This is a genomic window from Salmonella sp. 3C (assembly GCF_025426275.1).
Taxonomy (GTDB): domain Bacteria; phylum Pseudomonadota; class Gammaproteobacteria; order Enterobacterales; family Enterobacteriaceae; genus Salmonella; species Salmonella enterica.
The window spans coordinates 518,664-576,334 of the sequence record NZ_CP104858.1; the positions used below are offsets into that span (position 1 = coordinate 518,664).

The 57,671-nt window shown below is 52.3% G+C and carries 50 protein-coding genes, 1 tRNA gene, 3 rRNA genes and 1 other annotated feature (2 of these 55 cut by a window edge); of the genes, 23 read left to right on the top strand and 31 right to left on the bottom strand.

All coding sequences use genetic code 11. The annotated features are described in order from the left end of the window. The 7 genes from lepB to rseD form a co-directional block, all read right to left on the bottom strand. Positions 1-939 carry the 5' portion of a signal peptidase I gene (gene lepB / locus N7E69_RS02350; protein ID WP_000002559.1) on the bottom strand. It extends 36 nt beyond the left edge of the window, so only the first 939 of its 975 coding nucleotides appear in the window; its start codon is at positions 937-939; its stop codon lies off the left edge, out of view. Between the two features lie 16 nt (positions 940-955). Further along, positions 956-2,755, bottom strand: a complete 1,800-nt coding sequence (lepA, locus tag N7E69_RS02355) for a translation elongation factor 4 (RefSeq protein WP_000790154.1) — start codon at positions 2,753-2,755, stop codon at positions 956-958. Between the two features lie 251 nt (positions 2,756-3,006). After that, entirely contained in the window at positions 3,007-3,486 is a 480-nt protein-coding gene (gene rseC, locus N7E69_RS02360; RefSeq protein WP_000589087.1) for a SoxR-reducing system protein RseC, read from the bottom strand. Next, the gene (rseB, locus tag N7E69_RS02365) at positions 3,483-4,439 is read right to left on the bottom strand and encodes a sigma-E factor regulatory protein RseB (protein ID WP_000812017.1); all 957 of its coding nucleotides are present in this window, start codon (positions 4,437-4,439) and stop codon (positions 3,483-3,485) included. The genes rseC and rseB overlap by 4 nt, the downstream gene beginning before the upstream one ends. Then, a complete protein-coding gene (rseA, locus tag N7E69_RS02370) occupies positions 4,439-5,089 on the bottom strand; it encodes an anti-sigma-E factor RseA (protein ID WP_001168374.1) in 651 nt (216 codons plus the stop codon). The genes rseB and rseA overlap by 1 nt, the downstream gene beginning before the upstream one ends. Positions 5,090-5,120: 31 nt before the next feature. Beyond that, on the bottom strand, positions 5,121-5,696 hold the full coding sequence (rpoE, locus tag N7E69_RS02375; RefSeq protein ID WP_000003307.1) for an RNA polymerase sigma factor RpoE: 576 nt from the start codon (positions 5,694-5,696) through the stop codon (positions 5,121-5,123). Further along, positions 5,693-5,857 carry a rpoE leader peptide RseD gene (rseD, locus tag N7E69_RS02380; protein ID WP_014344135.1) on the bottom strand — a complete coding sequence of 55 codons (165 nt, stop codon included), beginning with the start codon at positions 5,855-5,857 and terminating at the stop codon, positions 5,693-5,695. The genes rpoE and rseD overlap by 4 nt, the downstream gene beginning before the upstream one ends. A 263-nt stretch (positions 5,858-6,120) precedes the next feature. On the opposite strand from rseD, the gene nadB reads away from it, so the two are divergent. Then, positions 6,121-7,743 (top strand): L-aspartate oxidase, encoded by a 1,623-nt coding sequence (gene nadB, locus N7E69_RS02385; protein WP_000989179.1) that lies wholly within the window; start codon positions 6,121-6,123, stop codon positions 7,741-7,743. Here nadB and trmN read toward each other — a convergent pair. Further along, positions 7,728-8,465: a tRNA(1)(Val) (adenine(37)-N(6))-methyltransferase TrmN gene (trmN, locus tag N7E69_RS02390; RefSeq protein ID WP_000083336.1), complete on the bottom strand. Its 738-nt coding sequence runs from the start codon at positions 8,463-8,465 to the stop codon at positions 7,728-7,730. The genes nadB and trmN overlap by 16 nt on opposite strands. 129 nt (positions 8,466-8,594) lie before the next feature. On the opposite strand from trmN, the gene srmB reads away from it, so the two are divergent. Further along, positions 8,595-9,929: an ATP-dependent RNA helicase SrmB gene (srmB, locus tag N7E69_RS02395; RefSeq protein WP_000219174.1), complete on the top strand. Its 1,335-nt coding sequence runs from the start codon at positions 8,595-8,597 to the stop codon at positions 9,927-9,929. 17 nt (positions 9,930-9,946) lie between these two features. Here the strand turns inward: srmB and N7E69_RS02400 are convergent, their stop codons facing one another. Next, positions 9,947-10,846 carry a LysR family transcriptional regulator gene (locus tag N7E69_RS02400; protein ID WP_001675461.1) on the bottom strand — a complete coding sequence of 300 codons (900 nt, stop codon included), beginning with the start codon at positions 10,844-10,846 and terminating at the stop codon, positions 9,947-9,949. Between the two features lie 102 nt (positions 10,847-10,948). Between N7E69_RS02400 and eamB the strand changes: the two genes are divergently transcribed. Next, complete coding sequence (gene eamB, locus N7E69_RS02405) at positions 10,949-11,536, top strand: cysteine/O-acetylserine transporter (protein ID WP_000188415.1); 588 nt, start codon at positions 10,949-10,951, stop codon at positions 11,534-11,536. 61 nt (positions 11,537-11,597) lie between these two features. Here the strand turns inward: eamB and grcA are convergent, their stop codons facing one another. Beyond that, on the bottom strand, positions 11,598-11,981 hold the full coding sequence (grcA, locus tag N7E69_RS02410; RefSeq protein ID WP_000627809.1) for an autonomous glycyl radical cofactor GrcA: 384 nt from the start codon (positions 11,979-11,981) through the stop codon (positions 11,598-11,600). 318 nt (positions 11,982-12,299) lie between these two features. Between grcA and ung the strand changes: the two genes are divergently transcribed. Continuing rightward, entirely contained in the window at positions 12,300-12,989 is a 690-nt protein-coding gene (gene ung, locus N7E69_RS02415) for a uracil-DNA glycosylase (protein WP_000179978.1), read from the top strand. Positions 12,990-13,104: 115 nt separating this feature from the next. Here the strand turns inward: ung and N7E69_RS02420 are convergent, their stop codons facing one another. After that, positions 13,105-14,142 (bottom strand): tRNA/rRNA methyltransferase, encoded by a 1,038-nt coding sequence (locus N7E69_RS02420; RefSeq protein ID WP_000997368.1) that lies wholly within the window; start codon positions 14,140-14,142, stop codon positions 13,105-13,107. A 203-nt stretch (positions 14,143-14,345) separates the two neighbouring features. Between N7E69_RS02420 and trxC the strand changes: the two genes are divergently transcribed. The 5 genes from trxC to N7E69_RS02450 all read left to right on the top strand — a co-directional run bounded on the left by trxC (position 14,346) and on the right by N7E69_RS02450 (position 20,070). Then, positions 14,346-14,765 (top strand): thioredoxin TrxC, encoded by a 420-nt coding sequence (gene trxC, locus N7E69_RS02425; RefSeq protein WP_001098732.1) that lies wholly within the window; start codon positions 14,346-14,348, stop codon positions 14,763-14,765. 72 nt (positions 14,766-14,837) lie between these two features. Next, positions 14,838-15,518: a tRNA-uridine aminocarboxypropyltransferase gene (tapT, locus tag N7E69_RS02430; protein ID WP_000609323.1), complete on the top strand. Its 681-nt coding sequence runs from the start codon at positions 14,838-14,840 to the stop codon at positions 15,516-15,518. Positions 15,519-15,571: 53 nt separating this feature from the next. Further along, positions 15,572-18,232: a protein lysine acetyltransferase gene (gene pat / locus N7E69_RS02435; RefSeq protein WP_000082638.1), complete on the top strand. Its 2,661-nt coding sequence runs from the start codon at positions 15,572-15,574 to the stop codon at positions 18,230-18,232. 114 nt (positions 18,233-18,346) lie between these two features. Continuing rightward, positions 18,347-19,702 carry a CDP-diacylglycerol--serine O-phosphatidyltransferase gene (pssA, locus tag N7E69_RS02445; protein ID WP_000949286.1) on the top strand — a complete coding sequence of 452 codons (1,356 nt, stop codon included), beginning with the start codon at positions 18,347-18,349 and terminating at the stop codon, positions 19,700-19,702. 44 nt (positions 19,703-19,746) lie between these two features. Continuing rightward, positions 19,747-20,070 (top strand): YfiM family lipoprotein, encoded by a 324-nt coding sequence (locus tag N7E69_RS02450; RefSeq protein ID WP_001264467.1) that lies wholly within the window; start codon positions 19,747-19,749, stop codon positions 20,068-20,070. Here the strand turns inward: N7E69_RS02450 and N7E69_RS02455 are convergent. The 9 genes from N7E69_RS02455 to rluD form a co-directional block, all read right to left on the bottom strand. Beyond that, positions 20,067-21,368 (bottom strand): MFS transporter, encoded by a 1,302-nt coding sequence (locus N7E69_RS02455; RefSeq protein ID WP_000807815.1) that lies wholly within the window; start codon positions 21,366-21,368, stop codon positions 20,067-20,069. The genes N7E69_RS02450 and N7E69_RS02455 overlap by 4 nt on opposite strands. Before the next feature lie 103 nt (positions 21,369-21,471). Further along, positions 21,472-21,927 (bottom strand): DUF4385 domain-containing protein, encoded by a 456-nt coding sequence (locus N7E69_RS02460; protein WP_000985653.1) that lies wholly within the window; start codon positions 21,925-21,927, stop codon positions 21,472-21,474. A 208-nt stretch (positions 21,928-22,135) separates the two neighbouring features. Then, positions 22,136-22,251, bottom strand: a 5S ribosomal RNA gene (gene rrf / locus N7E69_RS02465). A gap of 197 nt (positions 22,252-22,448) precedes the next feature. Continuing rightward, a 23S ribosomal RNA gene (locus N7E69_RS02470) occupies positions 22,449-25,356 on the bottom strand. Between the two features lie 193 nt (positions 25,357-25,549). Then, positions 25,550-25,625: transfer RNA gene (locus tag N7E69_RS02475), tRNA-Glu, on the bottom strand. An 85-nt stretch (positions 25,626-25,710) separates the two neighbouring features. Beyond that, a 16S ribosomal RNA gene (locus tag N7E69_RS02480) occupies positions 25,711-27,252 on the bottom strand. The 16S, 23S and 5S rRNA genes sit together here with 1 tRNA gene alongside, the layout of an rRNA operon. Before the next feature lie 455 nt (positions 27,253-27,707). Beyond that, on the bottom strand, positions 27,708-30,281 hold the full coding sequence (clpB, locus tag N7E69_RS02485; protein ID WP_001235092.1) for an ATP-dependent chaperone ClpB: 2,574 nt from the start codon (positions 30,279-30,281) through the stop codon (positions 27,708-27,710). A 129-nt stretch (positions 30,282-30,410) separates the two neighbouring features. Further along, entirely contained in the window at positions 30,411-31,142 is a 732-nt protein-coding gene (gene yfiH / locus N7E69_RS02490; protein WP_000992639.1) for a purine nucleoside phosphorylase YfiH, read from the bottom strand. Beyond that, positions 31,139-32,119 carry a 23S rRNA pseudouridine(1911/1915/1917) synthase RluD gene (gene rluD / locus N7E69_RS02495; protein WP_000079130.1) on the bottom strand — a complete coding sequence of 327 codons (981 nt, stop codon included), beginning with the start codon at positions 32,117-32,119 and terminating at the stop codon, positions 31,139-31,141. The genes yfiH and rluD overlap by 4 nt, the downstream gene beginning before the upstream one ends. A 131-nt stretch (positions 32,120-32,250) precedes the next feature. Here rluD and bamD point away from each other — a divergent pair, with 131 nt between their 5' ends. The 4 genes from bamD to pheA all read left to right on the top strand — a co-directional run bounded on the left by bamD (position 32,251) and on the right by pheA (position 35,009). Then, positions 32,251-32,988, top strand: coding sequence for an outer membrane protein assembly factor BamD (gene bamD, locus N7E69_RS02500; protein WP_000197660.1), 738 nt, complete (start codon positions 32,251-32,253; stop codon positions 32,986-32,988). Positions 32,989-33,259: 271 nt separating this feature from the next. Then, on the top strand, positions 33,260-33,598 hold the full coding sequence (gene raiA / locus N7E69_RS02505; RefSeq protein WP_000178449.1) for a ribosome-associated translation inhibitor RaiA: 339 nt from the start codon (positions 33,260-33,262) through the stop codon (positions 33,596-33,598). A 102-nt stretch (positions 33,599-33,700) separates the two neighbouring features. Next, positions 33,701-33,826: a sequence feature (Phe leader region), on the top strand. Continuing rightward, the gene (gene pheL / locus N7E69_RS02510) at positions 33,702-33,749 is read left to right on the top strand and encodes a pheA operon leader peptide PheL (RefSeq protein ID WP_010989056.1); all 48 of its coding nucleotides are present in this window, start codon (positions 33,702-33,704) and stop codon (positions 33,747-33,749) included. (Overlaps the previous feature by 48 nt.) A 22-nt stretch (positions 33,827-33,848) precedes the next feature. After that, the gene (gene pheA / locus N7E69_RS02515) at positions 33,849-35,009 is read left to right on the top strand and encodes a bifunctional chorismate mutase/prephenate dehydratase (protein ID WP_000200077.1); all 1,161 of its coding nucleotides are present in this window, start codon (positions 33,849-33,851) and stop codon (positions 35,007-35,009) included. Here the strand turns inward: pheA and N7E69_RS02520 are convergent. The 3 genes from N7E69_RS02520 to aroF are packed head-to-tail and all read right to left on the bottom strand — an operon-like array spanning position 34,970 to position 38,137. After that, complete coding sequence (locus N7E69_RS02520; protein WP_000210984.1) at positions 34,970-35,878, bottom strand: SMP-30/gluconolactonase/LRE family protein; 909 nt, start codon at positions 35,876-35,878, stop codon at positions 34,970-34,972. The genes pheA and N7E69_RS02520 overlap by 40 nt on opposite strands. Before the next feature lie 57 nt (positions 35,879-35,935). After that, positions 35,936-37,057, bottom strand: coding sequence for a bifunctional chorismate mutase/prephenate dehydrogenase (tyrA, locus tag N7E69_RS02525; protein WP_000225188.1), 1,122 nt, complete (start codon positions 37,055-37,057; stop codon positions 35,936-35,938). A 9-nt stretch (positions 37,058-37,066) separates the two neighbouring features. Next, on the bottom strand, positions 37,067-38,137 hold the full coding sequence (gene aroF, locus N7E69_RS02530; protein ID WP_001168062.1) for a 3-deoxy-7-phosphoheptulonate synthase AroF: 1,071 nt from the start codon (positions 38,135-38,137) through the stop codon (positions 37,067-37,069). 439 nt (positions 38,138-38,576) lie between these two features. Here aroF and N7E69_RS02535 point away from each other — a divergent pair, with 439 nt between their 5' ends. Next, positions 38,577-39,095 carry a YfiR family protein gene (locus tag N7E69_RS02535; protein ID WP_001212379.1) on the top strand — a complete coding sequence of 173 codons (519 nt, stop codon included), beginning with the start codon at positions 38,577-38,579 and terminating at the stop codon, positions 39,093-39,095. Further along, entirely contained in the window at positions 39,088-40,308 is a 1,221-nt protein-coding gene (gene dgcN, locus N7E69_RS02540; protein WP_001030986.1) for a diguanylate cyclase DgcN, read from the top strand. Before N7E69_RS02535 ends, dgcN begins: the two co-directional genes overlap by 8 nt. 157 nt (positions 40,309-40,465) lie before the next feature. Here the strand turns inward: dgcN and rplS are convergent, their stop codons facing one another. The 5 genes from rplS to ffh all read right to left on the bottom strand — a co-directional run bounded on the left by rplS (position 40,466) and on the right by ffh (position 44,095). Continuing rightward, positions 40,466-40,813 (bottom strand): 50S ribosomal protein L19, encoded by a 348-nt coding sequence (gene rplS / locus N7E69_RS02545; protein ID WP_000065257.1) that lies wholly within the window; start codon positions 40,811-40,813, stop codon positions 40,466-40,468. 40 nt (positions 40,814-40,853) lie between these two features. Then, positions 40,854-41,621, bottom strand: coding sequence for a tRNA (guanosine(37)-N1)-methyltransferase TrmD (gene trmD / locus N7E69_RS02550; protein ID WP_000469804.1), 768 nt, complete (start codon positions 41,619-41,621; stop codon positions 40,854-40,856). Positions 41,622-41,665: 44 nt separating this feature from the next. After that, positions 41,666-42,214, bottom strand: coding sequence for a ribosome maturation factor RimM (rimM, locus tag N7E69_RS02555; protein WP_000043266.1), 549 nt, complete (start codon positions 42,212-42,214; stop codon positions 41,666-41,668). An 18-nt stretch (positions 42,215-42,232) separates the two neighbouring features. Then, positions 42,233-42,481, bottom strand: a complete 249-nt coding sequence (gene rpsP / locus N7E69_RS02560) for a 30S ribosomal protein S16 (protein WP_000256453.1) — start codon at positions 42,479-42,481, stop codon at positions 42,233-42,235. Between the two features lie 252 nt (positions 42,482-42,733). After that, positions 42,734-44,095 carry a signal recognition particle protein gene (gene ffh / locus N7E69_RS02565; protein WP_000460052.1) on the bottom strand — a complete coding sequence of 454 codons (1,362 nt, stop codon included), beginning with the start codon at positions 44,093-44,095 and terminating at the stop codon, positions 42,734-42,736. A gap of 165 nt (positions 44,096-44,260) precedes the next feature. Between ffh and N7E69_RS02570 the strand changes: the two genes are divergently transcribed. From N7E69_RS02570 to N7E69_RS02580, 3 genes are all read left to right on the top strand, one after another. After that, positions 44,261-45,052 (top strand): inner membrane protein YpjD, encoded by a 792-nt coding sequence (locus N7E69_RS02570; RefSeq protein ID WP_001537507.1) that lies wholly within the window; start codon positions 44,261-44,263, stop codon positions 45,050-45,052. A 19-nt stretch (positions 45,053-45,071) separates the two neighbouring features. After that, on the top strand, positions 45,072-46,358 hold the full coding sequence (locus N7E69_RS02575) for an HlyC/CorC family transporter (RefSeq protein ID WP_137928654.1): 1,287 nt from the start codon (positions 45,072-45,074) through the stop codon (positions 46,356-46,358). A 120-nt stretch (positions 46,359-46,478) separates the two neighbouring features. Then, positions 46,479-47,084, top strand: a complete 606-nt coding sequence (locus tag N7E69_RS02580; protein WP_001287926.1) for a hypothetical protein — start codon at positions 46,479-46,481, stop codon at positions 47,082-47,084. A gap of 34 nt (positions 47,085-47,118) precedes the next feature. On the opposite strand, the gene grpE is transcribed toward N7E69_RS02580, so the two are convergent. After that, positions 47,119-47,709 carry a nucleotide exchange factor GrpE gene (gene grpE, locus N7E69_RS02585; protein ID WP_001518875.1) on the bottom strand — a complete coding sequence of 197 codons (591 nt, stop codon included), beginning with the start codon at positions 47,707-47,709 and terminating at the stop codon, positions 47,119-47,121. A 123-nt stretch (positions 47,710-47,832) separates the two neighbouring features. Here grpE and nadK point away from each other — a divergent pair, with 123 nt between their 5' ends. The 3 genes from nadK (at position 47,833) to bamE (ending at position 50,945) form a co-directional block, all read left to right on the top strand. Beyond that, on the top strand, positions 47,833-48,711 hold the full coding sequence (gene nadK / locus N7E69_RS02590; RefSeq protein ID WP_001059151.1) for an NAD(+) kinase: 879 nt from the start codon (positions 47,833-47,835) through the stop codon (positions 48,709-48,711). An 85-nt stretch (positions 48,712-48,796) separates the two neighbouring features. After that, complete coding sequence (recN, locus tag N7E69_RS02595) at positions 48,797-50,458, top strand: DNA repair protein RecN (RefSeq protein WP_000880975.1); 1,662 nt, start codon at positions 48,797-48,799, stop codon at positions 50,456-50,458. A 148-nt stretch (positions 50,459-50,606) separates the two neighbouring features. Next, positions 50,607-50,945, top strand: a complete 339-nt coding sequence (bamE, locus tag N7E69_RS02600; protein WP_001203445.1) for an outer membrane protein assembly factor BamE — start codon at positions 50,607-50,609, stop codon at positions 50,943-50,945. Positions 50,946-51,110: 165 nt separating this feature from the next. Here the strand turns inward: bamE and N7E69_RS02605 are convergent, their stop codons facing one another. Together N7E69_RS02605 and N7E69_RS02610 are read right to left on the bottom strand one after the other, a co-directional pair. Further along, positions 51,111-51,401 carry an RnfH family protein gene (locus N7E69_RS02605; protein ID WP_001112990.1) on the bottom strand — a complete coding sequence of 97 codons (291 nt, stop codon included), beginning with the start codon at positions 51,399-51,401 and terminating at the stop codon, positions 51,111-51,113. Then, complete coding sequence (locus tag N7E69_RS02610) at positions 51,391-51,828, bottom strand: type II toxin-antitoxin system RatA family toxin (protein WP_001537508.1); 438 nt, start codon at positions 51,826-51,828, stop codon at positions 51,391-51,393. The genes N7E69_RS02605 and N7E69_RS02610 overlap by 11 nt, the downstream gene beginning before the upstream one ends. Positions 51,829-52,016: 188 nt before the next feature. Between N7E69_RS02610 and smpB the strand changes: the two genes are divergently transcribed. Together smpB and bapA are read left to right on the top strand one after the other, a co-directional pair. Further along, a complete protein-coding gene (smpB, locus tag N7E69_RS02615; protein ID WP_001518569.1) occupies positions 52,017-52,499 on the top strand; it encodes an SsrA-binding protein SmpB in 483 nt (160 codons plus the stop codon). Positions 52,500-53,113: 614 nt separating this feature from the next. After that, positions 53,114-57,671: the start of a biofilm-associated protein BapA gene (gene bapA / locus N7E69_RS02620; protein WP_261743189.1), read on the top strand. Its footprint extends 6,662 nt past the window's final position; only the first 4,558 of its 11,220 coding nucleotides appear in the window; the start codon lies at positions 53,114-53,116; its stop codon lies off the right edge, out of view.

The following is a 57,671-nucleotide window of genomic DNA, read 5'->3' on the forward strand; positions in this document are numbered from 1 at the left end:
TGTCGGCCACTCCCCTTCCTGCTTGTCAAAGCTCATCCAGATAGCGACCGCTTTACCGACCAGATTCGCTTCCGGAACAAATCCCCAGTAACGGCTATCCGCGCTGTTATCGCGGTTGTCGCCCATCATGAAATATTGTCCCGGTGGTACAACCCAGGTCGCCAGCGGTTGTCCTGGCTGTTGGTAATACATGCCCAACTGATCCTGGGCTATCGGCACCATCAGAATGCGGTGCGTCACATCGCCTAACGTCTCTTTACGTTCGGTCAGGCGAATGCCGTTTTCTTTCGTCTCGTTTAGCGGAACCTCAAAGAAACCGCTGGTCGCTTCTCCGCCGTTACGGCGGGCAAAGGTCTGTACAAAATCGCTCGGCTCAACGTTAGAGTAGGTAACCGGCAGCGCATTTTCGCACGCCTGACCGGAGCTACAGCCAGGCTGAATCGTCACCTCTTTCGCAACCGGATCATAAGTGATTTTATCGCCCGGCAAACCGACTGCGCGTTTGATGTAATCTAACTTAGGATCTTCCGGATATTTAAATACCACAATATCCCCGCGCTTTGGATGACCGGTTTCAATCAGGGTTTTCTGGTAGATCGGATCTTTAATGCCGTAGGCAAATTTTTCCACCAGAATAAAATCGCCGATAAGCAGTGTCGGCATCATTGAGCCTGACGGGATCTGAAAGGGTTCATAAAGAAATGAACGAACGATCAGAACGATCGCCAGAACCGGGAAAACCGACGCCCCGGTCTCCAGCCAGCCCGGCTTAGGCGCCACTTTATTGAGCGTAGCGTTATCCAGCGCATCTCCCGACGCCGTTTGCGCGGCAGCCTGGCGCGCCCGACGTTTTGGCGCGAAAACAAACTTATCAACGCACCATAAAATGCCCGTCACCAGTGTGGCTATCACCAGAATCAGGGCAAACATGTTCGCCATGCCAACTCCTTAGAGATTATTTATTGTCTTTACCGACATGCAGAATGGCGAGGAACGCCTCCTGAGGCAGCTCGACGTTACCGATCTGCTTCATGCGTTTCTTACCTTCTTTCTGTTTCTGCAGCAGTTTTTTCTTACGACTGATATCACCGCCGTAGCACTTCGCCAGCACGTTTTTACGTAACTGTTTTACCGTCGAACGGGCAATAATATGCGTACCAATCGCCGCCTGAATCGCGATATCAAACTGCTGGCGTGGAATCAAATCTTTCATCTTCTCCACCAGCTCGCGACCACGGCTTTGCGAGTTATCACGGTGCGTGATCAGCGCCAGCGCATCGACACGCTCGTTGTTGATTAACACATCAACACGCACCATATCGGAAGCCTGGAAGCGCTTGAAGTTATAATCCAGAGACGCATAGCCGCGCGACGTTGATTTCAGACGGTCAAAGAAGTCGAGCACCACTTCCGCCATCGGGATTTCATAGGTCAACGCGACCTGGTTACCGTGATACACCATGTTAGTTTGTACGCCGCGTTTCTCAATACACAGCGTAATAACGTTACCTAAATAGGCTTGTGGTAACAGCATATGACACTCGGCGATAGGCTCGCGCAGTTCATAAATGTTATTCAACGGCGGCAGCTTGGAGGGGCTATCAACATAGATAGTCTCTTTCGCCGTTGTTTCTACTTCATAAACCACGGTCGGCGCAGTGGTGATCAGATCCAGATCGTATTCGCGTTCCAGACGCTCCTGAATGATCTCCATGTGCAACAGGCCGAGGAAGCCGCAGCGGAAACCAAAGCCCAGCGCCGAGGAGCTTTCCGGTTCATAAAACAGTGAGGCATCGTTCAGGCTCAGCTTGCCGAGCGCGTCGCGGAAACTTTCATAATCGTCGGAGCTGACCGGGAACAGACCTGCATAGACCTGCGGTTTCACCTTTTTAAAGCCCGGCAACGCTTTTTCCGCTGGGTTACGCGCTGAGGTTAAGGTATCGCCAACCGGCGCGCCGAGGATATCTTTAATGGCGCAGACCAGCCAGCCTACTTCGCCGCACTTCAGCTCGGTACGATCAACCTGTTTTGGCGTGAAGATCCCCAGGCGGTCAGCGTTGTAGGTCTGCCCAGTGCTCATCACTTTAATTTTGTCGCCTTTACGCATGGTGCCGTTTTTAATACGCACCAGCGATACCACGCCCAGGTAGTTATCGAACCAGGAGTCAATAATCAGCGCCTGCAGCGGGCCGTCCGGATCGCCTTGCGGCGGCGGGATATCGCGCACCAGGCGTTCCAGAACATCCGTCACGCCGACACCCGTTTTGGCGGAGCAGCGTACCGCGTCCGTCGCATCGATACCGACAATGTCTTCGATTTCTTCCGCCACACGCTCCGGATCGGCGGCCGGCAGGTCAATCTTGTTAAGCACCGGCACCACTTCAAGATCCATTTCCATCGCGGTGTAGCAGTTCGCCAACGTTTGCGCTTCTACGCCCTGGCCGGCATCCACCACCAGCAGCGCGCCCTCGCAGGCGGCTAACGAACGGGAAACTTCATAGGAAAAGTCAACGTGTCCCGGCGTGTCGATAAAGTTCAGTTGATAAGTTTCACCATCAGACGCTTTAAAATCCAGCGTCACACTCTGGGCTTTAATAGTAATACCGCGCTCACGCTCAAGATCCATCGAATCAAGTACCTGAGCTTCCATTTCACGGTCAGACAGGCCACCGCAGATTTGGATAATACGGTCAGACAGCGTCGATTTACCGTGGTCAATGTGAGCAATGATCGAAAAGTTACGTATGTTCTTCATAGAGATAAATTATTATGCCTTACGCCTGGTTGACCAGACTTTAGAGGTCGCTGTTCTGAGCTTAACGTCTGTTTTAACTGAAACGCCGCATTCTACACTACAACGCTAAGGCGAGGAAATGTTCATAGTGTAAGGAGAGCGGGAACTGGAAAACGCCTCGCTTTTTTCCTGTAAAACACCGCAACGCAGGAAAAGCGCATGCTTATCGGGACAACAACCCAACGCGGCAGGTGTACCGTTGGGCAAAACGTTTACTGGCGCGTTTCGATTGAGGTAGTTTCGACGCGAACAAGGTCCGGCGGGAGGGCAACGTTTAAAATCACCGGCTGCCAGGCGTCACGCTCCGCCAGTTTTCGGGAATAGCCGCGGGCAACCAGAAAACCGCCCACGCCGCCCAGCACGGCCCCGCTTAATGCGGCAAGGTCAGATCCAAACAGCATCTGAAAAAGCGCCGCACAAAGAAATAGCCCTGCTAAAGGCGACATATAGACCAGCAACGCCGAACCTAAAAGGCTTTTTTCGGCGATGCCCAACTCGACTTTCTGCCCCGGCGCCAGCGGCTCCGCGCTTGGCACAACAATGGTATGCGTGGTTTGCGGCCCTAATTTATTCAGCACGCGACTGCCGCATCCCGCACGGGAGGCGCAGCTACTGCATGACGCTTTAACGTCGCAGCTCACCACCGCCTGACCATTCTGCCAGGAGACAACGGTTGCCCACTCTTTAATCATTGTACTGCCCTGAATTTGATACTGTCGGCAATGCGCTTCGCCGTTTGCGGCGGAAGCTCGCCGACAATGGTGATTTCCGCGTTGTCGCGAACGCTGCTATAAACCGTTCGGCGCCCGGTGCGCAGCATCTGATCGCTGCTGTTTTGCGTCGCCCGGTTCACATTGACGGAAAAGCTAAACAGACCGTCAGAATAAAGCCGCGATTCGATAGGCAGGTTATCCATCGTCGGCAACGGACGACGGCTGCTGGAAACTTCGCTAAAGCCTTGCGGCACCCAGGATGGACTCCAGTTAAATTTCGTTTTTTCCCCACCGGGAACAGAAAGCAGCGGCGGCAGATTCGCCTTCGCCAGCGCCTGCATGTTGCTGCCGATATCCTGACTCACCGTGAACGCAATAACGCGGAACTGCTCCAGCGTCTCGCCATCGCGATCCAGCAGATCAACGCGCATCGGCAGTTTGGTGTCCATGTCCATCCAGACGATATAGCTGTAACGCGTACCATCGCGCGCCACAACGCGGATAACTTCGCACAATCTGTCTGCGATACGGGTGCGTCCGACGGAAATAAAGTCGTAGTAAGGCGCCAGGCGCTTAAAGTCGGTGTAAATCAGGGAAGGCAGAGAATCGACAATATAATCACCGTTCAGGGTGAACGGCTCAAGGCCCGGTTCAAAATAACTGATTTCATTACCACGCTGTACGACCTCCCGGCGGGGACCGTCCAACTGTAGCAATTGCGCAAGCGGGCGACCATCCAGGCGTGCGTGTCGATAACGTAGAGATTCAACGCCTTGTTTCGTGATGCTGACGAATGACAGCTCGTAATTCAGTGACTGACTGGCGATGTTCATCTGCTGCAATAACGCCCCGGACGCAGGGTCGGCCGAGGCGTTTGCTGAGAAGAACAGGCTAGCCGCCACAAGGGACATGGCAAACCAAAGTTGCTTCATTACTGCGATTGCGTTCCTAAAGTTTGGATTCCTGGCACCTGTACCGCGGCTTGCTGGGTTTGCGCCTGCTCAAACTGAAGCTGTTCGGAGTGCAGTCGGCGCTGCAGTTCATAGTCCTGCAACATGGCATTAATGCGACGACGCTGCTCCTGTACCTGCTGTTGCTGACTGCCGACAGGCGCTGCTTCAGAAGGCACTCCCAGACTTACCGGGCTGGCTTTCCCCATCATAGGCAGGGTATTGAAAACCGGCGTTTCAGGTTGTTGGGATGTTTCAGATTGCCCATTATAGTGCTGGACACCGACGATAACTGCAAGTGAAACGCACGCCGCCACGCCCATTTGGGTAAGCTGCGCCGCCCACGGACGCACTTTTTTCCAGAACGGCATTTTCTGCCATTGCTGCGGAGCGGGTTGGGCCTCAGGGATTAATGGCGACACCTGACGTACTGGCTCGTTTTCAATAGCGGCCATCACGCGAGCGGATATATCGAAATGGAGAACGTCAGGCGTATCCCCCCGCATTGAATCGCGGATCAGGTGATAACTCTCCCAGGTTTTCTGCATTTCCGGGTCGTGCGTAAGCGCTTTGAGCAGCTCACTATCCAACGTTTCGCCATCCATCAAAGCGGAAAGTTTTTCTTTCTGCATGCCTAATACCTTTTCCAGTATCCCGCTATCGTCAACGCCTGATAAGCGGTTGAACTTTATTATCAATAGCTTCCCGCGCCCGGAAGATACGTGAACGCACCGTCCCCACCGGACAATCCATGATAGCCGCTATCTCTTCATAGCTCAGGCCATCCAGCTCCCGTAAGGTGATTGCCATACGTAAATCTTCCGGGAGGGACTCAATAGTTCGGAAAACTATCTGTCTCAGTTCTTCTGACAACATTAAGTTCTCAGGGTTCGAAATTTCTTTCAGCGCGCCGCCGCTTTCAAAGTTTTCTGCTTCAATCGCGTCTACATCACTGGAAGGCGGACGACGCCCCTGCGCAACCAGGTAGTTCTTCGCAGTATTGACCGCAATACGATACAACCAGGTATAAAAAGCACTATCCCCCCGGAAAGAATCCAGCGCGCGATAGGCCTTAATAAATGATTCCTGTACGACATCGGGAACGTCGCCCGATGGCACATAGCGGGAAACCAGACTCGCCACTTTATGCTGGTAGCGCACTACCAGTAAGTTAAAGGCTTTCTGATCTCCCTTCTGGACCCGTTCAACCAGGACCTGGTCCGTTAACTGCTCGCTCATCCGAGGTAATGTCTCCCCAAACCAAATTTCCACGCGCTTTCGAAACGCCACTCCATAAGCCGCACTATGAGCAAGCAACAGGTTAGAGTGTCTATGTTTCGTAAAGTTCCGTTACGCATTTGTTTTTGTTTGTCATGTTGTAGACAGGTCTTATCTTCCATTATAAGTCTACAGATGCTGAACAACGCACTATCTGTACAGAAATGCCCATTTCGTCGTTTGCAGAGTAACCTAACAGCATCTTTATTTCACTACAAAATCCGACGCTAACACCCTGCCCTATAAAATATTTTTTGCCGTTTATCTCTCGCCGTATTTTTATTTTATGTTTAATAAGCACAACACCAGCGAAATCATCACGTGCTTTTTAGCGCCATATAGTGCTAATCTGCCGCAACCATGTTTAGTAAATTAAACAAGAACCATGATGACAACTCCTGAACTGTCCTGTGATGTGTTAATTATCGGCAGCGGCGCGGCCGGACTCTCGCTGGCGCTGCGTCTGGCTGAAAAACATAAGGTTATCGTCCTGAGTAAAGGGCCGGTGAGCGAGGGCTCCACGTTTTATGCGCAGGGCGGTATTGCCGCCGTGTTTGATGAAACCGACAGTATTGCGTCGCATGTCGAAGATACGCTGATTGCCGGCGCCGGAATTTGTGATCGCCACGCGGTGGAGTTTGTCGCCAGCAACGCCCGTACCTGCGTGCAGTGGCTTATCGATCAGGGCGTGCTGTTTGATACGCATGTCCAGCCAAACGGCAAGGAGAGCTATCATCTCACGCGTGAAGGCGGCCATAGTCATCGCCGTATCCTTCATGCCGCCGACGCTACCGGAAAGGAAGTCGAAACCACATTGGTCAGTCGGGCGCAAAATCATCCTAATATTCAGGTGCTGGAGCGCAGCAACGCCGTTGATTTAATTATCTCCGATAAAATGGGTCTGCCGGGGCCTCGCCGGGTCGTCGGCGCCTGGATCTGGAATCGCAATAAAGAATGGGTTGAAACCTGTCATGCGAAGTCGGTGGTGCTGGCGACCGGCGGCGCCTCAAAGGTTTATCAATATACCACTAACCCGGATATTTCCTCCGGCGACGGTATCGCGATGGCCTGGCGCGCAGGCTGTCGGGTCGCTAATCTGGAATTTAACCAGTTTCATCCCACCGCCCTTTATCACCCGCAGGCGCGTAATTTTCTCCTTACCGAAGCGCTGCGCGGCGAAGGCGCATACCTTAAACGTCCGGACGGTTCACGGTTTATGCCGGACGTTGACGAACGCGGGGAACTGGCGCCGCGCGATATTGTCGCCCGCGCTATTGATCATGAGATGAAACGACTCGGCGCAGACTGTATGTTTCTCGATATCAGCCACAAGCCTGACGATTTTATCCGCCAGCACTTCCCGATGATCTATGCGAAACTGCTCGATTTGGGGATGGATTTAACCAAAGAACCGATTCCCGTTGTTCCTGCCGCGCACTATACCTGCGGCGGCGTGGTCGTCGATGATTATGGTCGTACCGATGTAGACGGCTTATATGCCATTGGCGAAGTCAGTTACACCGGCCTGCACGGCGCTAACCGTATGGCGTCCAACTCGTTGCTGGAATGCTTAGTGTACGGCTGGTCCGCGGCAATAGATATCGACAGGCGAATGCCTTCTGTCCACAGCGTTGACGTCCTTCCCGCCTGGGATGAAAGCCGCGTGGAGAACGCCGATGAGCGGGTGGTGATTCAGCATAACTGGCATGAACTGCGCCTGCTGATGTGGGACTATGTGGGCATTGTGCGCACGACGAAACGGCTGGAGCGCGCCCTACGGCGTATTACCATGTTGCAACAAGAGATTGACGAATATTACGCCAACTTTCGCGTCTCGAATAATTTACTGGAGCTGCGCAATCTGGTGCAAGTGGCCGAACTGATTGTGCGTTGTGCGATGATGCGTAAAGAGAGTCGGGGGCTGCACTTTACGCTGGATTATCCGCAACAACTGGCTGAATCAGGCCCATCGCTCCTTTCGCCGTTAACGCCTCACATAAATAGATAAAATGCCTGGGTCAGCGCCGTATAACTTTCAGAATAATGCTGGTCTGACCCGCGAATTACTAATCTGTCGCTAAAGCACTCCCCGGCTTGCGGGGAGAATGCGAGCAAAACCCGGTGCGGCAAGCGCGCTTCGTTTTCCGCAACGTCAGTACGTAGCCGCAAATGCCATCCCATGTTGAGCGCTTGCTGCGTAAAAGCGTTACCTATTTGTTCCGGCAAGACTACGCAAAAAAAGCCATCTTCGGTAATACAATCCGCCGCAATAGCCAATAACGTCTGGTGATCCAGCGTAGCGGTGTAACGCGCCTGCTCCCGCTGCGGCGTGGCGCATTCCACTCCGGGTTCGTAATAAGGCGGGTTGCTGATAATAAGATCAAAGCGTACCGTCTGGCGAGGCGCCCAACGCTGAATATCGTCAGTATGCACCGTTATTCGATGCGGCCAGGGAGAGTGAGCAACGTTTTCCTGCGCTTGCATGGCAGCCCCGGCATCCAGTTCCACGGCGTCAATAGGCACATTGTCATCCGTCCGCTGCGCCAGCATTAACGCCAGCAGACCGCTTCCAGTACCGATATCCAGAATTCGCTTTACATCCGCGACCGGCGCCCACGCCCCGAGTAAAATACCGTCAGTTCCCACTTTCATCGCACACCGATCGTGTGCGACAAAAAACTGTTTAAACGTAAATCCGTTACGACGAAGAGCGAAGCCAGACTGAGACATGTAAAAACAACCTTGCAAAAAACGGCGACAGCGCCGGGTGAAAACAATACCTGAGAAGGGATATCCATACAAACAGATGAAGATTGCGGCCGTAACGTCTATAATCAGCGCCCCACACAGAGGTAGAACATGACTGTAACGACTTTTTCCGAACTTGAACTCGACGAAAGCCTGCTGGATGCCCTCCAGGATAAAGGTTTCACTCGCCCGACCGCCATTCAGGCTGCCGCCATTCCGCCTGCGCTCGATGGCCGTGATGTACTCGGTTCTGCGCCGACAGGCACCGGTAAAACGGCGGCATATCTGCTGCCGGCGTTGCAGCACCTGCTCGACTTTCCGCGTAAAAAATCGGGGCCGCCGCGCATTCTGATCCTGACGCCAACCCGCGAACTGGCAATGCAGGTTGCCGATCACGCTCGTGAACTGGCTAAGCATACTCATCTGGATATCGCCACGATTACCGGCGGCGTGGCCTATATGAACCATGCTGAAGTGTTTAGCGAAAACCAGGATATCGTGGTCGCCACGACGGGCCGTCTGCTGCAATATATAAAAGAAGAGAACTTTGACTGCCGGGCGGTTGAAACACTGATCCTTGACGAAGCTGACCGGATGCTCGACATGGGCTTCGCTCAGGACATTGAACATATCGCTGGTGAGACCCGCTGGCGTAAACAGACGATGCTGTTCTCCGCCACGCTGGAAGGCGATGCGATTAAAGATTTTGCCGAGCGCCTGCTGGAAGACCCGGTTGAGGTTTCCGCCAATCCGTCAACCCGCGAGCGTAAGAAAATTCACCAGTGGTACTACCGTGCCGACAATTTCGAACATAAAGTTGCGCTGTTGAAGCACCTGCTAAAACAAGACGATGCAACCCGTTCTATCGTGTTTGTACGTAAACGTGAACGCGTCCATGAACTGGCCGAAACGCTGCGTCTGGCAGGGATCAACAATTGCTATCTTGAAGGTGAGATGGCGCAGATCAAACGTAACGAAGGTATTAAGCGTCTCACCGACGGTCGCGTTAACGTGCTGGTCGCGACCGACGTCGCGGCACGCGGGATTGATATTCCTGACGTCAGCCACGTCATTAACTTCGACATGCCGCGCAGTGGCGATACCTATCTGCATCGCATTGGTCGTACAGGCCGTGCGGGTCGCAAAGGCACTGCAATCTCGCTGGTAGAAGCCCACGACCATCTGTTGCTGCTGAAAATCGGTCGCTACATCGAAGAGCCGCTAAAAGCGCGCGTCATTGATGAGCTTCGCCCGACCACGCGTGCGCCAAGCGAAAAGCTGACCGGCAAACCGTCGAAAAAAGTGCTGGCGAAACGCGCCGAGAAGAAAAAAGAGAAAGAAAAAGAGAAGCCGCGCGTGAAGAAACGTCACCGCGATACAAAAAATATCGGTAAGCGCCGCAAGCCAAGCGGTACAAAAATGCAGGAGCAATCCAGCGAAGAGTGATGATAATGCCGGGTTCGTTAACCCGGCATTTTTTTATCTTCCACGGTAAAACACGCCTCCATACACTGTATAAATATCTGCATTGCCGGGCTGACCGCTTTCCCGGCATGATGGGCGCACAGCGCCATGATCGATAGCGACGGCGCGCCAAACGGCAGCTCTTTCAACTGACCGGTACTAAGTTCTCGTTCAACGGTAAAACGTGGTAAAAAGCTGATGCCCAGGTTAGCAGCCACACACTGTTTAATACTTTCAATACTCCACAGTTCAATGGTGTTTTCCAGCGTAATCCGCCTCTGCCGTAGCGTACTTTCAAATAGCTGGCGGAAGACACATTGCGGTTCATTGATGATGAAGCTGCAGGGGATATGCTGATCTGGCTGCGTAAAATCAGCATCCTGTAGCAGTGGAGAGGCCACCAGCGCCAGCGACTGCTCCCCCAGTTGCTGCATCGTGAGCGCGTCATCATTACCTACGCGATAAAAAACGCCCAGATCGACCTCGTCATTCAGCAACGCATCACGTATCACATAGCAATTCAGCGACTGTAGCGACAATCTGACATTCGGCGCTCGCAGCTTAAAACGTTGTAAAACCTGCGGCATTTTGTACGCCAGTAAGGTTTCACCTGTCGCCACGCGCAGCTCTCCGCCGGGTTCCGCATCCTGTCTTGCGGCTTCACGAATCGACTCCATCACACGCGTCAGTTCATGGATATGCGGCATCAGCTTTTTCCCCTCAGTGGTCAGACACATTCGGCGCCCTATTTTCTCGAACAGTTGCAGGGAAAACTCACGTTCAAGCTGTTGAATATGAAAAGTTACCGTCGACTGAGTGCAGCACAGCTTTTGCGAAGCCCGCAGAAACGAGCCCTCTTCCACTACCGTTTTCAGCGTAATAAACCGACGCAGATCCATAACCACCAACCTATCGAAAATCTCGAATTCAGAATTAAAAAACATTCATTTTTTTAAATATTTCATATCGGGTACTGTCTGCTAAAACAGAGGAGATGACAAGTGACACCGATGCTTTTAAGCGCTTTCTGGACTTATACATTAATCACCGCCCTTACCCCCGGCCCAAACAATATTCTCGCGCTTAGCGCAGCAACTGCACATGGTTTTCGGCAGAGTATTCGTGTACTGGCAGGTATGAGTCTGGGATTTTTGGTCGTCATGCTGCTGTGCGCCGGGATCGCGTTTTCCCTTGCGGTTATCGATCCGGCAATCATTCATTTACTCAGTTGGGTGGGGGCTGCGTATATCCTGTGGCTGGCGTGGAAAATTGCTACCAGTCCAGCGGCGGATGAGAATGTCAGACCAAAACCGGTTGGCTTTTGGGTAAGCTTTGGCCTGCAGTTTGTGAACGTCAAAATTATTCTGTACGGCATTACCGCTCTGTCTACATTTGTTTTACCGCAAACGCAGGCGCTGAACTGGGTCATCGGCGTCAGTATATTGCTGGCATTGATCGGCACGTTCGGTAATGTGTGCTGGGCGCTGGCGGGACATCTGTTTCAGCGGGCGTTTCGCCATTATGGTCGCCAGTTAAATATCATTCTGGCGTTACTGCTGGTGTACTGCGCGGTGCGGATTTTTTACTGACCCAAATAAAACAAAAGCGGAAAAGGCCCGGCCTCTTCCGCTTGTTATTACCGGATAAGCCTTACAGGCTTTCGGTAAAGGTACGAGCGATAACGTCGCGCTGCTGTTCCGGCGTCAGGGAGTTAAAACGCACCGCATAACCAGAAACACGAATAGTCAGCTGCGGGTATTTTTCCGGATGCTTAACCGCGTCTTCCAGAGTTTCACGACGCAGAACGTTAACGTTCAGATGCTGACCGCCTTCAACGCGTACTTCCGGTTTAACTTCCATCGGAATTTCACGGTATTCAATCTCGCCCAGTTTGCTGACAGCCACAACTTCATCTTCAGCAAAGCCGGGTTTTGCAACGATGCAGCGCGCTTCGCCTTTTTCGCTGTCCAGCAGCCAGAAGGAATTCAGCAGGTCGTCGTTAGCGGCTTTAGTAATCTGGATACCTGTAATCATGTGATGCCTCCCCAGGCAAAATTATTTGATTTCGGTCGGCCTAATCCCGGCCAATTGGTAAAACCATTGTTGCTTGAGTGTATATATACCCTTCGATCACCCTTCATTCTTTGATTTAAATCAATAAAAACCACACCATAAAAAGGGTGATGAAGGGAATTTATTGTTTTACATCAACTTACACCATTCAGACCTATAAACTTTTTACATAAATTTTCAACTATCTTTTGTAGGTAACCGTTTTTGTAGCACGCAGGATTTTGCACTGCAGAAAGAAGCAGTTAAGCTAAGGGAACTGGAAATTCGCAGGAGAGCGAGATGGCGACTGAGTTAACCTGGCACGATGTGCTGGCTGATGAGAAACAGCAACCTTACTTTATCAATACGCTTCACACTGTTGCTGGCGAGCGTCAGTCGGGTATCACGGTCTACCCGCCGCAAAAAGATGTGTTTAACGCCTTTCGCTTCACGGAACTGGGCGACGTTAAGGTGGTGATCCTGGGACAAGATCCTTACCACGGCCCCGGCCAGGCACATGGTCTGGCGTTTTCCGTGCGCCCTGGGATCGCTCCCCCGCCGTCATTAGTGAATATGTACAAAGAGCTGGAAGCCTCCATTCCCGGCTTTGTTCGCCCCGCGCACGGTTATCTGGAAAGCTGGGCGCGCCAGGGCGTACTGTTACTGAATACGGTGCTCACGGTACGGGCAGGCCAGGCGCACTCTCATGCCAGCCTGGGGTGGGAAACCTTTACGGATAAAGTGATAAGCCTGATTAACCAACACCGCGAAGGGGTCGTCTTCTTGCTGTGGGGCTCGCACGCCCAGAAAAAAGGCGCGATTATTGATCCACAGCGCCACCATATTCTGAAAGCTCCGCATCCCTCGCCACTCTCTGCGCACCGCGGATTTTTTGGCTGTAACCATTTTGCGCTAACGAACCAATGGCTGGAACAACACGGCGAGAAAACTATCGACTGGACGCCAGTATTACCGGCTGAGAGTGAATAACGTTGGCGACTCGCCGTTTTATCGCCCGCATAACGGCGCGAAAGCGCCTTGTCTGACCGGGCGGTAGGAAGTACATCATTGGCCCGGCGCGCGTTGCATCACCGGGCTGCAGCCCTTACGCTTTATTCTGTCGCCACCACTCGGCGAGCAGTACGCCTGTCGCAACCGACACATTCAGGCTTTCCACGTTCCCGGTGCCGTTAATTTTCACGCACAGATCGTCGGGTTCGCGCGCCGCTTCCGGCAGGTAGTCATATTCACGGCCTAAGACCAGCACCATCTTTTCCGGCAGGGTCGTACTAAAGAGCGCCTGACCGCGATCGCTGGACGTCGTCACCACGGTGTACCCCGCCTGACGAAAATCATCCAGTACGTCAACAATGCTTTCACCAGTGATCGGCTGGACATGCTCCGCCCCGCCTTCCGCAGTACGAATCGCCGCGCCGGACTCCAGCAACGCCGCATCCTGTACCACCACGCCCTTCACGCCGAAGTGCGCGCAGCTACGCATCATGCCGCCCAGATTATGCGGGTTAGCGACATCTTCCAACGCCAGCACGCAGTCTTGATCCGCCGCCTGCTTTACCCATTGCTTAACGGTCGTACCGTTACGCTTTTTAATCAGGAAACACACGCCGCCGTGGTGCTCAGTCCCGGAAGCTTTTGCCAGTTCGGCTTCATCCACCACATGGTAGGCTTTACGATTCGCCGCCATCCAGCGCAGGGCTTCTTTAAAGCGCGGGGTCACGCTTTGGATAAACCAGGCGCGAACGATAGCATCCGGGCGGCTCTGAAATAACGCCTGGCAGGCGTTTTCACCGTAGACGCGCGTCTCTTCCGCACGCTGGCGACGCAAAACTTCAGGGTCGATAAAACTTTTACCGCTAATACCACCATGATCGACTTTCTCAGGCGTTTCATCGCCTGGCGCGCGGGACACGGTGCGCCACGGCGAAGTTTCATGTTTACGGTCACGGCTCTGATTATTTCGCTCATCACGGGCGGGGCGACGTCCACCGTCAGTGCGAGACTTTGCTGGGCGGCCTCCCCCTTTCCCGGTACGCGGGTTATGGGTGCGTTTATCAGAGTCATCATCACTACGGACATACATCACTTTGACTTTGCCGCTTTTGTTTTTTAATTCATCGTTCATGCTTTTCTCCACCAGCGCTGCGCGAAGCGCGAAGATTACCCGATGTGCATCCGGTTAGCCATGATTTCGTTTAAAAGCTTGCGACTATTGTACTCATTGAATAAAACACATTGTTGTTTAGCACAGACTCCTCGATAATATGTAACATTATAGAAACATCCCGCGCGTAGCGGGACGTCTTCCGACGTATTCAGAGGTTAGCTATGAACACCGTTTGTACCCATTGTCAGGCCATTAACCGCATCCCCGACGATCGGCTTCAGGATGCGGCAAAATGTGGACGCTGCGGTCATGAGTTGTTTGACGGAGAAGTCATTAATGCGACCGGCGAAACGCTGGACAAACTGTTGAAGGACGATCTTCCAGTGGTGATCGACTTTTGGGCCCCCTGGTGCGGCCCTTGCCGTAACTTTGCGCCAATCTTCGAGGATGTCGCAGAAGAGCGCAGCGGTAAAGTCCGTTTCGTCAAAGTAAATACCGAGGCGGAACGGGAACTCAGCGCCCGTTTCGGTATTCGCAGCATCCCGACGATTATGATTTTTAAACATGGACAGGTGGTCGATATGCTTAATGGCGCAGTGCCTAAAGCGCCTTTCGACAGCTGGCTGAACGAAGCGCTGTAAACGCCACGGGGCGCATCTTGTGCCCCGTTTTCACCTCTGCCACAATAGCGTTTTTCTCCGCAAACGCTTTCTATGATCAATAACGCTGTCCTTCAGTTACGCGCCGAACGGCTTGCGCGCGCTACACGCCCTTTTCTTGCCAGAGGCAATCGGGTTCGCCGCTGTCAACGCTGCCTGCTGCCGCTAAAATCTTGCCTGTGTGATACGTTAACGCCTTCTCAGGCGAAAAGCCGTTTTTGTCTGGTCATGTTTGACACTGAACCGATGAAACCCAGCAATACCGGCCGGCTGATAGCCGATATTTTGCCGGATACCGCGGCGTTTCAGTGTTCGCGTACCGAGCCGACGCAGGCGTTGCTGGAGCTGGTACGGCATCCGGATTATCAACCGATAGTGGTTTTTCCTGCATCCTACGCCGGCGAAGCGCGCGAGGTCATTTCCACCCCGCCCGCCGGGAAACCGCCGCTGTTTATCATGCTGGACGGCACCTGGCCCGAAGCACGTAAAATGTTTCGTAAAAGCCCTTATCTGGATCATCTGCCGGTCATTTCCGTCGATTTATCGCGTCTTTCAGCTTATCGTCTGCGTGAAATCCATGCCGAAGGGCAATATTGTACCGCCGAAGTCGCCATAGCGTTGTTAGATCTGGCGGGAGATACCGAGGCAGCAACCAGTTTAGGTGAACATTTTACCCGTTTTAAAACGCGCTATCTGGCAGGAAAAACGCAACATCCGGGAAACGTCACAGCATAAAATAGCGAAAGCGTTTAAAATTATCCGGTCACTTCTGTGTAAGGGAAACCGGTATGAGCCAGCAAGGACTGGAAGCGCTACTGCGGCCAAAATCGATCGCGGTGATTGGCGCATCAATGAAGCCCCACCGCGCGGGTTACCTGATGATGCGTAACTTGTTGGCGGGCGGATTCAATGGCCCCGTTCTTCCCGTGACGCCCGCCTGGAAAGCCGTTTTAGGCGTCATGGCCTGGCCGGATATCGCCAGTCTTCCTTTCACCCCCGATCTGGCTATTTTATGCACTAACGCCAGCCGTAACCTGGCGTTACTGGACGCGCTTGGCGCGAAAGGGTGTAAAACGTGCATTATCCTTTCTGCTCCCACGTCGCAACATGAAGAACTTCTTGCCTGTGCCCGGCATTATAAAATGCGTCTGCTGGGTCCAAACAGTCTTGGGCTCCTCGCGCCGTGGCAAGGGCTGAATGCCAGCTTTTCTCCCGTCCCGATTAAACAGGGCAAGCTCGCTTTTATTTCCCAGTCTGCCGCCGTGTCCAATACTATTCTTGACTGGGCGCAACAGCGTGAAATGGGCTTTTCCTACTTTATCGCGCTGGGCGATAGCCTGGATATTGATGTCGATGAACTACTGGACTATCTGGCGCGCGACAGCAAGACCAGCGCGATTTTGCTCTATCTGGAACAGTTAAGCGACGCCCGCCGTTTTGTTTCCGCCGCCCGTAGCGCTTCACGTAACAAACCGATTCTGGTGATTAAAAGCGGCCGAAGCCCGGCAGCCCAGCGTTTACTTAATACCAGCGCGGGAATGGACCCTGCGTGGGATGCGGCCATCCAGCGCGCAGGCCTGCTGCGAGTCCAGGATACGCACGAGCTTTTTTCCGCCGTCGAAACACTGAGCCATATGCGTCCGCTACGCGGCGACAGACTGATGATCATCAGCAATGGCGCCGCGCCTGCCGCGCTGGCGTTAGATGAGTTGTGGTCGCGTAACGGCAAGCTGGCGACGTTGAGCGAAGAGACCTGCCTGCAACTACGGCAGGCGCTTCCCGCGCACATAGATATTGCCAATCCGCTGGATCTGTGTGATGACGCCAGCAGCGAACATTACGTCAAAACGCTGGATATCCTGCTCGCCAGTCAGGATTTTGACGCGCTTATGGTTATCCACTCTCCCAGCGCTGCCGCGCCGGGTACAGAAAGCGCCCATGCTCTGATCGAGACGATTAAGCGCCACCCCAGAGGCAAGTTTGTTACGCTGCTGACAAACTGGTGCGGCGAGTTCTCGTCTCAGGAGGCAAGACGGCTATTCAGCGAAGCCGGATTACCAACCTACCGTACGCCGGAAGGCACGATTACCGCGTTTATGCATATGGTGGAATACCGGCGTAACCAGAAGCAACTGCGAGAAACGCCAGCGTTGCCGAGTAACCTGACGTCCAATACCGCTGAGGCGCATAATCTGTTACAGCGGGCGATTGCGGAAGGCGCCGCCTCACTGGATACCCATGAAGTACAGCCGATTTTACACGCCTATGGGCTGCACACGCTCCCAACCTGGATTGCCAGCGACAGCGCTGAAGCGGTGCATATCGCCGAACAGATAGGCTATCCGGTAGCTCTCAAGCTGCGCTCGCCCGACATTCCGCATAAATCTGAAGTTCAGGGGGTCATGCTTTACCTGCGGACCGCAAGCGAGGTACAACAGGCCGCGAACGCCATTTTTGATCGTGTAAAGATGGCCTGGCCGCAGGCGCGGATTCACGGTTTGCTGGTACAAAGCATGGCTAACCGCGCCGGCGCGCAGGAGCTTCGTGTGGTGGTCGAGCACGATCCGGTGTTTGGTCCTTTGATTATGTTGGGTGAAGGCGGCGTAGAGTGGCGTCCGGAAGAGCAGGCGGTCGTCGCGCTGCCGCCGCTCAACATGAATCTGGCGCGCTATCTGGTGATTCAGGGCATTAAACAGCGGAAAATTCGCGCCCGTAGCGCGCTGCGTCCGCTGGATATTGTCGGTTTAAGCCAATTGCTGGTCCAGGTTTCAAACCTGATTGTCGACTGCCCGGAAATTCAGCGTCTGGATATCCATCCGCTGCTGGCTTCCGCCAGTGAGTTTACCGCGCTGGATGTGACGCTGGATATTGCCCCGTTTGATGGCGATAACGAAAGTCGACTTGCGGTACGCCCCTATCCCCACCAGCTTGAAGAGTGGGTGGAGATGAAAAACGGCGATCGCTGCCTGTTCCGTCCTATCCTGCCGGAAGATGAGCCCCAACTGCGACAATTCATCGCCCAGGTCACCAAAGAGGATCTTTACTACCGTTATTTCAGCGAGATCAACGAATTCACCCATGAAGATTTAGCCAACATGACGCAGATCGACTACGATCGAGAAATGGCCTTTGTGGCCGTGAGGCGGATGGACAACGCTGAAGAGATCCTCGGCGTAACGCGCGCGATCTCCGATCCTGACAACGTAGATGCCGAGTTTGCCGTATTGGTGCGTTCAGATCTCAAAGGGTTGGGTTTAGGACGCCGTTTAATGGAGAAATTGATTGCCTATACTCGCGATCACGGATTGAAGCGGCTGAACGGTATTACGATGCCGAACAATCGCGGCATGGTCGCGTTGGCCAGAAAACTGGGATTTCAGGTCGATATTCAGCTCGACGAGGGCATCGTGGGATTGACGCTGAATCTGGCCAAATGTGATGAATCGTGAGTAATGTACTGGAAATGTTGACCACTTTAACGGGTACTGATGTTATTATTGCTCGCTTATGTCGTCTGCATAGCACAGAGGACCCTTCAATGAACAGAGAAGAAATGCACTGTGATGTTGTCAAAATTTAAGCGTAATAAACATCAACAACACCTTGCCCAACTCCCTAAGATTTCTCAGTCAGTTGATGATGTAGATTTCTTTTATACTCCTGCTACTTTTCGGGAGACACTGCTGGAGAAAATCGCCAGCGCGACGCAGCGTATTTGTATCGTTGCCCTGTATCTGGAACAGGACGATGGGGGTAAAGGTATACTCGACGCGCTCTATGCGGCTAAACGGCAGCGTCCTGAACTGGACGTGAGGGTGCTGGTCGACTGGCATCGCGCGCAACGCGGGCGCATTGGCGCAGCGGCCTCGAATACCAATGCAGACTGGTATTGCCGACTGGCGCAGGAAAACCCCGGCATTGATGTCCCGGTTTACGGCGTACCGATTAATACGCGAGAAGCGCTTGGCGTACTGCATTTTAAAGGCTTTATCATTGATGATAGCGTCCTGTACAGCGGCGCCAGCCTGAACGATGTCTATCTCCATCAGCATGACAAATATCGTTACGATCGCTACCAGCTGATTCGCAATCGGCAAATGGCAGACATCATGTTTGACTGGGTGACGCAAAATCTGATGAATGGCCGTGGTGTGAATCGTCTGGATAATACCCAGCGGCCGAAAAGCCCGGAGATTAAAAACGATATCCGCTTATACCGTCAGGAGCTGCGTGATGCGTCATATCATTTTCAGGGTGACGCTAATGACGAGCAGCTCTCCGTTACGCCGCTGGTCGGGCTTGGAAAATCTAGTCTGCTGAACAAAACCATTTTCCATCTCATGCCCTGTGCGGAGCATAAGCTCACCATTTGTACCCCTTACTTCAATCTACCAGCGGTACTGGTGCGGAATATTATTCAGCTACTGCGCGACGGAAAGAAAGTCGAAATCATTGTTGGCGATAAAACCGCGAATGATTTTTACATTCCGGAAGATGAACCGTTCAAGATCATTGGCGCGTTGCCCTATCTCTATGAGATTAACCTGCGCCGCTTCCTGAGCCGTTTACAGTATTACGTCAATACCGATCAGCTTGTGGTGCGTCTGTGGAAAGATGACGACAATACCTATCATTTGAAAGGGATGTGGGTAGATGATAAATGGATGCTACTCACCGGCAACAATCTGAATCCTCGCGCCTGGCGTCTGGATCTGGAAAACGCCATTCTGATCCACGATCCTAAGCAAGAGCTTGCCCCTCAGCGGGAAAAAGAGCTGGAACTTATCCGAACGCACACAACCATCGTAAAACATTATCGTGACCTGCAGAGCATTGCCGACTATCCGATAAAAGTGCGTAAATTGATTCGCCGTCTGCGCCGGATCCGCATCGACAGATTAATTAGCCGTATCCTGTAATCGAAGCCCCGTCCTGTACGGGGTTTTCTCTTAGGAGTGAACTGGTGCGCGTGTTGATTCCTTTTGCGGTGTTGTTTCTCTCCGGGTGCAGCCATCTGGCTAACGACCACTGGAGCGGTCAGGATAAAGCCCAGCATTTTATGGCATCAGCGATGCTATCGGCAGCCGGTAATGAGTATGCGCGCCACCAGGGAGTAAGCCCTGACCGCAGCGCAGCGATAGGGCTGATGTTTTCTTTGAGTCTCGGAGCCTCAAAAGAACTCTGGGACAGCCGCCCGGAAGGCAGCGGCTGGAGCTGGAAAGATTTTGTCTGGGATGTCGCTGGCGCGACAACCGGTTACGCTATCTGGCAAATGGCGCGATACTAAAGGCGCAAGCCCTTTCCTTTACGGTGCAACATCAGCGAAACCAGGAAAGCCAGAACGGCCATCGCGGTAACATACCAGAAGAATGAACTCTCCATACCGACAGACTTTAGCGACAGCGCGACATATTCCGCAGAGCCGCCAAATAACGCATTTGCTACCGCGTAAGATAAACCGACGCCCAGGGCGCGAACCTGCGCCGGAAACATCTCTGCTTTCAGGATCCCGCTAATCGAGGTATAGAAACTCACAATCAATAGCGCGCACATCACTAAAGCAAATGCGGCATAAGGCGACGTCACATTCTGCAACGCGGAGAGAATTGGAACGGTGAAAAGCGTCGCGAGTGCGCCAAAACATAGCATAGAGGTGCGCCTGCCAATCTTATCGGATAACGCGCCGAATAACGGCTGCACAAACATGAAAACACACAGCGCGACCGTCATAATGCCGCTGGCGACATTGGCATGCATACCTGCTGTATTTACCAGATATTTCTGCATATAGGTGGTGAAGGTATAAAAGCACAGCGAGCCTGCCGCGGTGAAACCAAGCACCATCAAAAAGGCTTTGCGATTACGCCACAAACCTTTCAACGAACCGGCTTCTTTTAATGCGCGAGTCTCATGCTTCGAGGTTTCATCCAGCTGGCGACGTAGCCATAACGCCACAACCGCCAGCACGGCGCCCAGCGCAAAGGGAATACGCCATCCCCAGGCACGAAGCTCAGCATCCTCCAGAACCTGCTGCAAAATCACAACGACCAGCAATGCCAGTAGTTGGCCACCGATAAGCGTAACGTACTGAAACGACGCGAAAAATCCCTTACGACCTTCAAGCGCAACTTCACTCATATATGTCGCGCTGGTCCCATACTCTCCCCCTACCGAGAGCCCCTGAAATAACCTTGCAATAAGTAGCAGCGCCGGTGCCCAGGTGCCGATGGTATCGTAACCAGGTAAGCAGGCAATCACCAGCGACCCCATGCACATCATGCACACCGAAATCAACATTGAGGCTTTGCGCCCGCGTCGATCGGCAATGCGTCCAAACAGCCAACCACCGATAGGCCGCATTAAAAAACCGGCGGCAAAGACGCCTGCCGTTTGCAAAAGCTGAGTAGTGGTATTACCAGAAGGAAAGAAGATATGTGCAAAATAGAGCGAGCAGAAAGAGTAGACGTAGAAATCAAACCATTCCACTAAGTTTCCGGAAGAGGCCCCCACGATAGCCCATATGCGTCGCCGCATCTCCGGAGCCTCAGCGTTATTTTTATCTATACGCTGAATAATTTCTGCCATACTGTTCTCCTTGTTGCCAGGCTTAATCGGCCTTTTATTTTGGAGATTCAGATTACGCGAGACCCAAAAGTAAATAAAGTGTTAATTATTTGTTTGCTAATTTTTATCCCCACCGTGCCTGATGCTGGCGTTTCCGTTTCAGATAGTCTTCGTCCTGACGGATTTTATCCCACCAACCTTTGAAAACCGTTGCCGCCGCGGCCTTAATAGGATCATTACCCCGTGTATTCAGGCTGCCGTCTTCTGCATACTTTTTACCGCCTTTATAGTTAGCGTATCGCCTGGCGCGGGTGTATCCCATCTGAATAAATTTACGCGCCATGTCCATACCAACGAAATCATCCTGCTGCCGGTAAGCTTCGAACAACTGGTAGATCTGTTCTGCGGATTTCATCGCCGATGCTTCATCTTTATAGCGCCAGAAAGGAAGAATTTCGCTTTTGTAGGGTTCAACCAGTAGCACCCCCTGCTCGCCTCGTCCAACCTGATACAATTCAGGCTGCTGGCGGAAGTCAATGCTGGAAAAGTCCTGCTGGTAGTTAAAAGGTTTGATAGCCAATGAAAATCCTCACTGCTTATATAAGCACGTGTAAAGGATAGTTCATCGTTAACGATTGGGTGGGATGTACTCTTGTCGGTTCTACAAGAACACCAGCTTCGTAGGCGGGATAATTCCTGTAGGCCGGATAAGGCGGAGCCGCCATCCGGCAGAAACAGACAAAAACAAAAGGCCCTGTCTTCCGACAGGGCCCTTCGTTTTATTTGATGCCTGGCAGTTCCCTACTCTCGCATGGGGAGACCCCACACTACCATCGGCGCTACGGCGTTTCACTTCTGAGTTCGGCATGGGGTCAGGTGGGACCACCGCGCTACTGCCGCCAGGCAAATTCTTTGTGCTCTGTACGCAATTCTTTATCGCATCAGCGGCGTTGCCTGCGCTCGTAAACTCAGTCACATACTTCTGTATGCTCCTTCCTTTCCTTCGCTTGCCGCCTTGCTGCTGCGCAAAGTATTGCGTACTCAACTCTGAATCACTGCTGAAAATCGTCTTCTCATCCGCCAAAACATCTTCGGCGTTGTAGGGTTAAGCCTCACGGTTCATTAGTACCGGTTAGCTCAACGCATCGCTGCGCTTACACACCCGGCCTATCAACGTCGTCGTCTTCAACGTTCCTTCAGGAGACTTTAAGTCTCAGGGAGAACTCATCTCGGGGCAAGTTTCGTGCTTAGATGCTTTCAGCACTTATCTCTTCCGCATTTAGCTACCGGGCAGTGCCATTGGCATGACAACCCGAACACCAGTGATGCGTCCACTCCGGTCCTCTCGTACTAGGAGCAGCCCCCCTCAGTTCTCCAGCGCCCACGGCAGATAGGGACCGAACTGTCTCACGACGTTCTAAACCCAGCTCGCGTACCACTTTAAATGGCGAACAGCCATACCCTTGGGACCTACTTCAGCCCCAGGATGTGATGAGCCGACATCGAGGTGCCAAACACCGCCGTCGATATGAACTCTTGGGCGGTATCAGCCTGTTATCCCCGGAGTACCTTTTATCCGTTGAGCGATGGCCCTTCCATTCAGAACCACCGGATCACTATGACCTGCTTTCGCACCTGCTCGCGCCGTCACGCTCGCAGTCAAGCTGGCTTATGCCATTGCACTAACCTCCTGATGTCCGACCAGGATTAGCCAACCTTCGTGCTCCTCCGTTACTCTTTAGGAGGAGACCGCCCCAGTCAAACTACCCACCAGACACTGTCCGCAACCCGGGTAACGGGTCCACGTTAGAACATCAAACATTAAAGGGTGGTATTTCAAGGTCGGCTCCATGCAGACTGGCGTCCACACTTCAAAGCCTCCCACCTATCCTACACATCAAGGCTCAATGTTCAGTGTCAAGCTATAGTAAAGGTTCACGGGGTCTTTCCGTCTTGCCGCGGGTACACTGCATCTTCACAGCGAGTTCAATTTCACTGAGTCTCGGGTGGAGACAGCCTGGCCATCATTACGCCATTCGTGCAGGTCGGAACTTACCCGACAAGGAATTTCGCTACCTTAGGACCGTTATAGTTACGGCCGCCGTTTACCGGGGCTTCGATCAGGAGCTTCGCTTGCGCTGACCCCATCAATTAACCTTCCGGCACCGGGCAGGCGTCACACCGTATACGTCCACTTTCGTGTTTGCACAGTGCTGTGTTTTTAATAAACAGTTGCAGCCAGCTGGTATCTTCGACTGACTTCAGCTCCGTGAGTAAATCACTTCACCTACGTGTCAGCGTGCCTTCTCCCGAAGTTACGGCACCATTTTGCCTAGTTCCTTCACCCGAGTTCTCTCAAGCGCCTTGGTATTCTCTACCTGACCACCTGTGTCGGTTTGGGGTACGATTTGATGTTACCTGATGCTTAGAGGCTTTTCCTGGAAGCAGGGCATTTGTTACTTCAGCACCGTAGTGCCTCGTCATCACGCCTCAGTGTTAAAGTGAACCGGATTTACCTGGAACACACACCTACACGCTTAAACCGGGACAACCGTCGCCCGGCCAACATAGCCTTCTCCGTCCCCCCTTCGCAGTAACACCAAGTACGGGAATATTAACCCGTTTCCCATCGACTACGCCTTTCGGCCTCGCCTTAGGGGTCGACTCACCCTGCCCCGATTAACGTTGGACAGGAACCCTTGGTCTTCCGGCGAGCGGGCTTTTCACCCGCTTTATCGTTACTTATGTCAGCATTCGCACTTCTGATACCTCCAGCAACCCTCACAGGCCACCTTCGCAGGCTTACAGAACGCTCCCCTACCCAACAACGCATAAGCGTCGCTGCCGCAGCTTCGGTGCATGGTTTAGCCCCGTTACATCTTCCGCGCAGGCCGACTCGACCAGTGAGCTATTACGCTTTCTTTAAATGATGGCTGCTTCTAAGCCAACATCCTGGCTGTCTGGGCCTTCCCACATCGTTTCCCACTTAACCATGACTTTGGGACCTTAGCTGGCGGTCTGGGTTGTTTCCCTCTTCACGACGGACGTTAGCACCCGCCGTGTGTCTCCCGTGATAACATTCTCCGGTATTCGCAGTTTGCATCGGGTTGGTAAGCCGGGATGGCCCCCTAGCCGAAACAGTGCTCTACCCCCGGAGATGAATTCACGAGGCGCTACCTAAATAGCTTTCGGGGAGAACCAGCTATCTCCCGGTTTGATTGGCCTTTCACCCCCAGCCACAGGTCATCCGCTAATTTTTCAACATTAGTCGGTTCGGTCCTCCAGTTAGTGTTACCCAACCTTCAACCTGCCCATGGCTAGATCACCGGGTTTCGGGTCTATACCCTGCAACTTAACGCCCAATTAAGACTCGGTTTCCCTCCGGCTCCCCTATTCGGTTAACCTTGCTACAGAATATAAGTCGCTGACCCATTATACAAAAGGTACGCAGTCACACAGGTAAACCTGTGCTCCCACTGCTTGTACGTACACGGTTTCAGGTTCTTTTTCACTCCCCTCGCCGGGGTTCTTTTCGCCTTTCCCTCACGGTACTGGTTCACTATCGGTCAGTCAGGAGTATTTAGCCTTGGAGGATGGTCCCCCCATATTCAGACAGGATACCACGTGTCCCGCCCTACTCATCGAGCTCACAGCACATGCGCTTTTGTGTACGGGGCTGTCACCCTGTATCGCGCGCCTTTCCAGACGCTTCCACTAACACACATGCTGATTCAGGCTCTGGGCTCCTCCCCGTTCGCTCGCCGCTACTGGGGGAATCTCGGTTGATTTCTTTTCCTCGGGGTACTTAGATGTTTCAGTTCCCCCGGTTCGCCTCATTAACCTATGGATTCAGTTAATGATAGTGTGACGAGTCACACTGGGTTTCCCCATTCGGGTATCGCCGGTTATAACGGTTCATATCACCTTACCGGCGCTTATCGCAGATTAGCACGCCCTTCATCGCCTCTGACTGCCAGGGCATCCACCGTGTACGCTTAGTCGCTTAACCTCACAACCCGAAGATGTTTCTTACGATTCATCATCGTGTTGCGAAAATTTGAGAGACTCACGAACAACTTTCGTTGTTCTGTGTTTCAATTTTCAGCTTGATCCAGATTTTTAAAGAGCAAATATCTCAAACGTGACTCGTAAGTCAGTTTTGAGATACTGATGGCAACGCCTTTCACACATTACCGCGCAAGTGGCGTCCCCTAGGGGATTCGAACCCCTGTTACCGCCGTGAAAGGGCGGTGTCCTGGGCCTCTAGACGAAGGGGACGTATCAGTCTGCTTCGCAAGACGCCTTGCTATTTACTTTTCATCAGACAATCTGTGTGAGCACTGCAAAGAACAGTTCTTTAAGGTAAGGAGGTGATCCAACCGCAGGTTCCCCTACGGTTACCTTGTTACGACTTCACCCCAGTCATGAATCACAAAGTGGTAAGCGCCCTCCCGAAGGTTAAGCTACCTACTTCTTTTGCAACCCACTCCCATGGTGTGACGGGCGGTGTGTACAAGGCCCGGGAACGTATTCACCGTGGCATTCTGATCCACGATTACTAGCGATTCCGACTTCATGGAGTCGAGTTGCAGACTCCAATCCGGACTACGACGCACTTTATGAGGTCCGCTTGCTCTCGCGAGGTCGCTTCTCTTTGTATGCGCCATTGTAGCACGTGTGTAGCCCTGGTCGTAAGGGCCATGATGACTTGACGTCATCCCCACCTTCCTCCAGTTTATCACTGGCAGTCTCCTTTGAGTTCCCGACCTAATCGCTGGCAACAAAGGATAAGGGTTGCGCTCGTTGCGGGACTTAACCCAACATTTCACAACACGAGCTGACGACAGCCATGCAGCACCTGTCTCACAGTTCCCGAAGGCACAAATCCATCTCTGGATTCTTCTGTGGATGTCAAGACCAGGTAAGGTTCTTCGCGTTGCATCGAATTAAACCACATGCTCCACCGCTTGTGCGGGCCCCCGTCAATTCATTTGAGTTTTAACCTTGCGGCCGTACTCCCCAGGCGGTCTACTTAACGCGTTAGCTCCGGAAGCCACGCCTCAAGGGCACAACCTCCAAGTAGACATCGTTTACGGCGTGGACTACCAGGGTATCTAATCCTGTTTGCTCCCCACGCTTTCGCACCTGAGCGTCAGTCTTTGTCCAGGGGGCCGCCTTCGCCACCGGTATTCCTCCAGATCTCTACGCATTTCACCGCTACACCTGGAATTCTACCCCCCTCTACAAGACTCAAGCCTGCCAGTTTCGAATGCAGTTCCCAGGTTGAGCCCGGGGATTTCACATCCGACTTGACAGACCGCCTGCGTGCGCTTTACGCCCAGTAATTCCGATTAACGCTTGCACCCTCCGTATTACCGCGGCTGCTGGCACGGAGTTAGCCGGTGCTTCTTCTGCGGGTAACGTCAATTGCTGCGGTTATTAACCACAACACCTTCCTCCCCGCTGAAAGTACTTTACAACCCGAAGGCCTTCTTCATACACGCGGCATGGCTGCATCAGGCTTGCGCCCATTGTGCAATATTCCCCACTGCTGCCTCCCGTAGGAGTCTGGACCGTGTCTCAGTTCCAGTGTGGCTGGTCATCCTCTCAGACCAGCTAGGGATCGTCGCCTTGGTGAGCCGTTACCTCACCAACAAGCTAATCCCATCTGGGCACATCTGATGGCAAGAGGCCCGAAGGTCCCCCTCTTTGGTCTTGCGACGTTATGCGGTATTAGCCACCGTTTCCAGTAGTTATCCCCCTCCATCAGGCAGTTTCCCAGACATTACTCACCCGTCCGCCACTCGTCAGCGAAGCAGCAAGCTGCTTCCTGTTACCGTTCGACTTGCATGTGTTAGGCCTGCCGCCAGCGTTCAATCTGAGCCATGATCAAACTCTTCAATTTAAAAGTTTGATGCTCAAAGAATTAAACTTCGTAATGAATTACGTGTTCACTCTTGAGACTTGGTATTCATTTTTCGTCCGAGGACGTTAAGAATCCGTATCTTCGAGTGCCCACACAGATTGTCTGATAAATTGTTAAAGAGCAGGTGCGACGCGGCTTACAGCTCACCGTCGCGAGGTGGCGTATATTACGCTTTCCTCTTTTTGAGTCAAGCCTTTATTTTCGCTTTCCTCACAGGCTTCTTAACGAAGCCTTTCTGACCCGGCGGCCTGTATGCCGTTGTTCCGTGTCAGTGGTGGCGCATTATAGGGAGTTATTAGAGCCTGACAAGACCTAAATGCAAAAAAAAGCTCAACCGTTCACTTTTCAAACAACATTTGAACCAAAAGCCTATTTTCGCCTGGTTTTTAGACAAAAACGAGCCCGTCAGGGCCCGTTTTATTCAAATTTGTGACTTACTGCACTGCCACAATACGATCATCATTGGCTTCAAGGCGAATCACTTTGCCAGGAACCAGTTCACCAGACAGGATTTGCTGCGCCAGTGGGTTTTCGATCTGCTGTTGAATAGCACGTTTTAACGGACGCGCCCCGTAGACCGGATCGTAACCGTTGGCGCTCAACAGTTTCAGCGCCTCGTCGGAGATATGGATTTCATAACCACGTTCTTCCAGACGTTTGTACAGACGCTGCAGCTGGATCTGAGCAATAGAAGCGATGTGTTGCTCACCTAACGGATGGAATACCACAACTTCATCAATACGGTTGATAAATTCCGGACGGAAGTTTTGGCTAACCACACCCAGCACCATCTCTTTCATTCGACCGTAATCCAGTTCGCCAAAGCGCTCCTGAATGAGATCGGAACCGAGGTTAGAAGTCATAATGACCACCGTATTACGGAAGTCGACCGTTCTCCCCTGCCCGTCAGTCAGCCGACCGTCGTCCAGCACCTGCAACAGAATGTTGAATACATCCGGATGCGCTTTTTCTACTTCATCCAACAAGATGACGGAATAAGGACGACGGCGTACCGCTTCCGTCAAATAACCGCCTTCTTCATAGCCGACATATCCCGGAGGCGCCCCGACCAAACGAGACACGGAGTGTTTCTCCATAAACTCGGACATATCGATACGCACCATCGCGTCGTCGCTGTCGAACATAAAGTTAGCCAGCGCTTTACACAGTTCGGTTTTACCGACCCCCGTCGGCCCAAGGAACAGGAAGGAACCAATCGGACGGTTCGGATCGGACAGCCCCGCGCGGCTACGACGTATGGCGTTCGATACTGCTTCAACGGCTTCATTCTGCCCGATCACACGGCTGTGTAACTCTTGTTCCATACGCAACAGTTTTTCACGTTCGCCTTCCAGCATTCTGGCAACCGGAATACCGGTCCAGCGCGCCAGCACTTCGGCAATTTCCGCATCCGTTACTTTGTTACGTAACAGACGCATGGTTTTACCTTCCGACTGGGTCGCGGCTTCCAACTGTTTTTCCAGCTCCGGAATTTTGCCGTACTGCAATTCAGACATTCGCGCCAGGTCGCCAACGCGGCGCGCCTGCTCGATGGCAATCTTCGCCTGCTCCAGCTCCGCTTTAATAGTTTGCGTACCAGAGAGCGACGCTTTTTCCGCTTTCCACTCTTCTTCCAGCTCAGAATACTGGCGCTCTTTGTCGTCCAGTTCTTCGTTGAGCATATCGAGACGTTTTTTACTCGCCTCGTCAGACTCTTTCATCAACGCCTGCTGTTCCAGTTTGAGCTGAATAATACGGCGGTCGAGCCTGTCCAGCTCCTCCGGCTTAGAGTCAATCTGCATACGAATGCTGGATGCCGCTTCATCGATCAGGTCGATAGCTTTATCCGGCAACTGACGGTCGGCGATATAGCGGTGAGATAATGTTGCCGCCGCCACAATCGCCGGGTCAGTGATCTGCACATGGTGGTGCAGCTCGTAACGTTCTTTCAGGCCACGCAGAATAGCAATGGTGTCTTCCACTGAAGGTTCTGCGACAAACACTTTTTGAAAACGACGTTCCAGCGCCGCGTCTTTTTCAATGTACTGACGGTATTCATCCAGCGTGGTGGCGCCCACACAGTGCAGTTCACCACGCGCCAGCGCCGGTTTCAGCATATTCCCGGCGTCCATGGCGCCATCGGCCTTACCTGCGCCAACCATCGTGTGCAGCTCGTCAATAAACAGGATGACGTTGCCTTCCTGTTTCGCCAGATCGTTCAGCACGCCTTTCAGACGCTCTTCAAATTCGCCGCGATATTTCGCCCCGGCCACCAGCGCGCCCATATCCAGCGCCAGTACGCGGCGACCTTTTAAGCCTTCAGGGACTTCACCGTTAATAATGCGCTGCGCCAGTCCTTCAACAATTGCCGTTTTACCGACCCCTGGCTCACCGATTAACACCGGGTTATTTTTAGTACGACGTTGCAGTACCTGAATGGTACGGCGAATTTCTTCATCACGACCAATTACCGGGTCAAGCTTACCTTGTTCAGCCCGCTCGGTCAGATCGACGGTATATTTTTTCAAGGCCTGACGTTGGTCTTCAGCCCCTTGATCGTTCACGCTTTCACCTCCGCGCATCTGTTCAATTGCCTGAGTGATATTGGCCGTGGTCGCACCGGCTGATTTCAGCAGATCGGTTAACGTGCCGCGAGACTCAAGCGCCGCCAGAACAAACAGCTCTGACGAAATAAAATTGTCTCCCCGTTTTTGCGCCAGCTTGTCGCAAAGGTTCAGTACGCGTACCAGTTCCGAAGAAGGCTGTACGTCGCCGCCGGTGCCTTCCACCTGCGGTAAACGGCTCAGCGCCTGATCGATAGCGGTGCGCAACTGGCCAGCATTAATGCCGGCGGAGGTTAATAAAGGACGTATCGATCCCCCTTCCTGGTTCAGCAAGGCGCTCATTAAATGAAGAGGTTCGATGAATTGGTTGTCGTGCCCCAGCGCGAGCGACTGGGCATCGGCAAGAGCAAGCTGGAATTTGTTAGTAAGACGATCCAGACGCATAACTCCTCCCATAACAGGTCAAAATTGCTACTGGAGATTAAATGAGGTCATCCCTCAATTATTCAAGGTGAATGACCTGAATTATGTGAAAAGAAAGTTACCCGTACCGGATCGTCTTGATTCTTTAGGTTATATCAGCCAAATAAAACTTGCCATACGACCTGTCGTCTTGTCGCGACGATAAGAGAAGAAAGTCTCACTTTCGCTAAAGGTGCAGCGATCCCCGCCATAGACATGTTCAACGCCGGTATTCGCCAGACGTTGGCGTGCAAGCTGATAAATATCCGCCAGAAATTTTTCCCCGTGCGGCAAAAATGCGCTATCGGCTTGCGCATCTTTTGCTAAAAATGCGTCACGCACTTCCGGCCCCACTTCAAACGCGGTCGGGCCGATCGCCGGACCTAACCAGGCGATGATATTTTCTGGTTTGTCAGCAAAGCAGGTGACAGTTTCCTCCAGTACGCCTTCACATAATCCGCGCCAGCCCGCATGAGCCGCCGCCACTTCTGTTCCCTCACGGTTACAGAATAGCACAGGCAGGCAGTCTGCCGTCATTACCGCGCAGACGGTTCCTGGCGTATTGCTGTAAGACGCATCCGCACGTTTGGAGGCATAAGGTTCTCCGGTAAGCCTCAACACATTTTTACCGTGAACCTGTTCAAGCCAGACAGGTTTCGAAGGCAGATTGCCCGCCGCAAACAGACGCTTGCGGTTCTCTTCAACATGCTCCGGGTTATCGCCGCAATGCGCGCCCAGATTCAGCGAGTCGTAAGGCGGTAAACTCACCCCGCCAATACGGGTAGAACTACAGGCTGCGACGCCTTTCGGCAGCGGCCACTGCGGGACAATCAGTGCATTCATAACCAGTCCACATCATCTTTATGATCTTCAAAATCGGCGCGCATCGCATCGATAAGGTCCACCATATCTTGTGGAATCGGCGCGTGCCACTCCATTTCGATACCCGATACAGGATGGTAGAGACGCAGCATTGTTGCATGCAGCGCCTGGCGGTCAAACTTACGCAGCGTGGAAATAAATTCTTCCGATGCGCCTTTCGGTGGACGTGGACGACCACCGTAGACCTGATCGCCCACTAACGGGTGCGTAATATGCGCCATATGCACGCGGATCTGGTGCGTACGCCCGGTCTCCAGACGCAACCTAAGACGCGTGTGCACACGGAAATGTTCCATAATGCGGTAGTGGGTCACCGCCGGTTTGCCCATGGGATGCACCGACATATGGGTACGTTTGGTCGGGTGACGACTGATGGGTTCATTCACCGTTCCTCCCGCCGTCATATGTCCGATCGCGACCGCTTCATATTCGCGGGTGATCTCGCGCAGCTGCAAAGACTCCACCAGGCGCGTTTGCGCCGGAACGGTTTTGGCCACCACCATCAGCCCCGTCGTGTCCTTATCCAGACGATGCACAATGCCCGCGCGCGGGACATCCGCAATCGGCGGATAATAATGTAGCAACGCGTTCAGTACCGTACCGTCCGGGTTACCCGCGCCAGGATGTACCACCAGATCGCGTGGTTTGTTGATAACCAGAATATCGTCATCTTCATAAACAATATCTAACGGGATATCCTGCGCTTCAAAACGAATCTCTTCGTCGATCTCCGCATCAATAGCCACCCGCTCGCCGCCTAACACTTTTTCTTTTGGCTTATCGCAAAGTTGACCATTGACCAACACGCGCTGATTCAAAATCCATTCTTTTATACGCGAACGTGAATAATCCGGGAACATTTCGGCCAAAGCCTGATCTAAGCGTTGACCGAGTTGGTTTTCGGAGACCGTTGCGGTGAGTTGTACTCGTTGTGCCATATACAGCTTCTTCGTTTAACGTTGGGTTTTACGGCTTTGCCGTTTAATATAGTGTGCTATTGTAGCTGGTCTTAACCGGGAGCAGGAACAGAGAATCTCCCGTAAAACATTTTGAGGAAAGTCAAAACGTCATGACGCGCATGAAATATCTGGTGGCAGCAGCCACGTTGAGCCTGTTTCTGGCGGGTTGCTCGGGTTCAAAGGAAGAGGTGCCCGATAATCCGCCGAATGAAATCTACGCGACTGCTCAGCAAAAGCTGCAGGACGGTAACTGGAAACAGGCAATAACGCAATTGGAAGCGTTAGATAATCGTTATCCATTCGGACCGTATTCTCAGCAGGTGCAGTTGGATCTTATCTACGCCTATTACAAAAACGCCGATTTGCCGCTAGCGCAGGCCGCCATCGATCGTTTTATGCGTCTTAATCCAACGCACCCTAATATTGACTATGTCATGTACATGCGCGGCCTGACGAACATGGCGCTGGATGATAGCGCGCTGCAAGGTTTCTTTGGCGTCGATCGCAGCGATCGCGATCCGCAACATGCGCGGGCGGCGTTCAATGACTTTTCGAAACTGGTACGCAGCTATCCTAATAGCCAGTACACCACCGACGCCACTAAGCGTCTGGTATTCCTGAAAGACCGTCTGGCGAAATATGAATATTCCGTCGCAGAGTACTATACCGCGCGCGGCGCATGGGTTGCGGTCGTAAACCGGGTAGAAGGTATGCTACGCAATTATCCTGATACGCAGGCCACGCGCGATGCGTTGCCGCTGATGGAAAACGCCTATCGTCAAATGCAGCTGAATGCGCAGGCTGACAAAGTCGCGAAAATTATTGCCGCTAACAGCAAAAACACCTGAAGCAATACCAACAAGCAAAACGGCAGCCTTCCGGCTGCCGTTTTTTTATTCGATATCTGATGCAACAGAAATGATTTCACTGCAACGCATCCAGTCAAATATGGCCTGCTTTCAGCCATTCCTCAAGTAAAAGATCGCTTCTTCCTGCGATGCCTCACAAAAAGTTCGCCTTGACAAAAAGTGACAAAATAATGTGATTTACATCACACATTTTGACATTAAGAACGGTATGCTGGAATCACCAAGACGGGAAAGACAAGAGGTAAAATTTATGACAATGAACATTACCAGTAAACAAATGGAAATTACTCCGGCAATCCGCCAACATGTCGCAGACCGTCTCGCCAAACTGGAAAAATGGCAAACTCACCTGATTAATCCTCATATCATTCTGTCTAAAGAGCCACAGGGCTTTATTGCTGACGCCACCATTAATACACCGAACGGACATCTGGTCGCCAGCGCAAAACACGAAGATATGTACACCGCTATTAATGAATTGATCAACAAGCTGGAACGGCAGCTCAATAAAGTGCAGCATAAAGGCGAAGCCCGTCGTGCCACCGCATCGGTGAAAGATGCCAGCTTCGTCGAAGCAGAAGAAGAGTAGTCCCTTACATTGAGTGTATCGCCAACGCGCCTTCGGGCGCGTTTTTTGTTGACAGGATTAAAACAGTACGGGTACTGTACTTACGTACACAAAGGAAACAGTTATGAAGCTAACCCGGTTTTTCTTCGCATTCTTTTTTATCTTCCCCTGACCGGGAGGCGTTTCGTCATGTGATAAAGAATGCGAAGACGAACAAGAAGGCCTCCCCCACCGGGAGGCCTTTTTTATTGATAACAAAAAAGGCAACACTATGACATCGGAAAACCCATTACTGGCGCTGCGAGATAAAATCAGCGCTTTAGACGAAGAGTTACTGGCCTTACTGGCAAAACGACGCGCGCTGGCGATTGAAGTGGGACAAGCAAAACTACTGTCGCATCGTCCGGTTCGGGATATCGATCGTGAACGCGCGCTGCTGGACAGACTCATCCATCTCGGTAAAGCCCACCATCTCGACGCACACTACATTACCCGTCTGTTCCAGCTTATCATTGAAGACTCCGTGCTTACTCAGCAGGCGCTGCTGCAACAACATCTGAATAATACTCACCCTCATTCGGCACGTATTGCGTTTCTTGGGCCGAAAGGCTCCTATTCTCATCTCGCGGCGCGCCAGTATGCTGCACGCCATTTTGAGCAATTTATTGAGAGCGGCTGCGCAAAATTCGCCGATATTTTTCATCAGGTCGAAACCGGCCAGGCCGATTACGCCGTGGTTCCGATAGAGAACACCAGCTCCGGCGCTATCAACGATGTGTACGACTTATTGCAACACACCAGTCTGTCGATTGTCGGTGAGATGACTGTCACTATCGATCACTGCGTGCTGGTTTCCGGCGCTACAGATCTGAATACCATCGAAACGGTGTACAGCCATCCGCAGCCGTTTCAGCAGTGCAGTAAATTTTTGAGCCGCTATCCGCACTGGAAAATCGACTATACCGAGAGTACGTCGGCAGCGATGGAAAAAGTCGCGCAGGCAAACTCTCCGCGCGTCGCGGCGCTCGGCAGCGAGGCAGGCGGCATGTTGCACGGTTTACAGGTGCTGGAACGCATTGCCGCAAACCAGACGCAGAATATCACCCGCTTTCTGGTACTGGCGCGCAAAGCCATCAACGTTTCCGATCAGGTTCCGGCAAAAACCACTCTGTTAATCGCCACCGGGCAGCAAGCTGGCGCGCTGGTCGAAGCGCTGCTGGTGCTGCGTAACCACAATCTCATCATGACGAAACTGGAGTCGCGCCCCATTCACGGCAATCCGTGGGAAGAGATGTTTTATCTCGATATTCAGGCGAACCTGGAGTCGCAGGTAATGCAAAGCGCGCTAAAAGAGCTGGGCGAGATCACGCGCTCAATGAAAGTGCTTGGCTGCTATCCCAGCGAAAACGTCGTGCCGGTAGAACCTGCCTGACGTTCAATAAAACGGCTTTTCTTCATCCCTGCGACGGCTACCTGCAGGGTGAAGATGGCGCCGGAGAGCGGATAATCCGCCACTTCCTGAGCAGACATATTTTCTCTGGTAGTTGTAATAAACAGCGTTTTCATATCTGCGCCGCCAAAGCAAACCATCGTCGGACAACGTACCGGCAACCGGTACTCTTCCAGCTGCTCTCCTTGCGGTGAGAAACGCGCCACGCGCCAGCCGTCAAACATCGCGCTCCAGTAGCACCCTTCGCTATCCATCGCCGCGCCGTCGGGAAGTCCTTCTCCTTCGCCAAAATGGCGAAAAAGTTCACGCTTGCCCGGATCGCCATGCTTATCAAGTAACGTGCGGTATATCACGCCATTCGGCGTATCGGAGGTATACATCCACTGGTTATCCGGGCTGAACGCCAGGCCGTTGTGTCCCTGGATATCGCACTGGATCACTTTTGCCGTCAGGTCATGATCGATCCGCATCAGCAACGCGCCATTATAGTCACCTGGCGCCCAGAACGTTCCGGCATAAAAACGTCCATCGCCATCAGTGCCGCCATCGTTGAAACGCGCCAGTTTCGTATTAGAGGGATTGTCGCAAACCTTACGCTGCAATAATCCATTTTTATCGGCCAGCCAGATAGCATGACGCATGGCCACAATAAATCCGCCCTGCTCACGCAAGGCAAAACAGCCCACCTCTTCCGGAAACGCCAGCACGCTATGCGTCCCGCTCGCCGGATGGTAACGATGGATCTCCTGTTCCAGGATATCGGTCCAATACAGCGCGCTTTCATCCTCGCTCCATGTGGGGCATTCTGGTAAATGTCCGGCATAATCAAATAAAACGTGCGGCGTAGTCATAACGGTTCCTTAAACGAAAAAAGCCAGCAAAGCTGGCTTTTAGTATAGATGTCATCATTATGGTCGGCTGTCATTCGCCTGACGCAATAACACACGGCTTTCATTCTGGAAGCGTCTGGCATAATCGCCAAACCAGTGTTCAACTTTGCGAAAACTGTCGATAAAAGCCTGCTTATCACCTTGTTCCAGTAACCCGATCGCATCGCCAAAACGTTTATAGTAACGCTTGATAAGCGCCAGATTGCGCTCCGACGACATAATAATGTCCGCATACAGCTGCGGGTCCTGGGCGAACAGACGCCCGACCATCGCCAGCTCCAGTCGATAAATCGGCGATGATAGCGCCAGAAGCTGCTCAAGCTGGACGTTCTCTTCCGCCAGATGCAGCCCATAAGCGAAGGTAGCAAAATGGCGCAACGCCTGGATAAAAGCCATGTTCTGATCGTGCTCGACAGCGCTAATTCGGTGCAACCGAGCGCCCCACACCTGGATTTGCTCAAGGAACCACTGATACGCTTCCGGTTGACGCCCGTCACACCAGACCACCACCTGCTTCGCCAGGCTCCCGCTGTCCGGGCCAAACATCGGATGCAAGCCCAACACGGGGCCATCATGGGCCGCCAACATTGCCTGTAACGGATCGCTTTTCACCGATGCCAGATCGACCAGAATACAGTCGGACGGCAGGGGCGGCAGTTGCGCTATGACCTGTTCAGTAACATGAATCGGCACGCTGACGATCACCATTCCGGCATCGGCGACAATGTCCCTGGCGCGCGGCCAGTCCTGCTGTTCCAGAATACGGACCTGATAGCCCGACAGCGTGAGCATTTTTTCAAACAGACGCCCCATCTGTCCGCCGCCGCCCACAATGACGACCGGACGCAGAGAAGGACAAAGCGTTTTGAACCCCTTATCATTTTCGCTGGAGTAAGATTCACGCATTACCCGGCGCAGGACATCTTCAATGAGATCGGGCGGGACACCGATCGCTTCTGCTTCCGCCCGTCGTGAAGCCAGCATAGAGGCCTCACGCTCCGGCACGTAAATAGGCAGGCCAAAACGGCTTTTCACCTCGCCGACTTTGGCAACCAGTTCCAGGCGCTTAGCCAGTAAATTCAACAACGCTTTATCGACATCATCTATTTGATCGCGTAACGCGGTCAATTCAGCAACCATAACAACCTCTTATGCGACGCGCACCGCCAGCTGGCCGCTCAAATCTTTATGAATTTCACGTAACAGGGCATCGGTCATCTCCCAGCTAATACAAGCATCGGTGACGGAAACGCCATACTTCATTTCGCTGCGCGGCTGTTCGGAAGACTGATTACCCTCATGAATATTACTTTCAATCATTAAGCCAATGATTGAACGATTGCCATCTTTAATCTGCGCAACCACAGATTCGGCAACGGCTGGCTGGCGGCGATAATCTTTATTGGAGTTACCATGACTGCAATCTACCATCAGCGAAGGACGTAGTCCCGCCTGTTCCATCTCTTTTTCACACTGAGCGACATCTGCCGGGCTATAGTTTGGCGCTTTGCCGCCACGCAAAATCACATGGCCATGCGGATTTCCCTGGGTTTGCAATAACGCAACCTGACCGGCCTGGTTAATGCCAACAAAACGATGAGGTTGCGCAGCGGCGCGCATGGCGTTAATCGCTGTCGCCAGGCTGCCATCCGTGCCGTTTTTAAAGCCGACCGGCATAGAAAGACCAGACGCCATTTCGCGGTGGGTTTGCGATTCGGTTGTGCGCGCGCCTATCGCCGACCAGCTAAACAGATCGCCCAGGTATTGCGGGCTGTTCGGATCCAACGCTTCGGTCGCCAATGGCAACCCCATATTCACCAGTTCCACCAGTAGCTGACGCGCTATTTTCAACCCGGCTTCCACATCAAATGAGCCATCCATGTGAGGATCGTTAATCAGCCCTTTCCAGCCGACGGTAGTCCGCGGCTTTTCAAAATAGACGCGCATTACCAGATAGAGGCTATCGCTGACCTCTGCGGCAAGGGCTTTAAATCGACGGGCATATTCCAGAGCGGTTTCAGGATCGTGAATAGAACAAGGACCGCATACCACCAACAGACGCGGATCGCGCCCGGCAATAATGTCAGAAATGATTCCCCGGGACTGCGCTATCTGCGCTTCCTGCGCCAGGCTCAACGGAAAGGCCGCTTTAAGCTGCTCCGGCGTCATTAATACCTGTTCATCGGTGATACGTACGTTATTCAGCGCGTCTTTTTGCATGATGGCGATCCTGTCTTTTCTTGTTTGCGATAGTTGATCCTCCACGAGGATGTTTAAACCATACCACAAAAAGTAAAGATTTCAATCCATATTACGTAAAATAAACTTTACATCATGCGCAATCGTCGATTAAACCCCTCCATTTCGTATCAAAAACTTTACACAACAAGTGAATTATTTTATTCCCAGCCTCAGAAAAACGGTAAAATGAGCGATGCTCGCCATTTTTTGATTATTTTTTCTCCGCACGCATAATTTTACTTTCTGATATAGGGTGATTAATACCATTATCACAAGAATTTAATATCAGGGACGCCACTTAAATTATTCATATTATCAATAAGAAATAATGACGATATGGCAAAATAATGTTATTTTGCTACAAACAATCACGGATGTATTTTAATGCTTTACGACTGAAGATGGTGGGGACTTGTTAATGCGTTTTTCTCACCGATTTATCCTTCTGTTATCGCTATTATTAGCAAGCTTGCCTCTGTATGCTCAACGCGTCACGGAAGAAGAGAAATCCGTACGCGCCATCGTCTCCGGTATCGTCAGTTATACACACTGGCCGGCGTTATCCGGGCCGCCAAGGCTATGCATATTTTCATCTGCGCGTTTTGTCAGGGTACTTAGCGAAGAGGCTGACTGGGCTTTCCCTTATCAACCGCTTGTCATCCGTACCACACAGGAAGCCCTGAGCGCCCGCTGTGATGGTTTTTACTTTGGCAATGAATCGCCAGCTTATCAGGTGGAGTTAACGCGTCATTATCCAGTTAATGCCTTGTTATTAATTGCCGAGCAAAATACCGAATGTATTATTGGCAGCGCATTTTGTCTGATCATTAACAATGATGAAGTCAAATTTTCCGTCAACCTGGACTCCCTCTCGCATAGCGGCGTGAGAGTAAATCCAGAAGTATTAATGCTTGCACGGAATCAAAAGCATGAATAAGGAATTTTCTCTGTCCAGACCAACATTTAAACGCACACTACGGCGGATTAGTATAATCAGCGTGCTGCTTACAATGACATTGATCTGGCTATTAATTTGCGTTGCGTCTGTCCTTACGCTCAAACAGTATGCGCAAAAAAATCTCGATTTGACCGCCGCCACAATGGCCCATAGCCTTGAAGCGGCACTGGTATTTTCCGATAACGCGGCCGCAGCGGAAACGCTCGCCACACTGGGACGCCAGGGACAATTTTCAGCGGCGGAGGTCCGCGATAAAAATGGCCGTACTATCGCCTCATGGCGCTATGATTCGCGAGCCGCAGACGATAAGCTCATCGGCTTAATTAGCCACTGGCTTTTTCCATTGCCGGTATCACAACCCGTCTGGCACAACGGCAGGGCCATCGGCGAAGTACGGCTTGTCGCCCGCGACAGCCTTATTGGTCATTTTATCTGGCTATCGCTGGCAGTGCTGACAGGATGTATTCTGCTGGCATCCGGCATTGCCCTGCTGCTCACGCGTTATTTGCACAATGGCGTTGTGGATGCGCTGCAAAATATTACTGAAGTTGTACACGACGTTCGCACTAACCGAAATTTTTCACGCCGGGTACCTGATGAGCGTATTGCGGAATTTCACCTGTTTGCGCAGGATTTCAATAGCCTTCTGGATGAGATGGAAGAATGGCAGCTACGGCTTCAGGCTAAAAATGCCCAGTTACTACGTACCGCGTTGCACGATCCGCTGACGGGGCTTGCCAATCGCGCGGCATTTCGCAGCTGTATTAACGCGCTGATGAAGGACAATTCCGCTCGTAGCTGTTCGGCATTGTTATTTCTGGATGGCGATAACTTTAAATATATTAATGATACCTGGGGACATGCGGCAGGCGACCGCGTACTTATAGAGGTTGCCAAAAGATTAGCGGAATTCGGTGGTAGCCGTTATCAGACTTACCGACTCGGCGGCGATGAATTTGCGATGGTGCTTTACGATGTACATTCGGAATATGAAGTACAACGTATTTGCGCAGCGCTATCCCAGGCGTTTAATCGACCTTTTGAACTGCATAACGGCCAGCGAATAACGATGACCCTGAGTATTGGCTTTGCGCTGACATGGGAACATGCCACTGCCGAAAAACTACAAGAACTGGCCGATCGAAATATGTATCAGGCTAAACACCGGCGTGCGGAACGCTCGCTAAACTAAGGAACGGGCCTGGCCGTTTCTGACTCAGCGTTGAGACCACTGACCCAGACTAATCATGCAACCGTCTATGGCGTGGAGCAAACCCATAAAAAAAGGGGCCAGCGTAATGCCAGCCCCTTCTTTTCTACAAGCTTTCGGATGTTGCGAAAGCGCGTTCTTAGTTAAGACGCTCTTTGATACGAGCCGCTTTACCAGTACGCTCACGCAGGTAGTACAGTTTAGCTTTACGAACAGCACCACGACGTTTAACAGCAATGCTGTCAACTACCGGAGAGTGAGTCTGGAAGACACGCTCAACGCCTTCGCCGTTGGAAATTTTACGAACAGTGAATGCAGAGTGCAGACCGCGGTTACGAATAGCGATAACCACGCCCTCGAATGCCTGCAGACGTTTCTTGGTACCTTCAACAACCCATACTTTCACTTCTACGGTATCGCCCGGACGGAAGGAAGGTACGTTCTGCTTCATCTGCTCTTGTTCAAGTTGCTTAATAATGTTGCTCATAATTTAATCTCTTATCCTGGGTAAACTGATATTCGGGGGCCTATGCCATCCCATCATGTTTATGCTGCTGTTGTGCGTGTTCTGTTTTGAACTCCGCCAGCAACCTTGCTTGCTCTTCAGTCAGAGCCAGGTTTTCCAGAAGTTCAGGTCTTCTAAGCCAGGTTCGGCCCAGCGACTGTTTCAAGCGCCAGCGACGTATCTCGGCATGGTTTCCCGACAGCAATACTGGCGGTACTTCCATCCCCTCTAACACTTCAGGGCGCGTATAGTGCGGACAATCCAGCAACCCATCAGCAAACGAATCTTCGATTGCTGATGCCTCATGCCCCAGAACCCCCGGTATAAACCGGGCGACGGAGTCAATCAGCGTCATTGCCGGTAGTTCGCCACCGCTGAGAACGTAATCGCCAATTGACCATTCTTCGTCAATTTCGGTCTGAATTACGCGCTCATCTACGCCTTCGTAGCGACCACACACCAGAATAAGCTTCTGATTCGTGGCCAGCTCGCTAACGCCCGCTTGATCAAGCTTGCGTCCCTGAGGCGACAGATAAATCACTTTAGCGCCTTCACCTGCCGCGGCTTTTGCTGCGTGAATGGCGTCCCGCAAGGGTTGCACCATCATTAACATCCCCGGTCCGCCGCCGTAAGGACGGTCGTCCACGGTACGGTGCCGGTCATGCGCGAAGTCGCGAGGACTCCAGCTTTGGATGTTCAGCAGGCCTTTTTTTACTGCCCGGCCAGTTACCCCGTAATCGGTAATTGCGCGGAACATTTCAGGAAACAGGCTAACGATGCCAATAAACACAAGCCAATCCCCATAACGCCATTTATTACCGTTTATTCGGTGGTTTAAAAACCAGGATCCCAGTCTACTTCGATAGTACGAGTAGCGAGATCGACTTTCTTGATAACCTGCCCATCGAGGAACGGTACTAGTCGTTCCTTGATACCAAATGCATCTTTCAGGTTCGCCTTAATGACGAGAACGTCATTCGACCCGGTTTCCATCATGTCGATAACTTTACCGAGATCGTAGCCTTCAGCGGTGACTACCTGGCAACCCATCAGGTCTTTCCAGTAATAGTCTCCCTCCTCAAGCGCAGGAAGTTGCGAGGAATCCACGACAATTTCGCAATTGGTCAGAAGATTCGCGGCATCTCGATCGTCAACGCCTTTCAGCTTGATGATCAGATCCTGATTGTGGTGCTTCCAGCTTTCCAGCTGTACCTGCTGCCACTGACCCGCCTTCTGGATAAACCAGGGCTGATAGTCAAAAATGCTTTCGGCGTCTTCAGTGGAGGAAAACACTCTGAGCCAACCACGGATACCGTATGAAGAACCCATTTTCCCCAGTACAACCGGTTCAGCGGGTACTTGTGCGGCGAGTTGCTTGCTCATCATGACCACCGTGACAGATTAAGCTGCTTTTTTTACTTCTTTGATCAGCGCCGCAACGCGATCGGAAATGGTTGCGCCCTGGCCAACCCAGTGAGCGATGCGATCCAGATCCAGGCGGGTGCCTTCTTCTTTTTCGCTAGCGATTGGGTTGAAGAAACCAACGCGCTCAATGAAGCGACCGTTGCGTGCATTACGGCTGTCGGTGACAACAACCTGGTAGAACGGACGCTTTTTAGCGCCGTGACGAGCTAAACGAATAGTTACCATAACATCCTCTTGTGTGAATAAAACAACCGGGCCCCATCGAGGAACGGAGCCCGGCGTCATATTAAAAGCCCGAAAATTTTACTGATTTCTGGGAGAATTGCAATCAACAGTTAATAACTCTGCTGTAGAAGGCCGTCGGCGGCGCAGCGAGTTCGGTGCCGGCGTGCGCGCAGCCACCGCAGCGTACACGCAGTACGTGAGGATGGCGAGCACACCCCGGTGCCGAAATAGCAAGTGAGCCAGGCCGGGAAATTAGCGACCCGGGAAGCCTGGCGGCATCATCCCCTTCATACTGCGCATCATCTTCGCCATCCCGCCCTTCTTCATCTTCTTCATCATGCGCTGCATGTCGTCGAACTGTTTCAGAAGGCGGTTAACGTCCTGCACCTGCATCCCACAGCCCTGCGCGATACGACGCTTGCGGGAACCTTTGATGATTTCCGGCTTCGCGCGCTCTTTCAGCGTCATCGAATTGATGATCGCTTCCATACGCACCAGCACCTTGTCATCCATCTGCGATTTAACGTTGTCCGGAATCTGCCCCATGCCCGGTAATTTGCCCATCAGACTGGCCATACCGCCCATGTTTTTCATCTGTTTGAGCTGTTCCAGGAAGTCGTTCAGGTCGAAACCGTCGCCTTTCTTCAGTTTAGTCGCCAGCTTTTCAGCCTGTGCGCGGTCAACTTTGCTTTCGATATCTTCGATAAGAGACAGTACGTCGCCCATACCGAGAATACGCGAGGCGATACGATCCGGGTGGAACGGTTCCAGCGCGTCGGTTTTCTCGCCGACACCGAGGAATTTAATCGGCTTGCCGGTGATATGACGAATAGAGAGCGCCGCACCGCCACGAGCATCACCATCAACTTTGGTCAGCACCACGCCGGTTAACGGCAGCGCTTCGTTAAAGGCTTTTGCGGTATTCGCCGCATCCTGACCGGTCATCGCATCGACGACAAACAGCGTTTCTACTGGCTTGATAGAAGCGTGGACCTGTTTGATTTCGTCCATCATCGCTTCGTCAACGTGCAGACGACCGGCGGTATCCACCAGCAGCACGTCGTAGAATTTGAGCTTCGCTTCTTTCAGCGCGGCGTTGACGATATCAACCGGTTTCTGGCCGACATCAGACGGGAAGAAATCCACGCCAACCTGTTCAGCCAGCGTTTCGAGCTGTTTGATCGCCGCCGGGCGATAGACGTCGGCAGAGACGACCAGCACTTTCTTCTTGTGCTTCTCGCGCAAGAATTTACCCAACTTACCGACGCTGGTGGTTTTACCCGCCCCCTGCAGACCCGCCATCAATACTACGGCTGGCGGCTGCGCAGCTAAATTCAGCGTCTGGTTCTCTTCGCCCATCGCCGCAACCAGTTCGCTACGGACAATCTTGACGAACTCCTGCCCTGGGGTCAGGCTCTTGTTAACTTCATGACCAACCGCTTTCTCTTTTACGCGATTGATGAACTCACGCACTACCGGCAGCGCAACGTCAGCCTCCAGCAGCGCCATGCGCACTTCGCGCAGCGTCTCTTTAACGTTGTCTTCAGTAAGGCGCCCACGGCCACTGATATTGCGCAGCGTGCGCGACAAACGATCGGTTAAATTATCAAACATTGTCTCTCGCCTGGGGTGGAAACGGTTGGTCGCCGCAGCGACACAGTTACAGAATTTCGCCACAGTATACCATGAAGCCGTCTTTGTTGTTATGCAACGGTTGGAGCTGCGGTCACGTAACGCTATACTGCTTCTCTTTCTCACTGGTCAACTGTCGACACAACTATGCCCGTTTTTGCTTTACTTGCCCTTGTCGCCTACTCCTTCAGCCTCGCGCTGATCGTTCCCGGACTGTTGCAAAAAAACAGCGGCTGGCGGCGTATGGCTATTCTTTCTGCGGTCATCGCGCTGGTGTGCCATGCTGTCGCGCTGGAATCGCGTATTCTGCCCGGCGGCGACAGTGGACAAAACCTGAGCCTGCTGAATGTCGGTTCGCTGGTCAGCCTGATGATCTGCACGGTGATGACCATTGTCGCGTCGCGTAATCGCGGCTGGCTACTTCTACCCATTGTCTATGCTTTTGCGCTGATTAACCTGGCCTTCGCCACGTTCATGCCTAATGAATATATTACGCATCTGGAAGCGACCCCAGGCATGATGGTGCACATCGGTCTGTCGCTTTTCTCTTACGCGACGCTGATAATCGCCGCGCTGTATGCGCTACAACTGGCGTGGATCGACTATCAGTTGAAGAACAAAAAGCTGGCGTTTAGTAATGAAATGCCGCCATTGATGAGCATTGAGCGCAAAATGTTTCATATCACGCAGATTGGCGTCGTACTGCTGACCCTTACTCTGTGTACCGGCCTGTTTTACATGCATAACCTGTTCAGTACTGAAAATATTGATAAAGCCGTGCTCTCTATTGTGGCATGGTTTGTCTATATCGTTCTGCTGTGGGGGCATTACCATGAGGGCTGGCGGGGTCGGCGGGTCGTGTGGTTTAACGTCGCAGGCGCGGGTATTCTGACGCTGGCCTATTTTGGTAGCCGCATATTACAGCAATTTGTAAGCTAAGCTTTTAAAGGAGTTTCCCCTGGAACACATCTCCACCACCACGCTGATTATCATATTAATCATCATGGTGGTCATCTCGGCCTATTTTTCCGGTTCCGAAACTGGAATGATGACGCTAAACCGTTACCGTTTACGCCATATGGCGAAGCAAGGTAATCGCTCGGCAAAACGGGTAGAAAAATTACTGCGTAAACCCGACCGACTGATAAGCCTGGTGCTGATCGGCAATAACCTGGTCAACATTCTTGCCTCGGCGCTCGGCACGATTGTGGGTATGCGGCTTTACGGCGACGCTGGCGTGGCTATCGCCACCGGGATACTGACGTTTGTCGTGTTAGTTTTTGCCGAAGTCCTGCCCAAAACTATCGCCGCGCTCTATCCGGAAAAAGTGGCCTATCCCAGCAGCTTCCTGCTGGCGCCGTTACAGATACTGATGATGCCGCTGGTGTGGTTACTTAACACCATCACCCGCCTGCTGATGCGTCTGATGGGAATTAAAACGGACATCGTGGTTAGCGGGTCGTTAAGCAAAGAGGAATTACGCACTATCGTGCATGAATCCCGTTCGCAAATCTCTCGCCGCAATCAGGATATGCTGCTGTCGGTTCTCGATCTGGAAAAGGTCAGCGTGGATGACATCATGGTGCCGCGTAATGAAATTATCGGGATCGATATCAATGACGACTGGAAGTCTATCGAGCGGCAGCTCACCCACTCGCCACACGGACGCATTGTGCTCTATCGCGATTCGCTGGATGACGCCATCAGTATGCTGCGCGTGCGTGAAGCCTGGCGGTTAATGGCCGAGAAAAAAGAGTTCACCAAAGAGATGATGCTGCGCGCCGCCGATGAAATCTATTACGTCCCGGAAGGTACGCCGCTCAGTACACAACTGATTAAATTTCAGCGCAATAAAAAGAAAGTCGGACTGGTCGTCAACGAATATGGCGATATCCAGGGGCTGGTCACCGTGGAAGATATTCTCGAGGAGATCGTTGGCGACTTCACCACATCGATGTCGCCGACCCTGGCGGAAGAGGTCACGCCGCAAAACGACGGTTCGGTCATTATTGACGGTACCGCCAACGTCCGGGAAATCAATAAAGCGTTTAACTGGCACCTGCCGGAAGACGACGCGCGCACCGTCAACGGGGTGATTCTGGAGGCTCTGGAGGAAATTCCGGTTGCTGGCACGCGCGTGCGCATTGAGCAGTACGATATCGATATTCTCGATGTACAGGAAAATATGATTAAGCAGGTAAAGGTTGTACCGGTAAAGCCGCTGCGCGAGAGTGTGGCGGAGTAACACAATGGCGAACTCCGGTTCGCCTTTTTTATCGCCGTCTTTTAAGATTCCATCAATTCCTGCCATTTACTTAACAATGCAATAATGTCTTTTCAGGCATTCAGAAAGGATATTGATGTTATGTCAGAAGATTATGTAATTGAATGGGATAAGAATTTTGCAGACGACCTCAACGTCGTCGCCAACGTTTTTTTATCACACAACCCAACCTTATGGCCCACTATTTTCTCTCAACTTTCGACGCAACCTGAAATCTTTGAAGACGAAGATGAAGACGAATATGGGTTGCAGGACGTCCTGGATTGTAGCGGTGGCGATCTCGGAAATAACGAGCTGGCACAGGCATTTTTACAAGTTCTACGCGGCGAAAGATTTATTCACCTCGTTGACTGGAAAGGTGAAGATGAAGAAGGCGAACTGGCTAATTTTGCCGCAGATCGCTTTTATGAACTCACAAAAAACCTGACGAATTCTGAGGAATTAAGAAATCTTCTTGTCGAAATAACCCAAGAGGATGAAATCTCCGATGTCTGTGAAGCCGGAGACCGTTACCTTGACGAGATCTTTGAACGCATCCAGACCGAACTCAATAAGAGGGGCTTCCAGATTTTTGATCTGAATGAAGGATCTGACACCTATAATGTGGTCGTTCTGCCAATGAGCGAATATAAAAAAATAGAGGACTTCAACACGCCGTGGCTGGAAGTGCAGGATTTTTTAAGCTAAAAAAATGGCCGACTTTACATCGGCCATCAGACTTTTACTTCGCCTTCGCTACAGTCACCATCGCCGCGCGAATGGTACGACCGTTCAGCGTATAGCCTTTCTGCATAATACCCAGCACATTGCCTGCCGGAACCTCTTCCGACTCCACCATCGCAATCGCCTGATGCACGTTCGGGTCCAGCGGCACGTTGGTCTCAGCAATCACTTCCACGCCGAACTTACGCACCACATCCAGCATAGACTTCAGCGTCAGCTCAATCCCTTCGACCATTGCCGCCATATCCGGATTGGCTTTGTCTGCGACTTCCAGCGCGCGATCCAGGCTATCGATGACCGGCAGCAATTCGTTGACGAACTTCTCGAGAGCGAATTTATGCGCTTTTTCGATATCCTGTTCAGTACGACGGCGCAGGTTTTCCATTTCCGCTTTGATGCGCAACACGGTGTCGCGTTCGCGAGTCTGGGCTTCTGCAAGCTGAACTTCCAGATTCGCAATTTTTTCATCGCGCGGATCCACCTGCTCAGCAGAATCGTTTGGTTCAACTGCCTCAACCTCTTCGTGCTGATCCATGATAATTTCTTCCGGGGCTTGCCCCTCAGGCGTTTTCTGTTCTTTACTACTCATGAATTTCTCCGCGTTTTTTTTCGCATTCATCTCGCTAACTTCGCTTATTATGGGGATCAGATTCAGGGTTTCAAGGGAAGTACTCACATTGTCATCAATCTTCGCTACAAGGACCTCAGAAAAATGAATAATCATTTCAAGTGTATCGGCATTGTGGGGCATCCGCGTCATCCCACCGCACTCACGACACATGAAATGCTCTACCGTTGGCTATGCGCTCAGGGTTATGAGGTCATTGTGGAGCAACAAATCGCCCACGAATTACAGCTAAAAAATGTGCCAACCGGCACGCTGGCGGAAATTGGTCAACAGGCGGATCTGGCGGTAGTCGTGGGCGGCGACGGCAATATGCTTGGCGCAGCGCGTACGCTGGCGCGTTATAACATCAATGTGATTGGCATTAACCGCGGTAATCTTGGCTTCCTGACCGATCTCGATCCGGACAACGCCCTGCAACAATTATCTGATGTGCTGGAAGGACGCTATATCTCCGAAAAACGTTTTCTGCTGGAAGCGCAGGTCTGCCAACAGGACCGCCAGAAGCGTATCAGCACAGCCATTAATGAAGTGGTGCTGCATCCGGGAAAGGTGGCGCATATGATCGAATTCGAGGTTTATATTGATGAAACCTTCGCTTTTTCACAGCGATCTGATGGTCTGATCATTTCTACGCCGACCGGCTCCACCGCCTATTCGCTCTCCGCAGGCGGCCCTATTCTGACCCCTTCACTGGATGCCATCACCCTGGTGCCGATGTTCCCGCATACCTTGTCGGCGCGCCCGTTAGTCATTAACAGCAGTAGCACGATTCGTTTGCGTTTTTCGCATCGCCGTAGCGATCTGGAAATTAGCTGCGACAGCCAGATAGCCCTGCCTATTCAGGAAGGAGAAGATGTGCTGATTCGCCGCTGCGACTACCATCTCAACCTGATACATCCCAAAGACTACAGCTATTTCAATACATTAAGCACAAAACTCGGCTGGTCAAAAAAATTATTCTAATTTTACGTTAGCCTCTTTACTGTATAAAAAACCAGTTTATACTGTATTTAATTACAGTTATGGTTTTTCATACAGGAAAACAGCTATGTTGGCGCAACTGACCATCAGCAATTTTGCTATCGTTCGCGAGCTTGAGATCGATTTTCAGAGCGGAATGACCGTCATTACTGGTGAAACCGGCGCGGGTAAATCTATTGCGATTGATGCCCTGGGTCTGTGTCTGGGCGGTCGCGCTGAGGCCGATATGGTCCGTACCGGAGCGACCCGCGCCGATTTGTGTGCCCGCTTTGCGCTGAAAGACACGCCTGCGGCATTGCGCTGGCTGGAAGAAAACCAGCTTGAAGAAAGTCGCGAATGCTTACTTCGCCGCGTTATCAGCAGCGATGGCCGCTCACGGGGCTTTATTAACGGCACCGCTGTGCCCCTGTCTCAATTGCGCGAGCTCGGTCAGTTGCTGATTCAAATTCATGGTCAACATGCGCACCAGCAGCTTACCAAACCCGAACAGCAAAAATCGCTGCTGGATAGCTATGCCAACGAAGCCGCTTTAGCGCAGCAGATGGCTGCCCGCTACCAATTATGGCATCAAAGCTGCCGCGATCTTGCCCATCACCAGCAACAAAGCCAGGAACGCGCCGCGCGCGCAGAACTGCTGCAATATCAGTTAAAAGAGTTGAACGACTTTAATCCGCAGGCCGGTGAATTCGAGCAAATTGACGAAGAGTACAAACGGCTGGCCAACAGCGGGCAGTTGCTTACGACCAGCCAGAACGCTCTGGCGCTACTCGCGGACGGCGAAGACGTTAACCTGCAAAGCCAGTTATATAGCGCAAAACAACTGGTTAGCGAGCTGGTAGGTATGGACAGCAAGCTTTCCGGCATCCTGGATATGCTGGAAGAAGCCACTATCCAACTCACCGAAGCCAGCGATGAATTACGCCACTATTGCGAGCGTCTGGATTTAGACCCCAATCGCCTGTTTGAGCTTGAACAGCGCATCGCTAAACAAATTTCGCTGGCGCGAAAACATCACGTCAGCCCGGAAGCGCTGCCGCAGCTTTATCAGTCACTGCTCGAAGAACAGCAGCAGCTCGACGATCAGGCCGATTCGCTGGAAACGCTAACGCTGGCGGTTAATAAGCATCACCAACAAGCGCTGGAAACGGCGCAAGCGCTGCATCAACAGCGTCAGTTTTACGCCCAGGAGCTGGGGCAGTTGATCACTGAAAGTATGCATTTACTTTCGATGCCGCACGGTCTGTTTACTATCGACGTGAAATTTGATGAGCATCATCTGAGCAACGACGGCGCCGATCGCGTGGAGTTTAAAGTGACGACAAACCCGGGTCAGCCGCTGCAGCCTATCGCTAAAGTCGCGTCTGGCGGTGAACTGTCGCGCATTGCGCTGGCTATTCAGGTGATTACCGCGCGCAAAATGGAAACGCCGGCGCTAATTTTTGACGAGGTCGATGTTGGCATCAGCGGCCCAACCGCCGCCGTGGTCGGTAAACTCCTGCGTCAGCTTGGCGAATCCACTCAGGTGATGTGCGTCACTCACCTGCCACAGGTAGCCGGGTGCGGTCACCAGCACTTCTTTGTCAGTAAAGAAACAGACGGGGCAATGACCGAAACCCATATGCAACCGTTGGATAAACGTGCGCGTTTACAGGAACTGGCCCGCCTGTTGGGAGGAAGTGAAGTTACGCGTAATACGCTGGCAAACGCAAAAGAACTGCTGGCGGCGTAAACTTTTTTATCTCCCGAAGGTCTGAGTTCACAACAAAAACGCCGTAAGACCCGACAGCAAAAGGTTTTAAAGTGATGAAAGGTCTATTATCATCGGCATATTAATATGAGCCACGTACTGCTCAGGCCCGAAAAGGAACCCAATCACTATGCGCTGTAAAACGCTGACTGCTGCCGCAGCAGTACTCCTGATGTTGACCGCAGGCTGTTCCACTCTGGAGCGAGTGGTTTACCGACCTGACATCAATCAGGGGAACTATCTTACACCTACGGATGTCGCCAAAGTGCGTGTTGGTATGACGCAACAACAGGTTGCGTATGCTTTAGGCACGCCGATGATGACCGATCCTTTTGGTACGAACACCTGGTTTTATGTCTTCCGCCAGCAGCCAGGACATGAGAACGTGACGCAGCAGACTCTGACGCTCACCTTTAACAGCAGCGGCGTGTTAACCAATATTGATAACAAACCGGCGTTGACGAAGTAATTTTGTGATACCGCCTGATGAGGTTACGTTCATCAGGCCTGCAAACCTCTCCCCCGCCATTTGGTACGAATTTGCCTGATGGCGCTACGTTTATCTGGCTTACAGGCACGCCTGTGCTTCAGGTGTGGTACGGCTTCCACACCGTTATCCGGCAAAAGAGGCTAATTATCTGCCAGCCGATTTTTCGGCGCGCTGGCGGCGTAACGCTTTTGGATCGGCGATTAAGGGACGGTAAATTTCAACCCGATCGCCATCCTGCACCGTATCGGTGAGTTTTACCGGACGACTGTAGATACCTACTTTATTTTTCGCCAGATCGATATCCGTGCGCAATTCCAGCAAGCCGGAAGCGCGAATCGCCTCTTCGACCGTCGCGCCCTCCTCCAGCGTTACGCGCTGCAAATACTGCTTTTCCGGCAGCGCATAAGCCACTTCAACCACAAGTTTATCCGGCACGGTAAACCTCTTTGGCGCGAACCGTAAACGCCTGCACCATGTTGGACGCTAACTCTTTGAATATACGACCAAACGCCAGCTCAATGAGTTTATTGGTAAACTCAAAATCAAGCTGAAACTCAATGCGGCACGCCTCGGGGCTGAGCGGGGTAAATTTCCAGCCGCCGATCAGCTTTTTAAAGGGGCCATCCACCAGATGCATCAGAATACTCTGGTTACGCGTTAGCTGATTACGCGTCGTAAACGTCTTGCTGATACCCGCCTTCGACACGTCAACAGCCGCCGTCATCTGTGCTGGCGATGACTCCAGGACGCGACTACCAACACACCCAGGCAAAAACTGGGGATACGATTGCACGTCATTCACTAACTGATACATCTGTTCCGCACTGTAGGGGACTAAAGCAGTCCGACTAATCTGAGGCATAGCAATTCCCATCAACATAAATCGTGTAAATAATACCACTTATCAGCGAGTAAAAAAAATGCTGTCCCCAACCGTCATGCCTTAATTGTGCGTGCATAGCCCAACTCATGCTAAGATAGATTTTTGCACCTCATCAGGACGTAATGGGGTGTTTTCGATATCAGATTACCTATGAATTCACGACACTTATGACGAAGAAAAAAGCACATAAACCGGGCTCAGCCACCATCGCGCTGAATAAGCGCGCCCGGCACGAATACTTTATCGAAGAAGAGTTCGAGGCTGGTCTCGCCCTGCAAGGCTGGGAAGTAAAATCTCTGCGCGCAGGAAAAGCCAATATCGGCGACAGTTACGTTATCCTCAAAGATGGCGAGGCCTGGCTGTTTGGCGCAAACTTTACGCCGATGGCGGTCGCCTCGACACATGTCGTATGCGACCCAACCCGAACCCGCAAACTGTTGTTAAATCAGCGTGAGCTTGATTCACTGTATGGCCGTATTAATCGTGAAGGTTATACTGTCGTCGCGCTTTCTCTGTACTGGAAAAATGCCTGGTGCAAAGTGAAGATCGGCGTGGCGAAAGGTAAAAAACAACATGATAAACGTTCCGATCTTAAAGAACGTGAGTGGCAACTGGATAAAGCACGCATTATGAAAAATGCAGGCCGATAATAGACATTTTTTGTGACCAGCTTCTCAGTATGAAGCTGGTCAATGTTCATATCTCATGCATGCCTCGAAAATATATTCTCTGTGTCTGACGCTTATCAATAGCAATAAATACCACAACAAGAATATATTCTTCGTTTAAAAAATTTTTATAGCCTAATAACACAATACTTCAAATGATTTTTATAAAATTTAATATTGCTGAATACCTTCACAAAAGGTATTGTTTTTATGTTAAAAAAGAAAAAGAAGAAGAAATTAAAATTCATTATAAAACATAAAGATAAATAAAAAACTATCATGCGTTGTTAGCCTGCCCCACCTCTCCTTAACACAAACTCCGTTATATTTCAGACGCACTAACATCTTTATCAATAGATCTTAATTTGCAGAAAGATTTTTTTCTGACTATATCATCTAATACGAAAGCACTAGTCAGGCACAAAAAACAAAGGATTATTCGGCGAGAAAACCAGACCTTCACCTACGCTCATAAAAAAGAATATGGCTACGGAAATTCATCTCTCATGATGAACGGGAAGGCTCGTCTACGCATTTTGCCCTGAACGTCGTGCCCGTTAATTAATACACAGAGCAAATCCATCAGGAGCTAATTTATGCGTCTACTCGCCGTGGTTTCGAAATTGACTGGCGTCTCCACCACTGTGGAATCCTCAGCGGTCACTCTTAACGCCCCGTCAATTGTTAAATTATCAGTGGCCCGGGAGGAAATTAGTCAACTTACGCGCATTAATCAGGATCTGGTGGTGACGCTCCATTCCGGCGAAACGATCACGATTAAAAACTTTTACGTTACCAACGATCTGGGCGCAAGCCAGCTGGTACTGGCGGAAAACGATGGCACGTTATGGTGGGTAGAAAATCCGCAAGCCGGGCTACATTTTGAACAAATCGCTGATATTAATGAACTGCTGGTCACTTCCGGCGCTTCCCATGAAGCAGGCGGCGCCGTTTGGCCGTGGGTACTGGCTGGCGCGGTGGCGGCTGGCGGCATTGCCGCTATCGCGTCTTCCGGCGGCGGCGATTCCCACCATCATTCGGATGGCGATAATCCGCCCCCCGATAACACCAATCCTGACGGTAATCCCCCTGATAACAGCAATCCCGGCGGCAGTACCCCCAACGGCAATACTCCAGGTAGCAGTAATCCTGTAGATACTACCCCGCCTCTCGCTCCCGGCGAATTATTGATTTCAGCGGACGGAAAAACGGTAAGCGGGCAAGCCGAAGCGGGCAGTACCATTACCATCAAAGATCCCTCAGGCAACGTCGTTGGCGAGGGCAAAGCGGATAGCGACGGTAAATTTAGTATTGATCTGACAGCACCACAGATTAGCGGCGAACAACTTACCGTGACCGCGACTGACGATGCCGGCAATACCGGCCCATCCGCAACCATCGATGCGCCCAACATTCCTCTCCCCGATACACCAGCTATCACCGCCGCTATCGATGATGCCGCTCCCCTCACCAGCACGCTGAGCAATAACCAGTTTACGAACGACAATACCCCCACTCTGGAGGGCACCGGCAGCGCAGGCACAGTCATCCATATTTACGCCAATGGTCAGGAAATAGGCTCAACAACGGTTGATACCAGCGGAAACTGGCATTTTGCCATTACCAGCGCGCTAGCGGATGGGGAAAATCATTTCACCGCCATTGCGACTAACGTGAAAGGCGAAAGTAGCGAATCAGCCCGCTTTACGCTGACTATCGACACACTCATCCCCGATGCCCCACGTGTTGAACTGATTGCCGATAACACCGGTTTGCTCACCGGGCCGCTACAGAATAATGACCGAACTGACGAGGCAAAACCGCTATTTTCCGGGCAGGGAGAGGCAGGCAATACCATCACGATTAAAGAGGGTTCAACCGTTATCGGCAGCGCTACCGTAGACGAAAATGGACGCTGGACCTTTACGCCGACTACGCCGTTAAGCGATGGCGAACATACCTTTACCGTCGAACAAAGCGACAAAGCCGGAAACACGAGCCGCGTGACGACAACGCCTACTATCATTGTGGACACCACGCCGCCTGACGCCGCTATCATTGATAATGTTGCGAAAGACGGCACAACCGTTAGCGGCACCGCTGAAGCTGGCAGTACTGTGTCGATCTATGACCCGGCGGGAAATTACCTGGGCTCCACAATTACCGGAGAAAATAACCACTTCAGCATCACGCTGAATCCGGCTCAGACCCACGGCGAGCGTCTGGAAGCGCGTATTCAGGACGCCGTCGGTAACATCGGCCCCGCCACGGAGTTTACCGCTTCTGACTCACAGTATCCTGCCCAGCCGACTATCCTTACCGTGACGGATGACGCTGGCGCCGTTACCGGGCTGCTGAAAAATGGCGATGCCACAGATGATAACCGCCCAACCCTCAGCGGTACTGCTGAACCAGGCAGTACGATATCGATTAACGATAATGGCTTTCCTGTAGCGACCTTTCCGCCCATTGTCGCTGACGCTGACGGCAAATGGAGCTTTACCCCCTCGCTGGCGCTTGCCGATGGCGACCATGTCTTTACCGCTACCGCGACCAACGATCGCGGCACCAGCGGGCAGTCCGTCTCCTTTACCATTGATATCGACACGCAGCCGCCGGTGCTGGAAGGCCTAGCGGTTAGCGACGTCGGCTACAGACTCACCGGCACTACGGAAGCTGGCAGTACTGTGGTTATCAAAGACAGCCTGGGAAATACGCTCGGGAGTGGAACGGCAGGCGACGACGGTACCTTCTCAATAGGTATTAGCCCGGCGAAAATTAACGGCGAAACATTAAGCATTAGCGTTACCGATAAAGCCGCGAATAGCGGTCCGGTAGAAACGCTGAACGCGCCGGATAAAACTGCGCCTGCGGCACCGGACGGTCTTACCGTGGCGACCGACGGTCTGTCCGTAAGCGGTCAGGCGGAAGCCGGGGCAACGGTCACTATCCGCGACAGTAGCAACACCGTACTTGGCAGCGCCGTCGCTAATGGCAACGGACAATTTATCGTTCCGCTGAATACGGCGCAGACTAACGGCCAGGCGCTTATCGCTACCGCCACCGACAGCGCCAACAACGTCAGCCCGCCAACCACAGCGCAAGCGCCCGATATCACCGCCCCGGATAAGCCCATTATCACTCAGGTACTGGACGATGTTGAAAGCTTCACCGGGCCGCTGGTTAACGGACAAACCACCAACGACAACCGTCCCACCCTTAGCGGTACGGCGGAGGCCGGCGCGCGTGTCGAAGTCTTTGATAACGGCGTTTCACTGGGACTCGCCACGCTACAGCCCAACGGTGCCTGGACGTTTACGCCGTCGCAAAATTTAGGTGAAGGCGCGCATCGACTGACCGTAATCGCAACCGACGCTAAAGGCAATGCCAGTCAGGCCGCGTCATTCGACCTGGTGGTCGATACGCAATCGCCGCAGCAACCGGTAATCACCTTCATTACAGATGATGCGCCGGGTATTCTCGGTAGCGTCGCGCATCTGGGGCTCACTAACGACAGCACGCCAACGATTAATGGTACAGGTGAACCGGGTTCCACAGTACACCTGTATCAGAATGGCGCCCGGATAGCAGATATTATCGTCGGTAATTCCGGCGTCTGGAGCTACGCTTACACCACGGCCTCGCCACTGGCGGACGACACCTACACCTTTACCGTGACGGCCAGCGACAGTAACGGCAACACCACGCCTTTTTCGACCGATTTTACGATTACCATTGATACCCAGGCCCCTGCCGCCCCCGGCGTTATCGGCGTAGCTGACGGCGACGGAAATACGATTGATACCAATCAGATTACCCAGGAATCCCAGCCCCGGTTGAGCGGTAGCGGCACCGCAGGCGACACAATCATCCTTTACGATAATGGCAATGCCATAGGTCAGGCGCTGGTCGGCACGGACGGGCGCTGGCAGTTTACGCCGCCTGCCGCGCTGGGCGACGGCGACCACCATCTGACCGCTCGCGCCAACGATCCGGCGGGGAACGAAAGTCCCGAATCCATCAGCTTTACCCTACGCATCGATACCCAGGCGCCGGATGCGCCGCAGATCGTGTCAGCCGCCATCACCGGCGGAGAAGGCGAGGTGCTACTGGCAAACGGCAGTATTACCAATCAGCGTATGCCGACCCTCAGCGGCACCGGCGAACCCGGCACCATCATCACCCTGTACAATAACGGCGTAGAACTGGCTACCGTCCAGGTCAATCCACAGGGTAGCTGGACCTATCCGCTAACCCGTAATCTGAGCGAAGGGTTAAACATCCTGACGGCCACCGCCACGGATGCCGCAGGCAATAGTAGCCCGACCACCGGCGTTTTCTCCGTTACCCTTGATACCCAGCCTCCAGCGCAGCCTGACGCGCCGCTAATCAGCGATAACGTCGCGCCGGTTATTGGCAACATCGGCAATAATGGCGCAACGAACGATACCACGCCGACCTTCAGCGGCACGGGAGAGATCGGCAGCACGATAATTCTCTACAATAATGGCAGTGAAATTGGTCGCACAACGGTAGGCGATAACGGTAGCTGGAACTTTACGCCTGCGGCACTGACGCCAGAAACCTATACCATTACCGTCACGGAAACCGATAGAGCGGGCAATATCAGTCCACCTTCCGCCTCAGTCACTTTTACGCTAGACACCACTGCGCCCGCCAATCCGGTTATCACTTTTGCCGAAGATAACGTCGGCGAAGTCCAGGATACTATTGTCAGCGGCGCAACCACTGACGACAATACACCGGTCATTCACGGCACTGGCGACATCGGCAGCATTATTACGCTCTATAATGGCAGCAGCGTTTTAGGCGTAGTCACCGTCGATGAGACCGGCACCTGGACGCTAGCGGTGACCAGCGCGCTGCCGGATGGCGTCTACACCCTGACTGCCATTGCCGCCGATGCCGCCGGAAACAGCAGCGGCGTATCGAACAGCTTTACCTTCACCGTCGACACCGTTCCGTTGCAACCGCCCGTCGTCAATGAAATCCTTGACGATGTTGCGCCAGTGACCGGGCCATTAACCGATGGCGCCTTTACTAACGATCGGACGCTGACTATTAACGGCAGCGGCGAAAACGGCAGCACCGTCACGATTTACGACAATGGCGTGGCAATCGGGACGGCGCTCG

What these genes read in the sequence shown, in the direction of transcription:
- tapT (WP_000609323.1), top strand. Translation starts at nt 14,838, where the DNA reads ATGATCAATAACGCTGTCCTTCAGTTACGCGCCGAACGGCTTGCGCGC.
- N7E69_RS02520 (WP_000210984.1), bottom strand. Translation starts at nt 35,878, where the DNA reads ATGACTACGCCGCACGTTTTATTTGATTATGCCGGACATTTACCAGAA.
- recN (WP_000880975.1), top strand. Translation starts at nt 48,797, where the DNA reads ATGTTGGCGCAACTGACCATCAGCAATTTTGCTATCGTTCGCGAGCTT.
- rplS (WP_000065257.1), bottom strand. Translation starts at nt 40,813, where the DNA reads ATGAGCAACATTATTAAGCAACTTGAACAAGAGCAGATGAAGCAGAAC.
- trmN (WP_000083336.1), bottom strand. Translation starts at nt 8,465, where the DNA reads ATGTCTCAGTCTGGCTTCGCTCTTCGTCGTAACGGATTTACGTTTAAA.
- ffh (WP_000460052.1), bottom strand. Translation starts at nt 44,095, where the DNA reads ATGTTTGATAATTTAACCGATCGTTTGTCGCGCACGCTGCGCAATATC.
- rimM (WP_000043266.1), bottom strand. Translation starts at nt 42,214, where the DNA reads ATGAGCAAGCAACTCGCCGCACAAGTACCCGCTGAACCGGTTGTACTG.
- rseA (WP_001168374.1), bottom strand. Translation starts at nt 5,089, where the DNA reads ATGCAGAAAGAAAAACTTTCCGCTTTGATGGATGGCGAAACGTTGGAT.
- N7E69_RS02610 (WP_001537508.1), bottom strand. Translation starts at nt 51,828, where the DNA reads ATGCCTCAGATTAGTCGGACTGCTTTAGTCCCCTACAGTGCGGAACAG.
- aroF (WP_001168062.1), bottom strand. Translation starts at nt 38,137, where the DNA reads ATGCAAAAAGACGCGCTGAATAACGTACGTATCACCGATGAACAGGTA.
- N7E69_RS02535 (WP_001212379.1), top strand. Translation starts at nt 38,577, where the DNA reads ATGCGTTTTTCTCACCGATTTATCCTTCTGTTATCGCTATTATTAGCA.
- bamD (WP_000197660.1), top strand. Translation starts at nt 32,251, where the DNA reads ATGACGCGCATGAAATATCTGGTGGCAGCAGCCACGTTGAGCCTGTTT.
- rpsP (WP_000256453.1), bottom strand. Translation starts at nt 42,481, where the DNA reads ATGGTAACTATTCGTTTAGCTCGTCACGGCGCTAAAAAGCGTCCGTTC.
- nadB (WP_000989179.1), top strand. Translation starts at nt 6,121, where the DNA reads ATGATGACAACTCCTGAACTGTCCTGTGATGTGTTAATTATCGGCAGC.
- tyrA (WP_000225188.1), bottom strand. Translation starts at nt 37,057, where the DNA reads ATGGTTGCTGAATTGACCGCGTTACGCGATCAAATAGATGATGTCGAT.
- N7E69_RS02420 (WP_000997368.1), bottom strand. Translation starts at nt 14,142, where the DNA reads ATGAACGATGAATTAAAAAACAAAAGCGGCAAAGTCAAAGTGATGTAT.
- ung (WP_000179978.1), top strand. Translation starts at nt 12,300, where the DNA reads ATGGCGACTGAGTTAACCTGGCACGATGTGCTGGCTGATGAGAAACAG.
- grcA (WP_000627809.1), bottom strand. Translation starts at nt 11,981, where the DNA reads ATGATTACAGGTATCCAGATTACTAAAGCCGCTAACGACGACCTGCTG.
- rseC (WP_000589087.1), bottom strand. Translation starts at nt 3,486, where the DNA reads ATGATTAAAGAGTGGGCAACCGTTGTCTCCTGGCAGAATGGTCAGGCG.
- pheA (WP_000200077.1), top strand. Translation starts at nt 33,849, where the DNA reads ATGACATCGGAAAACCCATTACTGGCGCTGCGAGATAAAATCAGCGCT.
- dgcN (WP_001030986.1), top strand. Translation starts at nt 39,088, where the DNA reads ATGAATAAGGAATTTTCTCTGTCCAGACCAACATTTAAACGCACACTA.
- raiA (WP_000178449.1), top strand. Translation starts at nt 33,260, where the DNA reads ATGACAATGAACATTACCAGTAAACAAATGGAAATTACTCCGGCAATC.
- yfiH (WP_000992639.1), bottom strand. Translation starts at nt 31,142, where the DNA reads ATGAATGCACTGATTGTCCCGCAGTGGCCGCTGCCGAAAGGCGTCGCA.
- lepA (WP_000790154.1), bottom strand. Translation starts at nt 2,755, where the DNA reads ATGAAGAACATACGTAACTTTTCGATCATTGCTCACATTGACCACGGT.
- smpB (WP_001518569.1), top strand. Translation starts at nt 52,017, where the DNA reads ATGACGAAGAAAAAAGCACATAAACCGGGCTCAGCCACCATCGCGCTG.
- srmB (WP_000219174.1), top strand. Translation starts at nt 8,595, where the DNA reads ATGACTGTAACGACTTTTTCCGAACTTGAACTCGACGAAAGCCTGCTG.
- nadK (WP_001059151.1), top strand. Translation starts at nt 47,833, where the DNA reads ATGAATAATCATTTCAAGTGTATCGGCATTGTGGGGCATCCGCGTCAT.
- rluD (WP_000079130.1), bottom strand. Translation starts at nt 32,119, where the DNA reads ATGGCACAACGAGTACAACTCACCGCAACGGTCTCCGAAAACCAACTC.
- grpE (WP_001518875.1), bottom strand. Translation starts at nt 47,709, where the DNA reads ATGAGTAGTAAAGAACAGAAAACGCCTGAGGGGCAAGCCCCGGAAGAA.
- pat (WP_000082638.1), top strand. Translation starts at nt 15,572, where the DNA reads ATGAGCCAGCAAGGACTGGAAGCGCTACTGCGGCCAAAATCGATCGCG.
- trxC (WP_001098732.1), top strand. Translation starts at nt 14,346, where the DNA reads ATGAACACCGTTTGTACCCATTGTCAGGCCATTAACCGCATCCCCGAC.
- pssA (WP_000949286.1), top strand. Translation starts at nt 18,347, where the DNA reads ATGTTGTCAAAATTTAAGCGTAATAAACATCAACAACACCTTGCCCAA.
- N7E69_RS02570 (WP_001537507.1), top strand. Translation starts at nt 44,261, where the DNA reads ATGCCCGTTTTTGCTTTACTTGCCCTTGTCGCCTACTCCTTCAGCCTC.
- N7E69_RS02580 (WP_001287926.1), top strand. Translation starts at nt 46,479, where the DNA reads ATGTCAGAAGATTATGTAATTGAATGGGATAAGAATTTTGCAGACGAC.
- clpB (WP_001235092.1), bottom strand. Translation starts at nt 30,281, where the DNA reads ATGCGTCTGGATCGTCTTACTAACAAATTCCAGCTTGCTCTTGCCGAT.
- rseB (WP_000812017.1), bottom strand. Translation starts at nt 4,439, where the DNA reads ATGAAGCAACTTTGGTTTGCCATGTCCCTTGTGGCGGCTAGCCTGTTC.
- rpoE (WP_000003307.1), bottom strand. Translation starts at nt 5,696, where the DNA reads ATGAGCGAGCAGTTAACGGACCAGGTCCTGGTTGAACGGGTCCAGAAG.
- bamE (WP_001203445.1), top strand. Translation starts at nt 50,607, where the DNA reads ATGCGCTGTAAAACGCTGACTGCTGCCGCAGCAGTACTCCTGATGTTG.
- N7E69_RS02400 (WP_001675461.1), bottom strand. Translation starts at nt 10,846, where the DNA reads ATGGATCTGCGTCGGTTTATTACGCTGAAAACGGTAGTGGAAGAGGGC.
- N7E69_RS02455 (WP_000807815.1), bottom strand. Translation starts at nt 21,368, where the DNA reads ATGGCAGAAATTATTCAGCGTATAGATAAAAATAACGCTGAGGCTCCG.
- rseD (WP_014344135.1), bottom strand. Translation starts at nt 5,857, where the DNA reads ATGGAAGATAAGACCTGTCTACAACATGACAAACAAAAACAAATGCGT.